The following is a 56,973-nucleotide window of genomic DNA, read 5'->3' as shown; positions in this document are numbered from 1 at the left end:
CGAATGAAAGACATGGCAGGGCCTATGCCAGGCGTCGTATATCTGTCATGCCCCCAAATACCTTCGTCATTCTCAATGCGACAGTAAAGGCGAAAGTCTTGCGCATTATTCTCCCACACCTCAGGAGGATTTGGCTTACCCGAAGCCATATGAAATATCAGTGCATAACCTTTAGGATTGTCCAGGCTTTTTTGCTGCTTTGCAGTCAGCTTCTTTTGTGCCATCGCACTAGTCAGCATGGCTGGCATTCCGTCATACCAATAAACCAGCCGCTCCTTCCCTACGGCCTCACAAAAAAGATCAACCACTTTCCATGCACGCTCACGCACAGCCATGGAATCCCCCTCATGGAACACCATTTCAATGGTCCAGCCGGCTCTTGCACAGACATCACCGAACTGATTGCACAGCACCAGCGCCTTGAGAATATCCATCGTCGCCACGGTGGCTTTTTGCAGCTCTCTGGTGCTCAAAGGTTTTTTGAAATCTTTTGCCATATCAACCCTCCATATTTCGCTATACCGAAGCCATCGCCTCAAAAGGACAACCCGAGGACTCTTGCCAGTGCGGTCCCTACCGCACCAACACCTCGCAGTGCCCTCCCCAGTGCGGATGCACCGGCCGCAGCCCCGACCGCCGCCGCCGTATCCTTGTTCACCCGCTCTGCCAAAGAGATGGCCTTTTCCCTGTTGGCCTGCCATCGCGCTGCCTGGTTCAACACACCTTGGTTCGACTTTTCTCCATCGCCGTCGCACGCACAACTTCTTGCATCCAAGGCTTTCTTGAGAAACTTGTCTCCAAAAAGGTGCGTATAGGCCTGAAGCTGTGTCTTGCCGTCTGGCCCTTCAGCATTGGAAAAGCCATCCCCCGGAAACTTCATCTCATAGACCCGCTGCACGTTGTCCAGCACAGGCGGCAGGCGCGGGTTCTTCACCACGACCACATCGGGAATGCGCGAGCCCGCAGGCCGGCTGCGCGTGGGGCGCACGGGCTCGTTGCGCGACATGACAGGTGCTCTGTTCAGGTACGGCACTTCCTGCTTGTAGTAGCCCCGGTAGCCTTCAAACCCATCGGCCTGCATGACCACGCCGGCCACGCAGCGCTGGCCCAGGCCGCCGGTCATGCAGCAGCAAAACAACTCGCACAGCGCCCTGCGGTCCAGTTCATTGTCGAAGTCCCGGGTGCCGCATACCTTGTCAAAGCCCATGAGCACGACGGCCTTGCACAGCTGCCTGGACCGCTTCAGGCGATTGAGGGCAATGAAGGCGGGAACCAGTTGCCCGCAGCTCATGCACCCGAGCGGATGGCCGGTGGCCGCTCCACTGCCCCATTCAACTCGTGGAAACGCCCTGCGCGGCCCAGTGGCGTATGGATGTCGATCCTGAATGTCATTGGCTCCTTCGCCTTTGAAAGGCGCTCCCTTCTTTCTGAAGGAAAAATAATAGGAGCAATGAATTGGGCAGGTAAATCCTATTTTCCAGACATTTCCAGGAATGACCTGCCCGCAATTGCCAGCGGTCTCCTCTGAAAACTGGCAGAAAAAAGCCTAGGACAGACAATGGCCAGAAAGCCTGTTTCAGGCGCCGCTCTCGCCTGTCACTCGGCCATCATCTCCTCCTGCAGGTCAAAGCCCCCGCACTCCCGCACGCTCGTGCAGCCAACGCCGCAACACAAACCCCAACCACAGCGCCGTGAACACAGCCGCGCCAAAGACCCAGCCCGACAGCGCACCCGCCATGCTGCCCGACAGCAGCGTGCCAATGGTGCAGCCCAGCCCTGTCATGGCGCCCCAGCCCAGCAAGGCGCCGCCAGCCAGACCGCGAGCCGCATCGCGCCAGGTGGGGCGGCGCGGCGTCCACTGGCGGCTGGCCACGGCAGCGCCCCAGGCACCGGCCACCAGGCCCAGCAGCAGCACGGCATGGGGCGTGAGCAGGCTGTTGAGTACGGCCGTGGCGCATCCGCCCAGGGTGTCGAGGCCGTGCAGGCGCTCGGGCACCCAGCCGCCCGCCTGGGCCCAGCCGCGCACGGTGCTGCCCAGCGTGGTGGTCACGCCCAGCGGCCGCATGCGCACGATGGCGGCGGCCGCGATCAGGCCCACGGCCAGGCCGCCCAGCGCGGCGTTCCAGCGGCCTTGCCACAGTGACAGCCACAGCTGGCGCAGGCCCGGTGGCTGCGCCGGTTCTGCCGCAGGCCGTGGCTGTGCACGGCCCGAGCGCCCATGAATGCGCCAGACCCAGGCCGCCAGCAGTCCCAGCACGGCCAGTTGCAGCGCCAGCGCGCCGCCATAGCCCAGATGGGCCGGCAGCCAGATGACGGGCGCATCGGCAATGGCCAGGCTGTACAGCGGGTTCCAGCTGCGAAACCCCAGCACGAAGCCCAGGCCCGTGCCGACCAGGGCAAAGGGCGCCACGGGCGAGCCCTCGCCCAGCCGGTACCAGTGGGCGCTGATGCACGAGCCCGAGACCGACATGCCTGCGCCAAAGGCCAGGCCCGCCAGCACCAGCACCCAGCTCACGGGACCTATGTGCATGTCGGGCGGCAACTGGCCCGGCTGGGGCACGGCCACCCAGCTGCCCAGCACCACGGTCATGCCCGCCGATCCCACGGCCAGCGCCAGCAGGATGGAGAGCACGCCGCGCGGATCGCCGAACTCGAACCAGTCGCGCGCATGGCAGTAAAAGCAAAAGCGCGAGCGCTGCAGCACCAGCCCCAGCAGCAGGCCCAGCGCCAGCGCAAAGACCAGGGTGCGCCCGCCGCCTTGCAGCTGCAGCTGCGCCGCCACAGGCCAGGCTGCGGCCAGCACGGCGGCCAAGGGCAGCCATCTGGTCCAGTCCCTTGCCCTGTGCCTGCCATTCACGTTCTGCGTGTGCTCACCGGTCACGCTTGTCATTCCTGCCCCCTTTGTTGCCATCCACGCATAAAAAAAGGGGCCCGCAGTCTGCGGGCCCCAAAGGAGCCGAGCTTTTGCCAAAGCCACTCGTCACCACCCCTGATCCGTCAAACCAAGAGCACCGACACCCCTCGCCCGGCCCCCCGCCTTCAAGACAGGTTGATCGACTGCAGGATCATTTCGCGGCCCAGACCGTGCCGGCCGGGTTGTTGATCGGCACACCCACGGAGTTGCCGTATTCGGTCCACGAGCCGTCGTAGTTGCGCACCTGGTAGCCCAGGATCTTGGACAGCGCAAACCAGGTGTGGCTGGAGCGCTCGCCAATGCGGCAGTAGGTGATGACGGGCTTGCTGCCGTCGATGCCCACGCCCGCATAGAGCTTCTTGAGTTCTTCGGCGGACTTGAAGCTGCCGTCCTCGCGCACGGCCTGCCCCCAGGGCACGTTGACGGCACCGGGGATGTGGCCGGCGCGGATGGCCAGCTCCGGCACGCCGGCCGGGGCGAAGACCTTGCCCTGGTATTCGTCGGCCGAGCGGATGTCGACGAGCTTGGCGTCGCTGCGCCCTTCGGCCGAGGCCAGCGCATCGGTCAGGCGCGCGCGCAGCGCGGTGTTGACCTTGCCCACGCGGTAGGTGGTGGCCGCATATTCCGGGGCGCGGTTGTTGAGAGGACGGTTCTCGGCCTCCCACTTCTTGCGGCCGCCGTCCAGCAGCTTGACGTTCTGCACGCCATAGATGTCGAAGACCCAGGCCCCCCAGGCTGCGAACCAGTTGTTGGTATCGCCGTACAGCACGACCGTGTTGCCTTCCTTCACGCCGGCCTGGGACAGCAGCTTCTCGAACTGCTCCTTGCCCACGATGTCGCGGCGCACTTTGTCATTGAGGTCGTTGTGCCAAGAGAAGTTGACGGCGCCCGGCACATGGGAGCGTTCGTACAGGCCGGGGTTGACGCTGACCTCGACGATGCGCACATCGGCGCGGTTGAGGTTGGCCGCCAGCCATTCGGTGCTGACCAGCGGGCCTTCGGGCACAGGCGCATTGGCATGGGCCGCACCACCGACCAGGGCCACGCCCCACAGCAGGGTGCACGCCCCCTGGCGCAGCGCGGCGGGAAGGGAGGAGAAAGCGGTCAGCGTTGCCATTACGGTCCTTTGTTCACAGTTGCGTTGATCGGGTTGATTCCTCTGCAATGCAATGTAGGCAGGGCCCGGCCGGTTCCCAACTGCGCAATCCGCAGATGGATATGCACCGCCGGAGCATGGACAGCGGCACCCCTTGTTCTCTGCTACCCTCGGTCGCCTATGTCAGCGCCCCTGTCTCCCGCCGCCGCGCAAGCGCAGCCGGCCATGTCCCCCGTCCTGGTCGTCGTCCTGCTCGGCCTGCTGCTGGGACTGCAGCCGCTGGCCACCGACCTGTACCTGCCGGCCCTGCCGTCGATACAGGCGGCCTTCTCCACCCAGGTGTCCCAGGTGCAGCTCACGCTGACGGCGTTCCTGCTGGCCTTCGGCTGCTCGCAGCTGGCCTGGGGGCCGCTGTCCGACCGCTTCGGGCGCCGGCCCATCCTGCTGGCGGGCATGTCCATCTACGTGCTGGCCGCGCTGGGCAGCGCCAGTGCCGAGACCATGGAGTCGCTGATCGCCTGGCGCGCGCTGCAGGGGGCATCGCTGGGCGCCGGCGTGATGTGTGCGCGCGCCATGGTGCGCGACCTGTTCGCGCCGCACCTGGGCGCCCAGGTCATGTCCAAGGCGCTGACCGGGCTGGGCGTGATCGCCTTCCTGAGCCCCGTCAGCGGCAGCCTGCTGGTGGATTCGCTAGGCTGGCGCTCGACCATGCTGGCCCAGGCCGTGATGGGTGCGCTGGCCCTGCTGCTGGTGGCCCTGCGCTTCACGGAGACACTGGCCCGCACCAATCCCACGGCGCTGCAGCCGCTGGCCCTGGCACGCAACTGGATCACCATCGTGCGCCACCCGGGATTCCAGTCCTACCAGTTGCTGACCTGCTGCACCTATGCGGCCCTGTTCACCAACCTGGCCGCATCTTCCTTCACCTATATCCATGTGCTGGGCGTGAGCCGCACGGGCTACGGCCTGCTGATGGGCAGCAATGCGCTGTGCTACATCGCGGGCACCTTCCTGTGCCGCTGGCTGCTGCAGCGCATGGATGTGCGGCGCGCCGTGCAGATTGCCGGGCTGGCCAGCCTGCTGTCGGCCACGGCCATCGGCATTGCGGCGCTGGCCGATGCGCGCAGCCTCTGGGCCTATGCCCTGCCCTTCTATATCTTCCAGATCGCCCATGGCGTGCACATGCCCTGCGGCCAGAGCAATGCCATCGCGCCCTTCCCGCAGTCGGCGGGCACGGCCTCGGCGCTGAACGGCTTCACCATGATGCTCATCGCCTTTGCCATGGGACACTGGCTGGGCCTGCACCTGGACGGCCAGTCCACCCGGCCCATGGCCTTCGGCATCTGGTTCTGGGGCGTGTGCACGGCCCTGGTCGCCTGGGGGCTGGTGCGCCGCCATGGCCGGGCCGATGGCCACCGCTGATTCCACTTTCCTGCGTTCCCGTTTCTCGAATGTCAACCGCTTCCCCGCTCCCCTGCCTGGCCATCGCCGGCCCCACCGCTTCCGGCAAGACCGCTGCCGCCCTGGCCCTGGCCAGGCTGCTGGCCGAACGCGGCCAGGCCGCAGAAATCATCAGCGTGGACTCGGCCCTGGTCTATCGCGGCATGGACATCGGCACGGCCAAGCCCACGCCCGAAGAACTGGCTGCCTGCCCCCATCACCTGATCGATATCCGCGACCCGCTGCAGGCCTACAGCGCGGCCGAGTTCGTGCAGGACACGCAGCGCCTGGTGGCCGAGATCCGCGCGCGCGGCGCCCTGCCGCTGCTGGTGGGCGGCACCATGCTGTATTTCAAGGCCCTGCAGGACGGCATTGACGACATGCCGGCCGCCGACCCCGCCGTGCGCGAGCGGCTGGACGCCCAGGCCGCGCAGATCGGCTGGCCCGCCATGCATGCGCTGCTGGCCCAGGTCGATCCCGCCACGGCCGCACGCCTGGCGCCGGCCGACAGCCAGCGCATACAGCGCGCGCTGGAGGTCTGGCAGGTGTCGGGCAAGCCGCTGTCCAGCTTTCATACGCGGGCGGGCAAGGATGCGGCACAGGGCCTGATCAGCCCCGGCGGTTTCTTCTCGCTGGAGCCGCAGGACCGCGCCTGGCTGCATGCGCGCATAGCCCAGCGGTTCGACGCCATGCTGGACGCCGGCTTCATCGACGAAGTGCAGCAGCTGCGCGCGCGCGGCGACCTGCACCTGGACCTGCCCTCCATCCGCTGCGTGGGCTACCGCCAGGCCTGGGAATCGCTGGACGGCCTGTACTCCATGAACTCGCTGCGCGAACGCGGCATTGCCGCCACGCGCCAGCTGGCCAAGCGCCAGATCACCTGGCTGCGCAGCATGCCAGCCCGCCATGCCATTGCCTGCGATGCGCCCGATGCCCAGCAGCAACTGCTGCAGGCAGCGATGGCCGTGGTGGCTGCAGCAAACCAGGCCCGCAGCGGCTGAACAGGAAACCGCCTTCATGACTGCCGCGCCCCGGGACAACACGCCGCTGACTCAGCCGCCGCTGCTTCAGGTCCAGGGCCTGGCGCGGCGCTACCGCAACGACGGCGGCACGGAAACCGCCGTCTTCGAGAACGTGGACTGCAGCGTGGCGCGCGGCGAGTTCGTGGCCATCGTGGGTGACTCGGGCGTGGGCAAGTCCACCTTTCTCAACTGCCTGGCCGGGCTCGATGAGTGGCAGCAGGGCCGCGTGCTGCACGAAGGCCAGGACCTGTCGGCCCTGGATGAAACCGGCCGTGCGCTGTGGCGGCGCAGCCATGTGGGCTTCGTGTTCCAGGCCTTCCATGTACTGCCCCATCTGGATGTCTGGCACAACGTGGCCCTGCCGCTGATGCTGCTGCAGCGGCTGGATGCGGCGGGCCGCCAGCGCGTGCAGCAACTGCTGCAGGCCGTCGGGCTGCAGGGGCTGGAGCAGCGCCTGCCCTGGCAGCTCAGCGGCGGCCAGCTGCAGCGCGTGGCCATTGCACGCGCCCTGGTCCACGGCCCGGCCCTGCTGCTGGCCGACGAGCCCACCGGCAACCTGGACCCCGGCACGGCCGCACAGGTCATGGAACTGCTGCTGCAGCAGACCCGGGAACACCAGGCCGCCCTGGTGCTGGTCACGCACTCCATCGAGGCCGCGCGCCGTGCCGACCGCGTGCTGCGCCTGACCGCACAGGGCATGCAGCCCGCCTAGCGCCAAAGATCGCCCGCCCATGCTCGCCCTGCTTCGCACCTTTTCCTGGCAGGAGCTGCGCCAGCATCCCTGGCGCACCGCCACCGCCCTGGTGGCCATCATGCTGGGCGTGGCCCTGGGCTTTGCCGTGCATGTGATCAACCAGTCCGCGCTGGATGAGTTCTCGCGCGCCGTGCGCACGGTCAGCGGCCAGCCGGACCTGGAGCTGCGAGCCATGCAGGGCGGCTTGCCCGAATCGCTGTATGGCCGTGTTGCGCAGCAGCCCCAGGTCAGCCTGGCCGCCCCCTGGATCGAAGCCACGGCCCTGGCCGGCACCGCCACGCCGGTGCAGTTGCGCGTGCTGGGCGGCGATGCGCTGCGGCTGGCGCCCGTGGCGCCTGCGCTCATGCCCCGGCTGTTCGATGGCGGCGGGCGGCTGGACCTGTTCGCGCCCGATGCGGTCTTCCTCAATGCAACGGCACTCGAAGCCCTGGGCCTGACGCCGGAGCAGGCGCGGCACACGCCCTTGCCATGGCAACTGGGCGGGCGCGCGCAGACCCTGCGCATCGCGGGCACCGTGGCCGCATCCGGCCCGCCACTGGCCGTGATGGACATCGGCGCGCTGCAGGACAGCCTGCAGCGCTGGGGCCAGGTGGACCGCATTGATGTGCTGCTGGCCGAAGGCGCCACGCGCGAGTCCCTGCTGGCCGAGCTGCGCCGCCTGCCCGACTGGCCCGCCCAGGCCCTGGCCAGCCGCCCCGGCGACGACCAGCAGCGCATTGCCGAGATGTCGCGCGCCTACCGCGTCAACCTGACGGTGCTGGCCCTGGTGGCGCTGTTCACGGGGGCGTTCCTGGTGTTCTCGGTGCTGGCGCTCAGCGTGGCCCAGCGCGCGCCGCAGTTCGCCCTGCTGGCCGTGCTGGGACTGACGCCGCGCCAGCGCCTGGGCCTGGTGCTGCTGGAAGCGCTGCTGCTGGGCATGGTGGGCAGCGCGGCCGGCATTGCGCTGGGCGCGGGCCTGGCCTGGCTGGCCCTGCACCTGCTGGGCGGTGACCTGGGCGGCGGCTACTTTGCAGGCGTGCAGCCCGCGCTGCAGTGGAGCGCCAGCGCCGCGCTGACTTTTGGACTGCTGGGCGTGGCCGCCACCGTGGCTGGCGGCTGGTGGCCGGCGCGCCAGGCCATGGAGTTGCCGCCTGCGGCCACGCTCAAGGGCCAGGGCGCGGGCTCCGAACGCGCGGCGCGCGGCCTGCCGGCCCTGCTGCTGATGGCGGCCAGCGTGGCCCTGGCCTTTGCGCCGCCCGTGGCCGGCATCCCCCTCGCAGCCTATGCCGCCGTGGCCCTGCTGCTGCTGGGCGGCATGGCCGCCCTGCCCTGGTTGCTGGGCCAGCTGTTGCGCCTGGTGCCGCAATCGCTGCTGCGCCAGCCGCTGGCCCTGCTGCCCGTGGAGCGCGCACGGCGCATGCGCCGCAGCACCACGGTGGCCGTGGGCGGCGTGGTGGCCAGCCTGAGCCTGGCCGTGGCGCTGACCGTGATGGTGGCCAGCTTCAGGGACAGCATGATCGCCTGGCTGGACGCCGTGCTGCCCGCCCCGCTGTACCTGCGCACGGCCGGCAGCGCAGGCCGTGCCGATGCCGCGTCCCTGCCCGCCGATCTGGCCGCGCGCATTGCCGCCCTGCCTGGCGTGCAGCGCGCCCAGCCCATGCGCAGCACCAGCCTGTGGCTCAGCCCGGATCGCCCCGCCGTCAGCCTGCTGCTGCGCCCGCTGCATGGCCCCCAGGGCCAGCAACTGCCGTGGATACAAGGCCCCGTGCAAGCGCCCGCTGGCAGCACGCCCGTCTATGTCAGTGAAGCCGTGGCCCAACTCTATGGCGTGCGGCCGGGCCAGGAGTGGCCGCTGCTGGCCCAGGCCCTGCCGTCCGAAGATTCCCGCGTGTTTGTGGCCGGCATCTGGCGCGACTATGTGCGCCAGTTCGGCGCCATCGCCATGGACTGGGATGACTACCAACGGCTTGCCGACGGCAGCGCCACCACGGCAGGCCCCACCGAAATCGCCATCTGGCCGGACGGCGACGACACGGCCGCGGTGCAGCGGTTGCAGGCGCACATCCAGTCGCTGATGGCCGGGCCGGGCGCCGCGCAGGCACTGGAGTTCGCCAGCAGCGGCGCGCTGCGCGAGCGCTCCATGCGCATCTTCGACCGCAGCTTTGCCGTGACCTACTGGCTGCAGGCCGTGGCCATCGGCATCGGCCTGTTCGGCATCGCGGCCAGCTTCAGCGCCCAGGTGCTGGCACGGCGCAAGGAATTCGGCCTGCTCGCCCACCTGGGGCTGACGCGGCGCGACATCCTGGCCGTGGTGGCTGGCGAGGGCATGGCCTGGACCACGGCGGGCGCCATCGCCGGCAGCCTGCTGGGCCTGGGCGTGGCCGTGATCCTGGTGCACGTGGTGAATCCGCAAAGCTTTCACTGGACCATGGAGCTGTCCCTGCCATGGCCCCGCCTTTTGGCGCTGGCTGCCAGCGTGATCGCAGCAGGCACGCTGACGGCCTGGCTGGCCGGGCGTGCGGCTGCAGGGCGCGAGGCGGTGCTGGCGGTCAAGGAGGATTGGTAAACCCCATCCCTCCGCGCAAACCGATAGCCTGCTAAAAATGAAAACGCATAATCAATTGTTAATTTTTCTTACAAGAGAATCATTTTCTATCTGATCATTCGCCCGACTTCGGCAGTGCTGCGCCCTATCCACGGGGGTGCCTGCCTCTACAAAAATCAGACAGGCGCATTGCCGTCTGTACGCGGGAGATCGGACTCATGGCAGGTTTCGGAAAACGTTGGGCGGCGTCGCTGGCCCTGGGCACGGCGCTGTGCGGCTCGGCGTGGGGACAGATGGTCGTTCCGGCGGGAGGCAGCATCGATCTGGCCGGCGGCTCGTTCCAGCTGCCGTGCACGGCGGTCCTCATGCAGGGCGAGTTGACACTGGGCACAGGGACGTTCGACACGGGGTCCTTCAGTTTCGACACCGGCGCGACGGTCACCGGCGCCGGGGGCCAGCTCAACGTCAGCGGCGATCTCACCAGCACCGTGCCGTTGAACCTGGGCACCAGCAGCGTGGTGCTGTCGGACTCGTGCGCAGCCGGCTCCACCCTGCAACTGAGCGGCAACATCGTCGTGAAGGACCTCACGCTGATCAGCACCGGCCCGACGCCCCCGACCATCGTTCTTCCCGCGGGCACCAATCTCACGGTGCTGGGCACGCTGACGCTGGGCGCCCCCGGCAAGCCGGTGGTGCTGACCTCTTCCGGCCCCGGCACGGCCGTGGTCACGCTGGGCCCCTTGGCCACGGTGTCCAACCCCAGCGGAAGTACGATCCCGGGCAACGTGCAGATCGGCGCTCCCGTAGTGACGGCTCCGGCCAGCATTCCCACGCTCAGCACCTACGGGCTGATGCTGATGAGCCTGTTGCTGGGCGGCATGGCCCTGAATCGCCAGCGCCGCAACACACGCATCTGAGGAGCGGACATGCACCAGAACCGTCGCCCTGTCCCGGCCCTGCTGCTTGCGATGTTTGCGGGCGCAGGCCTGCACACCTCCGCAGCACTCGCGGCCGATGTCTCCATCACCCTGCCAGCCAATGGCGATTTCGTGATCAAGAACTCCGTGGGCGCCGAGCGGCTGCGGGTGCAGCGTACCGGCGAGGTACTGGTTCCGGCCCTGCCGGCCGATACGGCCACCGGCAACCAGCTGCTGTGTTTTGATGGCGTCTCTGGCCAGCTCACGCATTGCGCGGCGGGCGTGGGTGGAGGTGCCACGGGAGCGACAGGCGCCACGGGGGCCACAGGTTCGACGGGCACCATCGGCCCTGCAGGCGCCACGGGCGCAGCCGGTCCGACCGGACCCACAGGTGCTACCGGTGTCACCGGAGCAACAGGACCCACGGGCGCGGGCATCACGGGAGCGGCCGGCCCCACGGGTCCGCAGGGCATTCAGGGCACGATGGGACCGACCGGCGCCACGGGGACCGGGGAGATCGGGCCCATGGGCCCACAAGGCATCCAGGGCATACAGGGCGCCACGGGCGATGCAGGGCCCACTGGACCCACCGGCCCCGCAGGCGGGGGGGGCGTCACCCTCAGGGACAACAGCGGCGCCATATTGGGAACGTTGATCGACATGAACACGGCCAACTACAGCACCGTCGGCGTGCTTACCTCGACCCGTCATTTCTTAAGAATGCGCTTCGACGGCCGTATCCAGAACGACAACAACCTGTTCTTTCTCACGCCCGACTGCACGGGCACGCCCTACATGGCGTCAGGAGGGTCGGTGGAGGGCATCCCTCGCTTTGCCAAGACGCTGGTCTATGCCAAGGTCAACAACAAGACCTATAGCTTGAGCGGTGCCAATGCCAACGGCGTGGTGCTGTCGCAAAGCCAGACCAGCCTGGGCATTGACGTGACATCCACCGAGGACATTCTTTCAGGCGACTGCACAGGAAGTGCTTCCAACCAGGCAGTGTTCCCTCTCGTCGAGACGCTTCTCAGCAACGCAGGTCTGCCGGCAAGCATCACTGCGCCGCTGCAGTTTTCGGCGCCCTGAATCGGTATGCATCCAAACATCACAGGAACCCTGGATCGTCGCACCTGCTGCATCCACTCCCGTCGCTTCCGCACCCTGTGCCTCAGTGCAGGCATGTTCAGCACAGCAGCGCAGTCCGCCGACGTGGGCACTGCCGTGTGACGTGCCAATAGGCTCGCGCAAAGCCACACCATGCCTGGTTCCACGCCGCGCAAACGCCCAGGCTCTGCTGCCCGCATCTGCCTGAACATGATCGTCAAGAACGAGGCCCCGGTGATCGCGCGTTGCCTGGCCTCGGTCAAGCCGTGGGTGGACCATTGGGTGATCGTGGACACAGGCTCCAGCGATGGCACGCAGGCCCTGGTGCGTGAATGCATGGCCGGCGTGCCCGGCAGCCTGCACGAGCGGCCCTGGGTGGACTTCGCCCACAACCGCAACGAGGCGCTGAAGTTGGCGCGGCCGCACGGCGACTACCTGCTGTTCATCGATGCCGACGAGCAGCTGCGCATGCCCGAAGGCTTTGCATGGCCGGCGCTGGAGGCGGACGGCTGCATGCTGTCCTGCCACATGGCGGGCACCGAATACCAGCGCAATGCGCTGATCGCCACGCGCGTGGACTGGCGCTGGGAGGGCGTGCTGCACGAGTACCTGACCGCGCCTGCGCACCAGCCCTGGCAGATGCTGGCGGGGCCGTTCATCGATGTCTCGCACGATGGTGCGCGGGCCCGGGACCCGCAGACCTACCTGCGCGACATCGCTGTGCTCGAGAAGGCCGTGCGCGAGCAGCCCGGCAACACGCGCAACGTGTTCTATCTGGCGCAAAGCCACCGCGACGCGGGCCAGATCGAGTCCAGCCTGCATTGGTACCGGCAGCGCGCCGCCATGGGCGGCTGGGCCGAGGAGCAGTGGTTTGCGTTGTTCCAGATCGGCGTGCTGCTGGAGCGCTCGGGCGCCGAGCCAGCCGCCGTGCGCGAGGCCTATCTCACCGCCTATGCCGCGCGACCGCAGCGGGCCGAGCCCCTGTGCGAGCTGGCGCGCTACCACCGCGAGCGGTCCGAGTTCGCCCTGGCCTGCCTCTATGCGCGCCAGGCCGCCGCGCTGCCGCGCCCGGCCGAGGACATCCTGTTCATCGACGCCCAGGTCTATGCCTGGCGCGCGCTGGACGAGCTGGCCGTCAGCGCCTTCTACACCCCGCTGCGCGACCTGGGCCGCGCCGCGCTGCAGCAGTTGCTGGCCGAACGCCGCTACCCCGCCAGCGAGCAGACACGCATCGAGGCCAACCGCCCGTTCTACGGCCTGTAGCCGCGTGGGCAGGGCAGCCTGCGACAATGGCCGCCATGCCGCACACCACCTCTTCCTGGCTGCACGAGGCCATCAACCGCATCGAGGCCGATTACCAGCGCAGTGCCGACACGCACCTGATCCCGCTGCCCCTGCCCGGCTTTGCCGACCTGGGGATCGACCTCTACCTCAAGGACGAATCCACCCACCCCACGGGCAGCCTCAAGCACCGGCTGGCGCGCTCGCTGTTTCTCTATGCGCTGTGCAATGGCTGGGTGCATGAGGGCTCGACCATCGTCGAGGCATCGAGCGGCTCCACGGCCGTGAGCGAGGCGTATTTCGCGCGCCTGCTGGGCCTGCCCTTCGTGGCCGTGATGCCGCGCAGCACCTCGGCCGAGAAGATTGCGCTGATCGAGTTCTACGGCGGTCGCTGCCATCTGGTGGACAGCGCAGGCCAGGTCTACGACGAGGCACGCGCCGTGGCCGCGCAGACCGGCGGCCACTACATGGACCAGTTCACCTATGCCGAGCGCGCCACCGACTGGCGTGGCAACAACAATATTGCGGAGAGCATGTTCACCCAGATGCGGCGCGAGCGCCATGCCGTGCCGCGCTGGATCGTGGTGGGCGCGGGCACGGGCGGCACCAGCGCCACCATTGGCCGCTACGTGCGTTTCCAGCGCCATGCCACGGGCATCTGCGTGGCCGACCCAGAGGGCTCGGTGTTCGCCGCCTACCACCGCACGGGCGATTCCACCCTCACCGCGCCGGGCTCGCGCATCGAGGGCATCGGCCGCCCGCGCGTGGAGCCCAGCTTTGTGCGCACCCTGGTGGACCGCATGGAGGAGGTGGCGGACTGCGATTCCCTGGCCGCCATGCGCAGCCTGTCCGCACTGCTGGGCCGGCGCGTGGGGCCTTCCACGGGCACCAACTACGTGGCCATGCTCAGGCTGGCCAGCGAGATGCGCCAGCGCGGCGAGCAGGGCTCCATCCTCTCGCTGCTGTGCGATGCGGGCGAGCGCTACCTGCCCACCTACCATGATGCGGACTGGGTGATGCAGCGCATCGGCGACTGCGGGCCGGCCCAGGCGCGCATCGCGCAGTTGCAAAGCTGATCCATGATGCCCCTGCCCCGCCGCCATCTGCTGGGCCTGGCTGCAGGCCTGGGCCTGGGGGCGGCAGGACTGCCCGCCCAGGCACTGCCGCCACGCACGCTGGTCTTCCCGCGCGACCATGGCAGCCATCCCGGGCTGCGCACCGAGTGGTGGTACATCACCGGCCAGGCACGCGCGGCAGGCCGGGCCTGGGGTTTCCAGATCACCTTCTTCCGGTCGCGCGTACAGGCCACGCAGGAGCTGCGCTCTGCCTTCGCGGCGCGCCAGCTGCTGTTTGCCCATGCGGCGCTGTGCGATGTGCAGGCCGCCCGCCTGCACCACGACCAGCGCATAGCGCGCACAGGCTTTGGCATTGCCCGGGCCAGCGAGGCCGATGCCGACGTGCGGCTGCAGGACTGGTCGCTGCAGCGCACCGATGAAGACACCGGTAACGGCGAGGCCGAACGCTACACCACCCGCATACGCAGCACCGCATTCGCACTGGACCTGCGCTTCGAGACCCGCGAGCACCCGCTGCTGCAGGGCCGCGCCGGCCTCTCGCGCAAGGGGCCGGAGCCCGAGCAGGCCAGCTACTACTACAGCCGCCCGCAACTGCAGGTGAGCGGCACGCTGGAGCTGGCAGGCCAGCGCATGGAGATCGAAGCCGCGCGCGAACCCGGTGACAACCGCGCCTGGCTGGACCATGAATGGAGCCAGGCCCTGATGCACCCCGAGGCCGTGGGCTGGGACTGGATAGGCATGAACCTGTTCGACGGCGGTGCGCTCACGGCCTTCAGAGTGCGCCGGGGCGATGGCAGCGCGCTGTGGGCAGGTGGCTCGCTGCGCGGCGCCGATGGCAAGGTACAGGTCTTCGCCCACGATGCCGTTCGGTTCACACCGCTGCGCCACTGGAGCAGCCCCGCCAGCGGCGCGCGCTACCCCGTGCAATGGCAGGTGGACACGCCCGCTGGCCGCTTCACCGTGAACGCCCTGGTCGATGACCAGGAGCTGGACAGCAGCGCCTCCACCGGCGCCATCTACTGGGAGGGCCTGTGCAGCCTCCAAAAGCCCACCGGCCCGGGCCAGGAGGCGCGAGCCGGTCAGGGATACCTGGAGATGACGGGCTACGCCCGGCCGCTGCAGTTGTAGCTATAGCAGTCAAGAGCATGGGCACGTAGCCCACCCCCTTGAAACCGTCCCAACCCGGCTCTCAAGGAGTACGCTTTTTCTGCAGCCAGGCGATCAGCTCGCCCATGATGCCCTTGCGGAACAGCAGCACGCAGACCACGAAGATCAGGCCGGTGACGATGGTCACCGACTCGCCCAGCGTGGAGAACCACTCCACGCCCGTGAGGCGCTGCAGGAAGCTGCCGAACTCGCCGATCTTGTTCTCCAGCATGACCACCACGGCCGAGCCCAGGATGGGGCCGGACAGCGTGCCCAGGCCGCCCATCAGCGTCATCAGGATCACGTGGCCGGAGGTGGTCCAGTGCACATCCGACAGCGTGGCAAAGCCCAGCACCACGGTCTTGAGCGAACCGGCCAGGCCCGTGAGCGCGGCCGAGATCACGAAGGCCAGCAGCTTGAAGCGCGCCACGTCATAGCCCAGCGAGGTTGCGCGCGGCTCGTTCTCCTTGATGGCCTTGAGCACCTGGCCGAAGGGCGAGTGGATGGTGCGCACGATCAGCAGGAAGGCCAGGACCACGATGACCAGCGTGACGTAGTACATGGTCAGGTCGCTGGTCAGGTCGATGAGGCCGAACAGCTTGCCGCGCGGTACGCCCTGCAGTCCGTCCTCGCCGCCCGTGAAGGGCGCCTGCAGGCACACGAAGAACAGCATCTGGGCCAGCGCCAGCGTGATCATCGAGAAATAAATGCCCTGGCGGCGGATGGCCAGCCAGCCGAAGATCAGCCCCAGCAGCGCGCCCCCGGCCGTGCCGGCCAGCATGGCCAGCTCGGGCGTGAAGCCCCAGCCCTTGATGGCATAGCCCGTCACATAGGCCGCGCCGCCCAGGAAGGCCGCGTGGCCGAAGGACAGCAGGCCCGTGTAGCCCAGCAGCAGGTTGAAGGCCGAGGCGAACAGTGCGAAGCACATGAGCTTCATCACGAACACCGGGTAGGCACCCAACATGGGCGCCGCCAGCAGGCCCAGCAGCAGCAGGCCATAGCCCCAGGGGGCGATGCGTTGAACGAGAGTCTTGGATTTCATGTGGTCGGCCCCTTGTCCTCGTTCTTGTTATTTCTCTTTGCCGAACAGGCCGGCGGGGCGGATGAGCAAAACGATGACCATGATGAAGAACACCACGGTGGACGAAGCCTCGGGCCAGAAGACCTTGGTCAGGCCCTCGATCACGCCCAGGCCCAGGCCGGTGAGGATGGAGCCCATGATGGAGCCCATGCCGCCGATCACCACCACGGCGAAGACCACGATGATGAGGTTCTGCCCCATCAGCGGCGTGACCTGGTAGACGGGCGCCGCCAGCACGCCGGCAAACGCCGCCAGCGCCGCGCCGAAGGCATAGGTCAGCGTGATCATCACGGGCACGTTGACGCCGAAGGCCTCGACCAGGCGCGGGTTCTCGGTGCCGGCCCGCAGGTAGGCGCCGATGCGCGTCTTCTCGATCATGAACCAGGTGGCCACGCAGACCACGATGGAGGCCAGCACCACCCAGGCGCGGTAGTTGGGCAGGATCATGAAGCCCAGGTTGGTCGCGCCTTCCAGCAGCTCGGGCGTGTCGTAGCCCAGGCCCGAGACGCCGTAGACCGAGCGGAACAAGCCCTCGATCAGCAGCGACAGGCCCAGGGTCAGCAACAGGCCGTAGAGGTGGTCGAGCTTGTAGATCCAGCGCAATAAAAAGCGCTCGATCAGCACGCCCAGCAGGCCCACCAGCAACGGCGACAGCACCAGCATCACCCAGTAGTTGATGTTGAAGTAGCTCATGGCCATCCAGGTGACCATGGCGCCCAGCATGAACAACGCGCCGTGGGCGAAGTTGATCACGTTGAGCAGGCCGAAGATCACCGCCAGCCCCAGGCTGAGGATGGCGTAGAACGAGCCGTTGACCAGCCCCAGAAGGAGCTGGCTCATCAGGCCTGGCAGGGAAACACCAAAGATTTCCATGGGATGCAGCTGTCGTGGTTGGCCGGGTGGCGGTTGGGGGTCAGTGGCGGCGCAGCGTTACTTCCACAGCGCGCACTTGGTCTCGGCCTTGGTGGTCCAGACCTGGTCGGCGGGCAGCGTGGCCACGACCTTCAGGTAGTCCCAGGGCTTCTTGGACTCGGCGGGCTTCTTGACCTCGACCAGGTACATGTCGTGGGCGAAGGTGCCATCGGGACGGATCGAGCCCTTGCCGTAGAAGTCGTCGATGGGCGTGCTCTTGAGGTAGGCCATGACCTTGTCGGCATCCGTGGACTTCACGGCCTGCACGGCCTTGAGGTAGCTGGTCACGGCCGAGTAGTCGGCAGCCTGGATGGAGGTGGGCATGCGCTTGGTCTTGGCGAAGAAGCGCTCGCCGAACTTGCGCGTGGCATCGTTCTGGTCCCAGTACCAGCTGGTGGTGAACTGCATGCCTTCGGTGTTCTTCAGGCCCAGGCTGTGGATGTCGGTCAGGAACACCAGCAGGCCCACGGTCTTCATGCTCTTGTTGATGCCGAATTCCTTGGCCGCCTTGATGGCGTTGATGGTGTCGCCACCGGCGTTGGCCAGGCCCAGGATCTGGGCCTTGGAGGCCTGCGCCTGCAGCAGGAAGGACGAGAAGTCCGAGGCATTGAGCGGGTGCTTGACGCCGCCCACCACCTTGCCGCCCTTGGCCTTGATCACGGCCGTGGTGTCGTTCTCCAGCGCGTGGCCGAAGGCGTAGTCGGCCGTCAGGAAGAACCAGTCCTTGCCGCCGCGCTCGACCACGGCCGTACCCGTGCCCTTGGCCAGGGCCACGGTGTCATAGGCGTAGTGCACGGTGTAGGGATTGCACTGCTCGTTGGTCAGTGCCGAGGAACCCGCACCGCTGTTGAAGTGCACGCGCTTTTTCTCATTGGCCACCTGCGACACCGCCAGGGCCGTGCCGGAGTTGGTGCCGCTGAACACCAGCGAGATACCTTGCGTGTCCACCCACTCGCGCACCTTGGAGGCGGCGATGTCGGCCTTGTTCTGGTGGTCGGCGCTCAGCAGCTCGATGGGCTGGCCCAGCACCTTGCCGCCGAAATCATCGATGGCCATCTGCATGGCGGTGACGGCGTTCTTGCCTTCCACGTCCGCATACAGGCTGGACATGTCGGTCACGAAGCCGATCTTCACCTTCTCCTGTGCCATGGCAAGCGGGCTGGCCAGGCCGGCCGCAGCCAGCATGCACGACAGTGCGGTCAGTTTTGCTTTCATTGGTGTCTCCTTCGCGTTGATGTCTTGGGTTTTTGTCACAGGGCCATGGCAGGAATGCAGCCGGCGAGCCCCAGGCGCCGGCCACGATGGATATCCGGGTCAAACGCCCAGCAGCTCGTTGAGCACGGGCATCTTGGCCTGCAGCTCGGACGCCCCGAAACGCTCGACCACATGGCCGTGCTCGACCACGTAGAAACGGTCGGCCAGCGGCGCCGCGAAGTGGAAGTTCTGCTCCACCATGACCACGGTGTAGCCCTTGGTGCGCAGCATGGTGATCATGCGGGCCAGCGCCTGCACGATGACGGGTGCCAGGCCTTCCGAGATTTCGTCGAGCAGCAGCAGCCGCGCGCCCGTGCGCAGGATGCGCGCCACCGCCAGCATCTGCTGCTCGCCTCCCGACAGGCGCGTGCCCTGGCTGTGGCGGCGCTCGGCCAGGTTGGGGAACATGGCGTAGATCTCATCCACGCTCATGCCCGGCTGGCCGGTCTTGAGCGGCGGCGGCAGCATCAGGTTCTCTTCGCACGAGAGGCTGGAGAAGATGCCGCGCTCTTCAGGGCAGTAGCCCACACCCAGGTGGGCAATGCGGTGCGTGGGCATGTGGATGGCTTCCACGCCATTGATCCTGATCGAGCCCTTGCGCGCGCCCGTCAGACCCATGATGGCGCGCAGCGTGGACGTGCGGCCCGCGCCGTTGCGCCCCAGCAGCGTGACCACCTCGCCGGGCTGGACCACCAGGTCCATGCCGTGCAGCACATGGGATTCGCCATACCAGGCCTGCAGGCCCTTGATTTCCAATGCCGGTGCAGTCATCTCAATGCGCTCCCTGCAACTGGCCGTCGGTGGTGCCCATATACGCTTCCATCACTTGCGGGTTGCGCGAAACTTCCTCGTACGGCCCCTCGGCCAGCACGGCGCCGCGCTGCAGCACCGTGATGCGGTCGGCAATGGTGGAGATCACTTTCATGTTGTGCTCCACCATGAGAATCGTGCGGCCGGCCGAGACCTTCTTGATCAACTGGGTCACGCGGTCCACGTCTTCGTGGCCCATGCCCTGCGTGGGTTCGTCCAGCAGCATCAGCTCGGGCTCCATGGCCAGCGTGGTGGCAATCTCCAGCGCGCGCTTGCGGCCATAGGGCAGGTTGACCGTGACCTCATCGGCCAGATCCTGCAGGCCCACTTCGGCCAGCAACTGCATGGCGCGGTCATTGAGCTGCGACAGGCTCTTCTCGCTGCGCCAGAAATGGAACTCCGTGCCCAGCTTGCGCTGCAGGCCGATGCGCACGTTCTCCAGCAGCGTGCAATGCGGGAACACGGCCGAGATCTGGAAGGACCGGATCACGCCACGGCGCGCAATCTGCGCCGGTGCTTCCCGCGTGATGTCCTCGCCATTGAAACGGATGGTGCCGGAGGTGGGCTCCAGGAACTTGGTCAGCAGATTGAAGCAGGTGGTCTTGCCTGCGCCATTGGGGCCGATCAAGGCATGGATGGAGCCACGGCGCACCGAAAGGTCCACCTTGCTCACCGCCGTAAATCCCTTGAACTCTTTGGTCAGGTTCCGGGTTTCGAGAATAACGTCGCTCATGTGCGCTTCGCCTGCTCCGTTGATGCTGCCAGCCCCCCAACGCGTCGCCAGAGGCTCTGGCGGGCGTTGTGCAGGGTCGGACGCATCGTAGGCTTGCCGACGTTGTGCACCGCAGCGGGAAAACGCCTACGTAGGTGCTCCTAAGCACAGGCCCTGCCCCGCACTGCAGCATGACGCATCAAGCCTGGTCTTCGCAAACAATAGAAGCAACCACTCACACTTAAAATAATCAAGCACACACGGGGCTGTAAGGTCCCGCGGTGACGGGCAGGGCCTAGGGTTCTCCAGCATCTCGGCCCGGCGCGGCCCACACGGAAGGCCAGAGCGCTTCCAAAGCGATAGCAAACTACCCTTTTTGCGACTTACAAGGCAGCTGCCAATGTCCGCTGCCTTACGGGAAACACCCAGGTCGGCAATCTCCCTGTGGCCTGCTCAGTCACTATGCGAAAAGCCGCGGATATGCTTGAGTTTGTCGCCTCTTCAATTGAAGGGCGACAAAGTCAGTTGAAGCGCTACTCAATCAATAGCAACAAGCAAAGGCCTGGCCTGGAAATTGCCGATCCATTGCAATGCGGGCAATTGTCGTCGCCAAGACAGCAAGTGCCAGTCGCCACTTACTGCAGCGTTTCCTTGCTGCCTTCGGGCAAGGCCAATGGAAGGACGGCAATGCCTTCATCCAGCAATTGCATGGCCTGCTCGGGACTGGCCTTGCCGCGGATGGCACGCTCGTCCGTCTCGCCATAGTGCATGCGGCGGGCTTCATCGACAAAGCGCTCGCCCACGTCCTCGGTCTGCTGCGCCACCTGGCGCGACCATTTCAGCCAGGCGGCCTGCATGGCCTGCAGCTGCTCGCGCGCCTGGGGCGGCATGGAAGGTGAGGGAACGGCTGCCGCACTGGCAGCCGAGGCGGCTGCAGCAGGCTCAGCCGCCGCAGTCGGGGGCGAGGCTGCTGGCTTGGCGCCAAGATTGATGCGGGGAGCGCTCAGTCGCTTGGTGATGTCGCTGTGGCCGCAGACGGGGCACAGCACCAGTTGGCGCTGCAGCTGGCCCTGGAAATCATCTTCCGAGGCGAACCAGCCCTCGAACAGATGGCCGTGCGGGCAATGCAGGTCGAGCACTTTCATCACGCACCCCCACCCATGAGACAACCGGCACCGCAGCCTCAGCCGCGGCGGTGAATCAGGAAACGATAGACGAAACCGGGGAAGGCCAGCGTCAGGAACAACGCTCCCGTGACGGCATAGAACTCCCAGCCCTGGGGCGCGATCTGCCCCACACGGCGCTCCAGCAGCAGCGCCACGCCGCCGACGATGAAGTACAGCAGCACCATCTCCAGCAGGCACATGGCCAGCGGCTTGCGCTGGGCGCGCAGCGGCCCCAGCTGCAGCCAGCGGGCGTTGAAGAAAGGCAAATTGGCTGCCACAAGGGCAGCCAATATCACGAGCCAGATCGAAGCGGTTTGCGACAAGCCGATGTCCTCACCGCGGAGCCCTGCGTGCAGGGCCCCGCATCGGGAAAGTGGATCAGGAAGCCAGGGCGCGCACGACGGCGTCGGCGCACAGGGCCATCAGGCCACCCGGCAGAAGGCCCAGCCCCAGCACCAGGGCGCCGTTGAGGGTCAGCACCACGCGCACGTCCAGCGAAGCGGAAACGCTGGTGGCGGTGATGGGTTCGTCAAAGTACATGACCTTGACGACGCGCAGGTAGTAGAAGGCGCCGATCAGCGACATGACCACGGCAAACACGGCCAGCGCGATGTACAGGCTGTGGCCCGATGCCACGAGCGCCTGCAGCACCGACAGCTTGGCGTAGAAGCCCACCAAGGGGGGGATACCGGCCATGGAGAACAAGCAGATCGCCATCACGCCGGCATACAGCGGGCTGCGCTGGTTGAGGCCGGCAAAGTCGGCGACCTCTTCGCTCTCGAAGCCTTCGCGGGCCAGCAGCTGGATCACGCCGAAGGCGGCCAGCGTGGTCAGCACGTAGGTCACCACGTAGAACATGGCCGAGCTGTAGGCGTTCTCGATGGTGGCCGGATCGACCTTGCCATCCACCACACCCGACATCAGGCCCAGCAGCACGAAGCCCATCTGCGAGATGGTCGAGTAGGCCAGCATGCGCTTGAGGTTGGTCTGCTGCAGGCCGGCCAGGTTGCCGACCAGCAGCGAGGCAATGGCAAGCACCGCCAGCATCTGCTGCCAGTCGATGGCCAGCGGCAGCAGGCCGTCCACCAGCAGGCGGATGACGATGGCGAAGGCGGCCAGCTTGGGCGCGCCACCGATCATGGTGGTGATGGCCGTGGGGGCGCCCTGGTAGACGTCGGGAACCCACATGTGGAAGGGAACCACGCCCAGCTTGAAGGCCAGGCCGGAGACCACGAAGACCAGGCCGAACACCAGCACCTGGTGCTTGATCTCGCCCGAGTTGATGGCCTTGAAGACCTGGCCGATGTCCAGCGAGCCGGTCGCACCGTAGAGCATGGACATGCCGTACAGCAGGAAACCGCTGGCCATGGCGCCGAGCACGAAGTACTTCATCGCGGCCTCGACCGACGCCGTGTGGTCGCGGCGCAGGGCCACCAGGGCGTAGCTGGACAGCGTCAGCAGCTCCAGGCCCAGGTAGATGACCAGGAAGTTGTTGCCCGAGATCATGATGAACATGCCCAGCAGCGCGAGCATGGCCAGCGTGAACAGCTCGCCGCCGCGCAGCATGTCGCGGTCGGCGGCGTAGGGGCGGCCGTAGACCAGGGTGACCATCATGGCCACGGTGGCGAAGCACTTGAGCCAGTTGCCCATGGCGTCGGAGACCACCATGTTGCCCCAGCCATAGAAGGTGTTGCCACTGGAGGCGTACATGCCTTGCAGCACGGCCACCACGCCCAGGGTCAGCAGCGTCAGAACATAGGTGCCCGTGCGGCGCGGGCTTTTGACGCCCAGGTCCACCAGGGCGATCACGCAGGCCATGACCAGGAGAAGGATCTCCGGATAGATGGCCAGCCAGCTGATGTTGTCAATCATCTCGATTCTCTCGTTTCAGTCTGGTCACTGCAGCTTGCTCATGGCCACATGCTTGAGCAGCTCGGCCACGGACACATCCATCACGTCAGTGAAGGGCTTGGGATACAGACCCATGTACAGCACGGCGATGGCCAGCAGACCCAGCATCAGGAACTCGCGGTTGCCGATGTCGGTCAGGCCGCGCACATTGTCGTTGGTGACCGGACCCAGGTAGACGCGCTTGTACATCCACAGGGTGTAGGCGGCGCCGAAGATCAGCGCCGTGGCAGCGCCCAGGCCGATCCAGAAGTTGTACTGGACGGCACCCAGGATCACCATCCACTCGCCCACGAAGCCGGCCGTTGCGGGCAGGCCGCAGTTGGCCATGGCGAACAGCAGTGCGAAGGCCGCGAACTTGGGCATGGTGTTGACCACGCCGCCGTAGGAGGCGATTTCACGCGAGTGCACGCGGTCGTAGAGCACGCCGATGCACAGGAACATGGCGCCCGACACGAAGCCGTGGGCAATCATCTGCACGATGCCGCCGGCAACGCCCAGCGGGTTGAAGATGAAGAAGCCCAGGGTCACGAAGCCCATGTGGGCCACGGACGAGTAGGCCACCAGCTTCTTCATGTCCTTTTGCACCAGGGCGACCACGCCCACGTAGATCACGGCGACCAGCGACAGCGCGATGACCAGCCAGGCCCACTTGTGCGATGCATCAGGGGCGATGGGCATGGAAAAGCGCAGGAAACCGTAGGCACCGAGCTTCAGCATGATGGCAGCCAGCACGGCGGAGCCGCCGGTGGGCGCTTCCACGTGCACGTCGGGCAGCCAGGTGTGCACCGGCCACATCGGCACCTTCACGGCGAAGGCCGCGAAGAAGGCGAAGAAGATCAGCGTCTGTGCCGTCATGGACAGCGGCAGCTTGTGCCAGTCGAGGATCTCGAAGCTGCCACCGGACTGGGTGTACAGATAGATGATCGCGATCAGGGTCAGCAGCGAACCCATCAGCGTGTACAGGAAGAACTTGAAGGCCGCATAGATGCGGTTGGGTCCGCCCCAGATACCGATGATCAGGTACATCGGTATCAGCGTGGCTTCGAAGAACACGTAGAACAGCAGGCCGTCCAGTGCGCTGAACACGCCGACCATCAGGCCGGACAGGATCAGGAACGCGCCCATGTACTGGTTCACGCGCTCGGTGATGTTTTCCCACGACGCGATCACGACGATCACGGTGATGAAGGCCGTCAGCGGCACGAACCAGAACGAGATGCCATCCACGCCCAGGTGGTAGTAGATGTTGAAGCGCTCGATCCACAGCGCCTTCTCCACGAACTGCATCGCAGCCGTGCTGTTGTCGAACTGCTGGATCAGCGGCAGCGTGACCGCCAGGCCGGCCAGGGCGCCGACCAGGGCCAGCCAGCGCACTGCCTTGACCTGGTCCTCGCGGCCCAGGGCCAGCAGGAGGGCGCCGAATGCGATCGGCACCCAGATTGAAAGACTCAACCAATGCATTTTTGTTCTTCCTCTACTACTTGTTGAGCCACACGAAATACGTCATGAGAGCGAACACGCCCAGCAGCATGACCAACGCGTAGTGATAGAGATAGCCCGACTGCAGCTTGCGCACCCACTGGCCGATGTGGCCGATGAGCTTCCACGAACCGTTGACGATGGCGCCATCGATGATGGCCTGGTCGCCGACCTTCCAGAAGAAGCTGCCGAAGGCGCGTGCACCACGGGCGAAGATGTTTTCGTAGACCCAGTCCACGCCGTACTTGCCTTCCAGTGCCTGGTAGACACCGATCTTCTGCATGGCCGACTTGATGGCCGCAGGGACTTCGGGCTTGACCATGTAGAACAGGTAGGAGACGACGACGCCTGCCAGTGCCAGCCAGAACGGCGCGGCCGTGAAGCCGTGCAGTGCCATGGGCACCCAGCCGTGGATTTTCTCGGCCAGTTCAGCCATGGCGCCGTGCTTTGCGCCATCGACGTGGATCACGCCCTTGAAGAAGTCACCGAACAGCATGGGCATCAGCGCGATGGCACCGATCACCACCGAGGGGATGGCCAGCAGCATCAGCGGACCGGTCACGACCAGGGGCGACTCGTGCGGCTTGGCGTCGTGGCCATGGCCGTGGTGGTCGTCATGGGCATGATGGTCATCGTGACCGTGGTGGTCATCGTGGTGCGCGTCCGGGTTCTGGTCGTAGCGCTCCTTGCCGTGGAAGACGATGAAGTACAGGCGGAAGGAGTAGAAGGCTGTGATGAACACGCCGGCCAGCACCGCGAAGTTCGCGAAGCCTGCGCCCGGCAGGTTCGTGGCGTGCACGGCTTCGATGATGGCGTCCTTCGAGTAGAAGCCCGAGAAGAACGGCGTACCGATCAGAGCCAGGTTGCCCAGCAGGAAGGTGATCCAGGTGATGGGCATGTACTTGCGCACGCCACCCATCCAGCGGATGTCCTGGTTGTGGTGCATGCCCATGATCACCGAGCCGGCGCCAAGGAACAGCAGGGCCTTGAAGAAGGCGTGGGTCATCAGGTGGAACACGGCCACCGAGTAGGCGGAGGCGCCCAGGGCCACGGTCATGTAGCCCAGCTGCGACAGCGTGGAGTACGCGATCACGCGCTTGATGTCGTTCTGGATGATGCCCAGCACGCCCATGAACAGCGCCGTGATGGAGCCGATCACCAGGATGAAGCTCAGTGCCGTGTCCGACAGCTCGTACAGCGGCGACATGCGCGAGACCATGAAGATGCCGGCCGTCACCATGGTGGCGGCGTGGATCAGTGCCGAGATGGGGGTCGGGCCTTCCATCGAATCGGGCAGCCAGGCGTGCAGCGGGAACTGTGCCGACTTGCCCATGGCGCCGATGAACAGGCAGATGGCCGTCACCGTCACCAGCAGCCAGCCGGTGCCCGGCAGCAGGGTGTTCTGGATCTCGGGCAGCTTGGCGAAGATCTCGCCGTAGTTCATGGTGCCGGTGTAGGCAGCGATCAGGCCGATGCCCAGGATGAAGCCGAAGTCACCCACACGGTTGACCAGGAAGGCCTTCATGTTGGCGAAGATGGCCGTGGGCTTGTTGTAGTAGAAGCCGATCAGCAGGTAGGACACCAGGCCCACGGCTTCCCAGCCGAAGAACAGCTGCAGCAGGTTGTTGCTCATGACGAGCATCAACATGGAGAAGGTGAACAGCGAGATGTAGGAGAAGAAACGGTTGTAGCCGTCATCTTCCTGCATGTAGCCGATGGTGTAGATGTGCACCATCAGCGACACGAAGGTCACCACGCACATCATCATGGCCGTGATGCTGTCGATCAGGAAACCGACCTCCATCTTCAGGCCGCCGATTTCCATCCAGGTATAGATGGACTGGTCGAAACGCGCGCCGTCGAAGATCACGCTGTTGAACGTGATGGCCGACAGGATGAAGGCGATCAGCACGCCCGCGATGGTGAGGGTATGGCTGCCGCCGCGACCGATCTTGTTGCCGCCGAAGGCCGTGCCCCAGATGCCCGCGAGCACGGAGCCCGCCAGCGGTGCCAGCGGCACCGCCAGGAGCATGGATGCAGAGAGTGTTTGACTCATTCTTAAGAACCTTGCAAGTTACGGCGGACTCAACCCTTGAGGGAGTTGAGATCTTCCGCATTGATGCTGGTCTTGTTGCGGAACAGAAGCACCAGGATCGCCAGACCGATGGCCGACTCGGCGGCTGCCACTGTCAGGATGAAGAACACGAACACCTGGCCGTGCATGTCACCCAGATAGCTGGAGAACGCCACGAAGTTGGTGTTGACGGCCAGGAGCATCAGCTCGATGGCCATCAGCAGCACGATCAGGTTCTTGCGGTTCAGAAAAATGCCAACGACGGAGAGCGCGAACAGCATGGCGCCCAGCGTCAAATAATGGCCCAAAGTCAACGTCATGCTTTTGTCTCCACGGCGGGGGTTGCCTCGGCGGCCGGTGCCTGCGGCGCCTGGGTGACCGGCACCTTGACCAGCTCGAGGCGATCCTTTGCGCGCACACGGATCTGCTGGGCCGGGTTCACTGCCTTGCTGTCCTTGCGCTTGCGCAGGGTCAGGGCGATGGCGGCAATCATGGCCACCAGCAGGATCACGGCAGCGATCTCGACGGGGTACAGGTATTCGGTGTACAGCAGCTTGCCCAGGGCCTGGGTGTTGGAGTACTGCACGGTCTGGCCGGCAGCGTTGACCGTGGCTGCAATGGCCTTGGGCTCCTCGACGCCGCTGAAGCCGCCCATCAGCACCATGCCCATTTCAAAGGCAATCAGTGCACCGATCAGGGCAGCGAAGGGGAAATGCTTCCAGAACCCCTGGCGCACGGCGTCGATGCGGATGTCCAGCATCATCACCACGAACAGGAACAGCACCATCACGGCGCCCAGGTAGACCAGCACCAGGGTCACGCCCAGGAACTCGGCCTTGAGCAGAAGCCAGATGCCGGCAGCCTGCGAGAAGGCCAGGATCAGGTTGAGCACGGCATGCACGGGGTTGCGCGCCGTGACGACCCGGAAGGCTGCAAACAGCAGCACGACCGAGAACAGATAGAAGAAACCAGTTTTGGCGTCCATGGATCGAATCTTTTCAAGTGATCAAGGAGCCGCTTCAGCGGTACTTGGCGTCCGCAGCCTTGGCGGCGGCAATCTCGGGTTCGTAGCGATCGCCAACGGCCAGCAGCATGTCCTTGGTGAAGTACAGGTCGCCGCGCTTTTCTCCGTGGTATTCGAAGATATGCGTCTCGACGATCGAGTCCACCGGGCAGCTTTCCTCGCAGAAGCCGCAGAAGATGCACTTGGTCAGGTCGATGTCGTAGCGCGTGGTGCGGCGCGAGCCGTCGTCACGCACATCGGACTCGATGGTGATGGCCATGGCCGGGCACACCGCCTCGCACAGCTTGCAGGCAATGCAGCGCTCTTCGCCGTTGTCATAACGGCGCAGGGCGTGCAGTCCGCGAAAACGCGGCGACAGGGGTGTCTTTTCCTCGGGGAACTGCACCGTGACCTTGCGGCGGAAGGTGTAGCGGCCAGTCAGGGCCATGCCCTTGGCCAGTTCCCAGAGCATGAAGCTCTTGAGGAAATCTTTGATCGAAAATGGGGTAGCAGCAACCGCAGACATTCTTGCTCCGCTCAGTTCCAGATGTTCCAAGGCGAGTGCATCCAGCCACCCACGACGACCAGCCACACCAGGGTGACGGGAATGAAGATCTTCCAGCCCAGACGCATGATCTGGTCATAGCGAAAGCGCGGGAAGGTGGCACGGATCCAGATGAACATGGACACGACCAGGAAAGTCTTCGCCGCCAGCCAGATCCATCCGGGGATGAACGACAGGAAGTCGAACGGAGGCAGCCAGCCGCCCAGGAACATGATCACGCCAAGGATGGACACCAGCCACATGCTGGCGTACTCGGCCAGGAAGAAGATGGCAAAGCCCATGCCCGAGTACTCGACCATGTGGCCGGCCACGATTTCGGCTTCGCCTTCGACCACGTCGAAGGGGTGGCGGTTGGTCTCGGCCACGGCCGAGATCAGGTAGACCACGAAGATCGGCAGCAGCGGCAGCCAGTTCCACGACAGGACGCTGACACCCATGCTGGCGAACTGGCCCTGGCCCTGGCTCAGCACGATCTGCGTCAGATTCATGCTGCCCGTGACCATGATCACGACCAGGAAACAGAAGCCCAGCGCGATTTCATAGCTGACCATCTGTGCCGAGGCGCGCAGCGCGCCCAGGAAGGCGTACTTGGAGTTGGAGGCCCAGCCCGCAATGATCACGCCATAGACTTCGATGGAAGTGATGGCCATGATCAGCAGCAGGCCGGCGTTGACGTTGGCCAGCGCCACTTCGGGGCCGAAGGGGATCGCCACCCATGCCGCCAGGGCGGGCATGATGGCCATCACCGGGCCCACGTAGAACAGGCCCTTGGCGGCAGCCGTGGGCTGGATCAGTTCCTTGGTCAGCAGCTTCAGGCCGTCGGCCAGAGGCTGCAGCAGACCGAAGGGACCCACGCGGTTGGGACCCATGCGAACCTGCATGAAGCCCAGCAGCTTGCGCTCCCACAGCGTCAGGTAGGCCACGGCGCCCATCAGCGGGGCGACGATGGCAACGATGCCCAGCAGGATCCAGAGCACGGGCCAGGCCACGTCGGTCCACCAGGGGGCGGCGATCAGGCCGGCACCGGCCGTCTTGAGTGCGTCAATCATGCGGCGCCTCCCTCACGAGCCTGACGTGCATCTGCCGTCAGTTGCAGCGATGTCGCGCGGCGCACGATGCTGTCGAGCTGATAAATGCTGGCCACCACGGGCGCGGCATGGCCGGCACCGTTGGCGATGGAATTCACGGCAGGCGCACCGTTGCCCAGCAGGTTGGCTGGCACGCTGGTGGCAGCGGCGGTGGCGGCTGCGAGCACGTCCTGCGACGTCTCGTAGTCCACGCCCTGCACGCCCAGCAGGTTGGCCAGCACGCGCAGCACCTTCCAGCCCGGACGGGCTTCGGCCAGCGGCTTGACCACGGCGTGGAAGCTCTGCAGGCGGCCTTCGGCGTTGACGAAGCTGCCCGAGGTTTCCGTGAACGGGGCGATGGGCAGCAGCACGTCGCTGAATTCCATGTTGGCCTTGAAGGGGCTCAGGGTCACGACCATCTCGGCCTTGCCCAGTGCCTCTGCGGCGCGGGCGCCGGCAGCGGAGTCGAACACGGGTTCGTTGTTCAGCAGCAGCACGGCCTTGAGGCCGCCGGCCAGCATCTGGCCTGCGTTCAGGCCCGAGGCGGCAGGCTGTGCACCCACCCACTGTGCACCCACCGTGTTGGCGGCTTCGGTCAGGTAGCCGACCGAGGCACCGGTCTGCTCGGCAATCCAGTTGGCCAGCGACAGCAGGGTCGATGCCTGTGCGTGGTGCGCAGCGGCATTGCCCAGCAAGATGGCCTTGCGCTCGCCGCGCAGCAGCGCGGCAGCGATGGCCTGGGCCTCGGCATGCACGTCGGCGGCGGCCACGGGAGCGGCAACGCCCTTTTCCTGCGCCACGGCGGCGGCCACATCGGCCAGCGCCTGGGCCCAGTCCGGGGCAGCCACGATGGACGCCGTCACCGGCATGGCCCAGTCGTAGACACGCTCATTGATGGCGAGCACGGCGCAGCCCTGCTTGGCAGCCTGGCGGATGCGCTGCGCGAACAGCGGATGGTCCTTGCGCAGGTTGGAGCCCAGCACCAGGACGCCTTGCAGCTTGGACAGCGACGCGATGGGCGTGCCCAGCCACTGCACGCCCTGGGCGGCGGTGAACTCGGCATTGCGCAGGCGGTAGTCGATGTTCTCGCTGCCCAGGCCACGCACCAGCTTGCCAGCCAGGTACAGCTCTTCCAGCGTGCTGTGCGGGCTGACCAGCGAACCGATGGCGGATGCGCCATGGTCATTCTTGATCTGGCGCAGGCCGTTGGCCACGTATTCGAGGGCGGTCTGCCAATCGACTTCCTTCCACTCGCCACCTTGCTTGAGCATGGGGCGGGTCAGGCGTTCGTCGCTGTTCAGGGCTTCGTAGGAGAAGCGATCGCGGTCGGCGATCCAGCACTCGTTGACCTCTTCGTTCTCGAAGGGCACGACGCGCAGAACCTTGTGGTTCTTGACCTGGACGATGAGGTTGGCACCCGTGGAATCATGGGGCGAGACCGACTTGCGGCGCGACAGCTCCCAGGTGCGGGCGCTGTAGCGGAAGGGCTTGCTGGTCAACGCGCCCACGGGGCAGATGTCGATCATGTTGCCCGACAGCTCGGAGTCCACCGTATCGCCCACCACCGTGGTGATCTCGGAGTGCTCGCCGCGGTTGATCATGCCCAGCTCCATCACGCCGGACACTTCCTGTCCGAAGCGCACGCAGCGGGTGCAGTGGATGCAACGGCTCATCTCCTGCATGGAGATCAGCGGGCCCACGTCCTTGTGGAAGACCACGCGCTTTTCTTCCTCGTAGCGCGAGGCGGAGCTTCCGTAGCCCACGGCCAGATCCTGCAGCTGGCATTCGCCGCCCTGGTCGCAGATCGGGCAGTCCAGCGGGTGATTGATGAGCAGGAACTCCATCACCGATTGCTGTGCCTTGATCGCCTTCTCGCTCTTGGTGCGCACGATCATGCCCTGCGTCACGGGCGTGGCGCAGGCGGGCATGGGCTTGGGGGCTTTTTCCACATCCACCAGGCACATGCGGCAGTTGGCGGCGATGGAAAGTTTCTTGTGATAGCAGAAATGCGGGATGTAGGTGCCTGCCTTCTCGGCTGCATGCATGACCATGCAGCCTTCGGCGACCTCCACCTTTTTTCCGTCCAGTTCAATTTCAACCATATGCTTTTCTCGCGATCAGGCGGCGTGGACCGTCTGCTTGGAAGCGTTCTGGATCTTCGCTTCAAACTCGTGGCGGAAGTGCTTGATCATGGCGCGCACCGGCATCGCTGCCGCATCGCCCAGCGCACAGATCGTGCGCCCCATGATGTTCACGGATACCGAGTCCAACAGCTCGATGTCTTCAGGACGGCCTTCGCCGTGCTCGATTCGGTTGACCACGCGCCACAGCCAGCCCGTGCCTTCGCGGCAGGGAGTGCACTGGCCGCAGGACTCGTGCTGGTAGAAGTAGGACAGGCGCAGCAGGCTCTCGACCATGTCGCGCGAGTCGTCCATCACGATCACGGCGCCCGAGCCCAGCATGGAGCCGGCCTTGGCGATGGAATCGTAGTCCATCGTGCATTCCATGATGATGTCAGCCGGCAGCACGGGCGAGGACGATCCACCGGGGATCACCGCCTTGAGCTTGCGGCCCGTGCGCACGCCGCCGGCCAGCTCCAGCAGCTTGCTGAAGGGCGTGCCCAGCGGCACTTCGTAGTTGCCGGGCAGGTTCACGTCACCGCTGACCGAGAAGATCTTGGTGCCGCCGTTGTTGGGCTTGCCGCACTCCAGGTATGCAGCGCCGCCGTTGCGGATGATCCAGGGAACGGCCGCAAAGGTTTCGGTGTTGTTGATCGTGGTCGGCTTGCCGTACAGGCCGAAGCTGGCCGGGAACGGCGGCTTGAAGCGCGGCTGACCCTTCTTGCCTTCCAGCGACTCCAGCAGCGCCGTCTCTTCGCCGCAGATGTAGGCGCCGAAACCATGGTGCGCGTGCAGCTGGAAGCTGAAGCTGCTGCCCATGATGTTGTCACCCAGGTAGCCGGCGGCGCGGGCTTCCTCCAGAGCGGCTTCGAAGCGCTCATAGGCTTCGAAGATTTCGCCGTGGATGTAGTTGTAGCCCAGGGAGATGCCCATCGCGTAGGCGGCGATGATCATGCCCTCGATCACGATGTGCGGGTTGTGCACCAGGATGTCGCGGTCCTTGCAGGTGCCAGGCTCGCCTTCGTCCGAGTTGCAGACCAGGTGCTTCTGGCCCGGGAACTGGCGGGGCATGAAGCTCCACTTCAGGCCCGTGGGGAAACCTGCGCCGCCGCGGCCGCGCAGGCCCGATTCCTTGACGGTGGCGATCACCTGGTCCTGGGTCAGGCCTTCGCTGCCATCCTTGCCCAGAATCTTGCGCAGCGCCTGATAGCCGCCGCGTGCCTCGTAGTCCTTGATGGACCAGTTGGCGCCGGTCAGGTCGGCGTAGATCTGCGGATTGATGTGGCGGTCGTGAAAGCAGGTCTCGCTGCCCGAAGAGGCAAACTTGGCCAGGACCGATTGTGCGGCGGCGTTCATGCCTTGCCCTCCGCGGCGCGCAGGCCGTCGATCAATTCGTCGAGCTTTTCGTTGCTCATGAAGCTGCACATGCAGCGGTCGTTCACCAGCATCACCGGCGAATCCGCACAGGCGCCCAGGCACTCGGACTGCTGCAGCGTGAACATGCCGTCAGGCGTGGTCTCGCCCATCTTGATGCCCAGGCGGGATTCCAGATGGTGCAGCGCCTTGTAGCCGTCGCGCAGCTGGCAAGGCAGGTTGGTGCAGACGTTCAGCTTGTACGTGCCCGTGGGGCGCTGGTTGTACATGTTGTAGAACGTGGTGACTTCGTGCACCGCGATCTCGGCCATGCCCAGGAACTCGGCAATCACGGCCTCGCTCTCGGCACTGACCCAGCCCTGCTCCTGCTGCACGATGGACAGGCAGGCCATCACGGCAGACTGCTTCTGGTCGGCCGGGTACTTGGCCACCTCGCGCGCAAAGCGCTCCTTGGTCGCTTCGGTAATCATCGGTCAACGTCTCCAAACACGATGTCCAGGGTACTCAGCACCATCACGGCGTCGGCCAGCATGTGGCCTCGGCACATTTCGTCCATGGCGGACAGATTGGCGAATCCCGGCGGACGGATCTTCAGGCGGTAGGGCTTATTGGCCCCGTCGCTCACGATGTAGATGCCGAACTCCCCCTTGGGGTGTTCGATGGCCGCGTAAGCCTCGCCTTCGGGCACGCGGAAACCTTCGGTGAAGAGCTTGAAGTGGTGGATCAGCTCTTCCATGTTGGACTTCATGCCTTCGCGCGGCGGCGGAGCAATCTTGTGGTTGTCCACGATCACCGGGCCCGGGTTGGCACGCAGCCAGTCCACGCACTGCTTGATGATGCGGTTGGACTGGCGCATTTCGGCCACGCGCACCAGGTAGCGGTCGTAGCAGTCGCCGGTCTTGCCCACGGGCACGTCGAAGTCCATGCGGTCATAGACCTCATAGGGCTGCGACTTGCGCATGTCCCAAGCCACGCCGGAGGCACGCAGCATGGGGCCGGTCAGGCCCAGGTTCATGGCACGCTCGGCCGTCACCACGCCGATGTCCACGTTGCGCTGCTTCCAGATGCGGTTGTCGGTCAGCAGGGTCTCGTACTCGTCGGCGCACTTGGGGAAGCGCTGCGTGAAGTCGTCGATGAAGTCCAGCAACGAGCCGTGGCGGTTGCGGTTCATGATCTCGACCGAGCGCGCATTGCGCACCTTGCTGGCCTTGTACTGCGGCATGGTGTCGGGCAGGTCGCGGTAGACGCCGCCCGGACGGAAGTAGGCCGCGTGCATGCGCGCGCCCGAAACCGCCTCGTACATGTCCATGAGGTCTTCGCGCTCACGGAAGGTGTAGATCAGCGTCGTGGAGCTGCCCGCATCGTTGCCGCTGGAGCCCAGCCACATCAGGTGATTCATGATGCGGGTGATCTCCGAATACATCACGCGGATGTACTGGGCGCGGATGGGCACCTCGATGCCCAGCAGCTTCTCGATGGCCAGGCAGTAGGCGTGCTCGTTGCACATCATGGACACGTAGTCCAGCCGGTCCATATAGGGCAGCGACTGGATGTAGGTCTTGCTCTCTGCCAGTTTTTCTGTCGCACGGTGCAGCAGACCGATGTGCGGGTCTGCGCGCTGCACCACTTCACCGTCGAGCTCCAGCACCAGGCGCAGCACGCCGTGCGCTGCCGGGTGCTGCGGACCAAAGTTCAGGGAATAGTTCTTGATTTCAGCCATGGTCGTCCATCAAAAAGGCGCCTGGAGCGCCTTCAGTGCAGGCCCCCGTAGTTGTCTTCGCGGATGATCCGCGGCGTGATCTCGCGGGGCTCGATGGTGACCGGCTGGTACACCACGCGCTGTTGCTCGGGGTCATAGCGCATTTCCACATGGCCCGACAGCGGGAAGTCCTTGCGGAAGGGATGGCCGATGAAGCCGTAGTCGGTCAGGATGCGGCGCAGGTCGTCATGGCCGTCGAAGACGATGCCGAACAGGTCGAACGCCTCGCGCTCGAACCAGTTCGCACCCGCCCAGACGGAAGTGACGGAAGCCACCACCGGGAAATCGTCGTCGGTGCAAAAGACACGAACGCGCAGGCGCTGGTTCAGGCTGATCGACAGCAGGTGGGATACCACGGCAAAGCGCGGGCCTTCACGCCCGACTTCTGCATAGGTGGAGTAGTCCACGCCGCACAGGTCCACCAGGACCTCGAACCGGCAATCCGGAGCAGTGTGCAGAACCTGCATGGCCTCAAGATACTGGGTGGCGGACACTTCGACCGTCACCTCGCCCAGGGCCACGGTCACGCTGCGCGCCTTGTCGCCCAAGGCAGCAGCCACCACATCCCGAAGCACTTCGGGGTGAATCGCAATAGCAGTCATCATCTAGCCCTTAGACGCGAGCGATGGTATGGGTGCGGCGGATCTTCTGCTGCAGCTGGATGATGCCGTAGATCAGGGCTTCCGCCGTGGGGGGGCAGCCAGGCACATAGACATCGACCGGCACGATGCGGTCGCAGCCGCGCACCACGGAATAGCTGTAGTGGTAGTAGCCGCCGCCGTTGGCGCACGAGCCCATGGAGATGACCCAGCGGGGCTCGGACATCTGGTCATAGACCTTGCGCATGGCGGGCGCCATCTTGTTGCACAGGGTGCCGGCCACAATCATCAGGTCCGACTGCCGCGGGCTGGCACGGAAGACTTCCGAGCCAAAGCGACCGATGTCGTAACGCGCCGCCGCAGCGTGCATCATCTCCACCGCGCAGCAGGCCAGACCAAATGTCATGGGCCACAGCGAGCCCGTCTTGGCCCAATTCACCACAGAGTCGTAACTCGTGGTGATGAAGCCTTCTTTCATCACGCCTTCGATCATCGTGTTTCCTTAGTGAACCCGCTTCAGTCCCAGTCCAACGCACCCTTCTTCCATTCGTAGACAAAGCCCACGACGAGAACGGTCAGGAAAATAAGGACAGCGGCGAAACCAGCCCCACCCACGTCCCGAAGCGCAACGGCCCAGGGCAGCAGAAAGGCGATTTCCAAATCAAACAGGATGAACAGGATGGCGACGAGGTAGTAGCGCACATCGAACTTCATGCGCGCGTCTTCGAAGGCCTCGAAGCCACATTCATAGGGGGAGTTCTTGGCGGCATCGGGTCGGTTCGGACCCAGCACATACCCCAGTAGCAGGGGGACTACGCCGACACCCATGCCGACGAGAATGAACAAAAGAACGGGAAGATACTGGTCGATGTTCATCGTGTGCGGCTACCTTGAAAGGCATGCCCGCACCGATCAGCCTGATCAGCAGGGCAGGCTCTTAGTTATATCTTGGTGCCGTCGGCGAGACTCGAACTCGCACAGCTTTCGCCACTACCCCCTCAAGATAGCGTGTCTACCAATTTCACCACGACGGCAAGTCTTGATTTCGGCTGGCTCTTTATCTCCGTTGCAAAGATTCCGCCTACCGAACAATCTCTAGATTCTACTCTGAAAAACCCTCGGACCCGGAGGACCGAGGACTTTGTTCGAAATTATTTCGTGGGGATCTGGGCAGCGCCTTCAGCACCGGCAGCAGGCGCCTGGCCTGCAGCAGGAGCAGGCACTTCGCCAGCAGCGCCAGAGACCGCAGGAGCCGGCGCCGTGATGGGTGCGGCACCTTCCAGCACGCTGCCCGAGCTGACGGGACGCGCATTGCTCAGATAGGCCAGCGCCAGCGTGGCCACGAAGAACACCGTGGCCAGGCCTGCCGTGGAGCGCGACAGGAAGTTGGCGCTGCCCGAGGCACCGAACAGGCTGCCGGAGCTGCCGCTGCCGAACGAGGCGCCCATGTCGGCACCCTTGCCGTGTTGAATCAGGATCAGGCCGATCATGCCGAGAGCCGACAGCATCTGAACGGCGAGGATCACGCTTGCGAATGCATTCATTGGTTGTACCTGCTAGTAACGCGAGAGCTAAAAAAGCGAATGGAAAAACCGCCCCGGCTTACTGGGCCGCAGCGATGATGGCCAGGAAATCGGCTGCCTTGAGCGACGCTCCGCCCACCAGGCCACCATCAATGTCGGCCTGGGCCAGCAGTTGGGCTGCATTGGAGGCATTCATGCTGCCGCCGTACAGCAAGGCGATGCGATCGGCCTGCTGGCTGGCAGCCGCCAGCTGGGAGCGGAGCACGGCATGCACCTGCTGGGCCTGCTCCGGCGTGGCGGTCCTGCCGGTGCCTATGGCCCAGACGGGCTCATAGGCCACGACCAGCTCATTGATGCACTGGCCCACCTGATGGATCACGGCCGCCAGTTGGCGCTTGACCACTTCTTCGGTCTGCCCCGCCTCGCGCTCCGCCAGCGTTTCACCCACACAGACGATGGGCGTGACGCCCTTGCCCAGCGCAGCCTGCGCCTTCAGCGCCACCACGGCATCGGTTTCGCCATGGTATTGGCGACGCTCCGAGTGCCCCACCAGCGTATAGCGCACGCCAAAATCCCGAAGCATTGCGGCCGACAGCTCGCCCGTATAGGCACCCGATTCATGCTGCGACACGTCCTGCGCAGCCACGCCGATGGCCGAGCCTTCAAGCTCGGCCTGAACCTGGGCCAGATAGACGGCAGGCACGGCCACAGCCACGCCCGCATTGCCCCCCTCGGGCAGACCCTCCTTGAGGGCCTTGAGCAAAACGGCATTGGCAGCCAGGCTGCCATTCATCTTCCAGTTGCCAACGATGAGTTTCTTCTTCATGGTTACCACGTCAAAACGATTTTGCCGGTGTGCTGACTCGACTCCATCAGCGCGTGCGCCTTGTCGGCATCAGCGGCAGCAAAGGTGCTATGGATCACAGGACGAATGCCGCCTGCCTCGATGAGCGGCCAGACCTCGCGGCGCAGGGCCTGGGCGATGGCTGCCTTGAAAGCCACAGGTCGCGGACGCAGTGTGGAGCCCGTCACCAGCAGACGGCGACGCAGGACCAGGCCCGCGTCGAACTCTGCCTTGATGCCACCCTGCACCGCAATGATGACCAGACGGCCATCCTCTGCCAGGCTTTGCACTTCGCGTGCCACATAGCCACCCGCCACCATGTCAAGGATCACGTCCACCCCCCTGCCTTCGGTGATGCGCTGCACCTCCGCGGCAAAGTCCTGGGTACGGTAGTTGATGGCATGGTCGGCACCCAGCTTGAGGCAGTCGGCGCACTTGGCATCGGAGCCAGCGGTCACGATGACCGTTGCGCCGCGCGCCTTGGCCAGCTGGATGGCCGTCACGCCGATGCCGCTGCTGCCACCCTGCACCAGCAGGGTTTCGCCCGCCTGCAAGGCACCGCGGTCGAACACATTGCTCCAGACGGTGAAGAAGGTCTCGGGCAATGCCGAAGCCTCCACCTCGCTGAGCCCTGCCGGGATGGGCAGGCACTGGGCCACGGGCGCAACGCAGTACTCCGCATAGCCACCGCCGGCCAGCAGCGCGCACACGCGGTCTCCCACGCGCAGGCCTGCCAGCCGCATGGCTTCGTCGTCGCCCGACACGATCACCCCGGCCACTTCCAGCCCGGGCAGGTCGGAGGCGCCAGGCGGCGGAGCATAGTGCCCCTTGCGCTGCAACACATCAGGGCGATTGACACCACTGGCCGACACCTGGATCAGCAACTCCTGCGCACCCGCAACGGGCAGCGGACGCTCGCCCAGGCGCAATACCTCGGGAGCACCAAAGTCCGTGAGTTCCACGGCACGCATGATTTGCTTTTCCATCTTTCGACCTCGCAATCCCTGTCAAAAATGCCACAAGCGCTGAACAGGTCAGCGCTTTTTGCCAGTCACCACATGCACCTGCAAGGCCACCCCCTTTTGGGGAATGGCCTTGCCGGGCATTACTGCTGCTGTTGCTGTTGCTGCTCGCCCTCGGCAGCCGGACGGCCGCCGTCACGGGGCTCGCGGGGTTCACGCGGCTCACGGAACTCGCGCTGCTGGCGGGGCTCACGCGGCTGGCGGAACTCACGCTCGGCAGGCGCGGGGCGCTCGCTGCGCTCCATGCCGGCAGGACGCTCGGTCAGCGCCTTCAGCGACAGCTTGACACGACCCTTTTCGTCGGTCTCCATGACCTTGACCTTGATGATCTGGCCTTCCTGCAGGTAGTCGGCGACGCGCTCCACGCGCTCGTGGGCAATCTGGCTGATGTGCAGCAGACCGTCCTTGCCGGGCAGCAGGTTCACGAGAGCACCGAAGTCCAGGATCTTGGTGACCGGGCCTTCGTAGATCTTGCCGATTTCGACTTCGGCCGTGATCTCTTCGATGCGGCGCTTGGCTTCGTCGGCCTTGGCGGCATCGCTGGAGGCAATGGTGATGGTGCCGTCTTCGCCGATGTCGATCTGCGTGCCGGTCTCTTCGGTCAGTGCACGGATGGTGGAGCCACCCTTGCCGATCACGTCACGGATCTTCTCGGGGTTGATCTTCATCGTGTACAGCTTGGGAGCGAAGGACGAGATCTCGGCCTTGGCTTCGCCCATGGCTTCCTGCATCTTGCCCAGGATGTGCATGCGCGCTTCCTTGGCCTGGGCCAGGGCGACCTGCATGATTTCCTTGGTGATGCCCTGGATCTTGATGTCCATCTGCAGCGCAGTGATGCCGCTGGTGGTGCCGGCCACCTTGAAGTCCATGTCGCCCAGGTGATCTTCGTCACCCAGGATGTCGGTCAGCACGGCGAAGCGGTTGTCTTCCTTGATCAGGCCCATGGCGATGCCGGCCACGTGGGCCTTCATCGGAACGCCGGCATCCATCATCGACAGGCAGCCGCCGCAGACCGAAGCCATGGACGAGGAACCGTTGGACTCGGTGATTTCCGACACCACGCGGATGGTGTAGGGGAATTCTTCCTTGCTGGGCAGGCAGGCCGCCAGGGCGCGCTTGGCCAGACGGCCGTGGCCGATTTCGCGGCGCTTGGTCGAGCCCATGCGGCCCACTTCGCCGGTGGCAAAGGGAGGCATGTTGTAGTGGAACAGGAAGCGGTCCTCGAACTCGCCAGCCAGCGCATCGATGCGCTGCGCGTCGCGCTCGGTGCCCAGCGTGGACACTACCAGGGCCTGCGTCTCGCCGCGCGTGAACAGGGCCGAGCCGTGCGTGCGGGGCAGCACGGAGTTGCGGATTTCGATGGGGCGCACGGTGCGCGTGTCACGGCCGTCGATGCGCGGCTCGCCGGCCAGGATCTGGCTGCGAACGATGCGTGCCTCGATGTCGAACAGCATGCCTTCGACCTTGACGCCGTCGAACTCCACGCCCTGGGCCGTCAGGCCGGCCTTCACGGCGGCGTAGGCTTCGCGGCAGGCTTGCGTGCGGCTTTGCTTGTTGCGGATCTGGTAGGCCGTGCGCAGGGCTTCGTCACCCAGTGCAGCCACCTTGGCGATCAGCTCTTCATCCTTGGCGGGAGCGACCCAGTCCCAGACGGGCTTGCCGGCTTCGCGCACCAACTCGTGGATGGCGTCGATGGCGATGCGGCCTTGCTCGTGGCCAAAGACCACGGCGCCCAGCATCACGTCTTCAGGCAGTTGCTGCGCCTCGGACTCCACCATCAGCACGGCGGCTTCGGTACCGGCAACGACCAGATCCATCTGCGAATCCTTGCGCTGGGTCTGACCGGGGTTGAGCACGTACTCGCCATTGATGTAACCCACGCGGGCAGCACCGATGGGGCCATTGAAGGGAATGCCCGACACGGACAGGGCAGCCGAGGTGGCGATCAGGGCGGCGATGTCGGCATCGACTTCGGGGTTCAGCGACACGGTGTGGATGACCACGTGCACGTCGTTGTAGAAACCTTCGGGGAACAGCGGGCGGATCGGGCGGTCGATCAGGCGGCTGGTCAGGGTTTCGAGTTCGCTGGGCTTGGCTTCGCGCTTGAAGAAGCTGCCGGGGATCTTGCCTGCGGCGTAGGTCTTCTCGATGTAATCGACGGTCAGCGGGAAGAAGTCCTGGCCGGACTTGGCCTGCTTGGACGCCACCACGGTGGCCAGCACCACGGTGTCATCGATGTTGACCAGCACGGCGCCGGAAGCCTGGCGAGCGATCTCGCCGGTTTCCATGGTGACCGTGTGCTGGCCCCACTGGAAGGTCTTGGTGACTTTGTTGAAGATGGACATTGTTGCTCCTTTGGAATGGGTGGACCGATGCACTCATCGGGCCATGATGGAGAGCAATTCAGAACACGATGCCATTCCAGTGCTGGATTCACTGCTATCAAATCAGCAGCATTGGAATGACACAGCTTCGCTCTGTCTTGCATTCTCCGAAGTAAAAAACGCCTGAGCTAGACAGGCTAACTCAGGCGTTTTGATCTCCCACCGTGCTTACTTGCGCAGGCCCAGCTTGGCGATCAGTGCGGTGTAGCGATCAGCGTCCTTGGACTTGAGGTAGTCCAGCAGCTTGCGACGACGGCTCACCATGCGCAGCAGGCCGCGACGACCGTGGTGGTCCTTGGCGTGTTGCTTGAAGTGAGGGGTCAGCTCGTTGATGCGTGCGGTCAGCAGGGCCACTTGCACTTCTGGGCTGCCAGTATCGTTGGCAGAGCGTGCGTTGGACTTGACGACTTCAGCCTTCACGGAAGATGCGATCATTTTTTTTCCTTTGAAATTGGCCCCTCACAGACAAAAGCAGGGAGGCAGCCTTGGTTACTTGCGCCGGGACTGGAAAGGCCCCGACGTGCGTCTTGCACCATGCAAAACCCTGGGATTATAACAAGCGAGCCCTGTCCAGCATCCACACATGCTTTGTGGCCCCACACCGCGCCGGCCGACAGCCCGCCCAGAATGCCGCGAAGCCTGCAGACATTCATAGATCACGGGAGGGCAACACCATGGCAACGCGTTTTTCATTCACTGCTGCAACCTGGCGCGCACATCGGCAGCAATGCGCCCTGCTCTGCCTGGTCGCGGCCCTATGCCTGGCCCTGCCGGCCCAGGCGAGCCCTCACCGCTCCGATACATCGGCTGCGCAAGTCGCCAAGCGCAAAAAAGGCGGACAGCGGGTCCGTGTTCCAACCCAGCGCAGCAGTTCCGAGGAATCACCCGAACAACGCGACAAGCGGCTGTACCGCGAATGCCAGGGCCGGCACAACGCCGGGGCATGCGCCGGATATACCCGGCCGCCACCCGGCAGACAGCAGCGCTGAGCGTTCCCTCAACAAAAAACAGTCCTACCCCGGAGTCCGATAGCGGCAAAGCCTGCAACACCTTGTCACCATTGGATTTTCTGACGCATCGTCATGCCGGATGACCCTGCACCAACGGCATGACTCCTAATTGTTGAGGACAGAAACAGATTTGTCTGAAAGACATGTACGGAGAACCCCAATAGATTGAGCAGCGAGCAAAAACAACCAGCGCTTCGCAAGCAGATCGACGGGGAGGGATTCAAGACATGTCATCGACCTGGCCTCAGGCCCACCCGGGCGCAAAAGGCTTCACGGCCATCGAGCTGATGGTAGTCGTCGCCATCCTCGCCGTGCTCACAACGCTGGCAGCACCCAGCTTCAACCTTGTCATCGAGCGATGGCGCGTTCGCCAGACCGTGGAGGGCCTGCAGTCGACGCTGCAATACGCGCGCTCCGAAGCAGTCCGGCGCGGGGGCGGCGTCTTCATCCAGAAGCTACCCCAAGGCACCAACGGCTGCACTCTGGCTGCACGTCACGCGGACTGGGGCTGCGGCTGGGTGGTGTTCGTTGACCGCAATGGCAATAAGCGCTGGGATCCCCGGGAAGAACTGCAGCGCTTCGACACTCCCGCTCGCACCCTTGTCATCCGCTCCAGATCCGCCGCCATCATCAGTGTGAACCGGTGGGGACAAATGGGTGGATTCACTGCCATGGGCTTCGCCGTCGCCCCGTCTTCCGCCGGCCTCGTCTCTGCTGGAGCGAAAGGCGTCTGCGTTTCGTCCGGCGGACGTATCCGGGTGGTCGGCCGGGAGGGCATTCCATGCGCCTGACAAGTACCCACGCTCGGCACGCCAAAGGCTTCACCCTGATCGAAACCCTGGTTGCCACCGTCGTCACGGCCCTGGGTGTTCTGGGAATCCTGAGCCTGCAGATGCGCACCCTGGCCGACACCCAAAGCGGCGTGCGCCGCGCTCAGGCCATCCGGCTGATCGAAGACTTCAGCGAGCGCACCCATGCCAATCCGAACTCCCTCGGGCAGATGGGCAATTACGAATCCGATTGGGATCACACCCCCGAATCCACCGCCGACTGCAGCGCCACCCCATGCGACCCGGAAACGCTGGCCAGCTACAACCTCGCGCTGTGGAAGGCTTCCGTTCACCAACTGCTGCCAGGCGGAGCCGCCAAGGTCTTCCCTGCAACAGACGACACCAGCAACGGACGCCACCTGGGCATCGTGATCAGCTGGCGTGAAAACGAGAAATCCAGCAAAGCCGGCTACAAAAAACCCATTGGACTCCATAGCGATGGCACACACGGCGACGAAGCCATGGCCTGCCCCACCGGCAGAACCTGCCACCTGCAGTACATAGCGCTCAGCGCTCGTTGCGCGCCATATCTTGCCAACAACGCAGTCCAGTTCTTCTGCGCAAGCCCATGAAGCACACCCGCATCGCCGCCGCAACCCTGGTGCAGCCTGGTCAACGCGGCCTGAGCCTGGTCGAACTGCTGGTGGGCCTTCTCCTGGGAATGTTGATCATCGCAGTGGCCCTGGGCGCACTCATGGCATCACGCGCCGTCTCCGGCACCGTCAGCGATGCCAGCCAGCTGCAGCAGCAGGCATCCCACATCTTCCGCGTCATGGGCCGGCAGATCCGGCAGGCGGGGTCTCTTCGGCTGCTTCTCTCATCTGCAAAAAAGGGAACAGACACCGTTGACGTGGCGGACCCCGTTGCATTCGAGGCGAGCGCACAAGATTTCGACCCTGCGCACGACACCATCCTGGGCCTTGATGCGCCAGGCCGCGCTCAATACAAGCTCACCGTGGGCTACAGCAACTACACGCAACCGCTGCACGGCTCGGCCATCGAAACTTCACTGCAGCGCAATTGCCTGGGCCAGACCAACAGCCAAAACCTGATCCTGAGCCGCTTTGCGCTGGACGCCCGCAAAAACACCCTGCGCTGCACCGGAGCACCCTCTGCGGGAGCCCAGCCACTGGCCCAGAACGTCGCCAACTTCCAGGTGCGCTATCTGATCCAGTCGCCGAAAGGTGATGCACGCCTGCAGTACGTCAACGCAGCCGCCGTGGGCCAGGACTGGTCACGCGTCGTTGCCGCCGAGGTCTGTCTGGTGCTTTTCGGGATCGAAGTCATCAACATGCCCGCCGACAGCCGCTACACCGATTGCGCAAGCAGTGACGGCACAGCCGAATCCATCGACATGACCACGCTGCCGGCGCCCAGGACCCGGCGCCTGCACATGGTCTTTCGCAGCGTGTATCAGTTGCGCAGCCAGGGGATGGCTGGATGACCGCCAAAGCAGCAGGCATGCGGCATGCCCACACCTGTGCCGCGCAGCGCCAGAAAGGCGTCGCACTGTTCATCGTGATCACCCTGGTCATGCTCTCCATGCTGCTGGCACTTTGGGCATCGCGCAGCGCACTGTTCAACGAAATGTTCGTGGGCAACGATGCCGACTACCAACGCGCCCTCGAAGCTGCACAGGCATTGCTGCAGGATGCCGAACTGGACATTCGAGGCGAACAGGCCAACGGCGCCGCCTGCATCGCCAACAGCAGCCAGCCATCCGTCTGCCGCAACGCTGCAACCATCACCCAGTTTCCCCAGGAAACCCAGCAGGTAGGTCTGCTGCTGGCCAACCTGAACCGAGCCACCCCCACAAGCTGCCGAGACGCCCTGTGCACCAAGCGCACAGGGCCTCAGGACTTCTGGAACAACGTGGACGAGACCAAAGGGATCACGCTGAGCCAGATGACCGCCACCGATGTAGCCGCACGCTACGGCCAGTTCACGGGCGCCATTTCTGAAGGCAAGAGCAATCCCATCCTGGCAAGCCGTGAGACAGGAAAGGGGGGTTGGTACTGGATAGAGATCCTGCCCTATGACGCCAACGCAGGGAACTCAGGTCTCATCGCCAACGACTCTCCACGTCTGGCCCTATACATGCAGCCGCAGGTGATCTATCGCATCACAGCCATCGCTCACGGCCGCAAGAACGGCACCCAGGTGGTGCTGCAACAGACCTATGTCCGCCAGAAGCGCCGCGACTGATTCAGAACGTCTGACATGCCTTATCTCTTCCACCCTGGGCTCCGCCCCCTGCTGCTGCCAGCTGTGATAGCCGCACTCCTGGCCGCGCAAAACAGCCAGGCCCAACGTTTCTCTGAGGCAGGCACGCCAGTTTCCCCGGCGCAGAGAGAAGACAAAGAATTTGCCACGCCCATTAAAGACTGCCCGACAGGCCAGCCAGCCAATGCCAAGGGCCGCCGCAGCTCCGCCACCTCCAACGGCAGCGTGATTGCACAGGCAGGCGTGGACATATTCACGGCCCGCTACAGTGCCAAAGCCGCCTGGAGCGGCTGGATCAACGCAGAAACGGTCCAAGCCGACGGGAGCATCACCGCAGCAGCCGGCTGGCAAGGCAAAAGCACGGCCGACCACCTGGATGCACTCAGTGATCAACAGGTACTCAATGAGCGCCTGATCCTGACCTGGAGTGACAGACTGCAAAGGGGCGTGTCTTTCCAATGGCATGAGCTGGACCGCCCCCAGAAGGCGTCTTTCGGCGTCGATGCCGAAGGCTGGGCAGACAAACTGGGCAAGCACAGGTTCAACTTCATACGTGGCGACCGCCGCATGGAAGCTGCGGGACAACCGCCGCGCCCTGACCTGGCCCACCCTTTTCGCCAACGCGGCTCGCGCCAGGGCGATATCGTCAACTCCCAGATCTGGCACACCGGCCACCCCGTGGACAACTCGCCTTTGCCGGGCTACGCGGCCTATGCGCTCGCCCAGCAGAAGCGCCAGCCCATGATTTACGTGGGCGGCAACGACGGCATGCTGCACGGCTTTTCTGCCACTGACGGCAGCGAGAAGATCGCCTATATCCCCCGTGGCGTGATTTCGGGGCTGGCACGCCTTTCCGATCTCGATTACGACACCCGGCATCGCTACTTCGTGGATGGCTCTGCCATGAGCGGCGACATCAACTCAGGCAGCCATGCATCCCCACAGTGGCGCACCGTGCTGGCAGGCATGCCGGGCGCCGGTGCCAAAGGCTACTTTGTGCTGGACATCACGCACCCACAGGCTTTCAACGAGCACGGCGCCGGCACGCTGGTCCTGCTGGACCGCACCCAGACCCGCAACAGCGATCCCGGTGACTGCGCCATCTCCGCCGACCTCTGGCAGCGCACCACTTGCCAGGAAGACAAGGACCTGGGCCATATCCTTGCCGCGCCCGTACGGGACGACGCCAACCCGCAACGCAGCACCCAGATCACGCAGTTGAACAACAACCGCTGGGCTCTGGTGACAGGCAACGGCTACCACAGCATCAACCAGCGGCCCGTGCTGCTGATCCAGTACCTCGATGGCAACCAGGAGCTGCTGCGCATCGTGGCCACAGGCGACATCCCCACCGGCACCACACCAGAGACCACCAGCAATGGGCTCTCCGCACCACGCCTCGTGGACATCAATGGCGATGGCCGGCCCGATGTGGTCTATGCGGGCGACCTCCAGGGCAATCTGTGGAAATTCATCATCGCCAGCGATGCATCCTCCGCTTGGGGCATGGCCTTCAACGGCCGGCCGCTGTACACCGCCATGGGTGGCAGTTCGCCAGCGGCCTCTCGAGCACTGCGCCAGCCCATTACCGCCCCTGCGTCCGTACGCGCCAATGACCGGTACAGCGTCACCACAGAACCCTCGGGAAGCGATGAACGCGTGACTGTGGGCGGCATGCTGGTGGCATTCGGCACAGGACGCAACATCACCCAGCAGGACACTGGCAACACAGCGGTGCAGAGCATCTATTCCATCCTCGACAACACCCGCTACAAGCTGCTCGCGGACGGCCGGGTACAGCCTTGCACGGGTGACTCGGACTCTGAGTGCAAGCTGCCTGCAGGGCAGCGTCCAGCCCCTGTATCCGGCATCGGTGAGCTGGCCAAACGCTCGGTGAACCCTCAGACGCAAGGGATCGTAGGCCGTGGCACCTGGCGAGTGGACTCCACCACCGACCTCGACTGGACGCGGCACAAAGGCTGGTACATGGACCTTCCCCTGTCAGGCGAGCGCCTGCTCAAGCCGATGAGCTTCTACGACGGCAGCAACCTCCTCGCGATCTACAGCCAGATACCCGCAAGATCCTCCAAGCGTCCTGGTGAAGCCATAAACCGTCCCGCTGACGCCTGCAATGTGAGCGAGGAAAGCCAATTTCTGACGCTCATGAACATCATGGATGGCAAGCGGCCCAGTGTTCCATTGATGGACAGCAACGGCGACGGCGTCTACGACACGGCCGATCAGGAAGCCTCGCGCGCAACCGTCTCCGGGGGAGCCCAGACATTGCTCAACAAAGGCCATCACGCCATTGGCTACGACGCCGATGGCCGCCGCAACGTCCTCGCCCGCATGCCCGAGCAATCCCTGCGCCCCAGCTGGCGCCAAATGAAATGAGCCGCACAATGCGCCGCCCTCCATCCCCGGGCTTCACACTCATAGAACTCATGATCGTCGTGGCCGTCATAGTCATCCTCGGCACCGTCGCCGTGCCCAGCTACAACGAATACATCCGCGGAGTCCACCGTGCCGATGCCCGCGCCGGCCTGCTGCAGGCCCAGCAATGGCTGGAGCGCGCAGCCACGGCCAACGGGGTCTACCCCACCACGCTCCCCGTCGATCTGACCTGGACCCGCGACTCCAGCAAGCGCTACACCATCGACTTTTTGGCAACCAGCGGCCACGACGACGACACTTACACCCTTATCGCCACGCGCCGTGGCTCCCAGCTCAACGACCGATGCGGCGATTTCACACTGACCCATACGGGCGAGCGTGATGCGCGCGGCCTGGGAGTGAATACCACGGCTGTGGAGTGCTGGGGACGGTAGCTGCGACCGCGTGCGATGCCTCAGGTGGTGCCGTCCACACCAAGCCGATCCGCTCCTACCTTCCGAAGAATCACCCGCAAGTCGTTGCCCACGCTTGCGACCGACTGGAATGACATGGCCTGCGCATCAGCGAGCCTGCTCAAAGAGGGCACATCGGCCCAACCAGCCCCGCCCCACAGAAGCTTGGGGGCCAGATAGGCCAACCACTCATCCACCAGCCCTGCCTCGACGAGCGCTGCGTTGAGTCGATGACCCGCCTCGACGTGCAGTTCATTCACTTCCAGCCTCGCCAGATCGTGGATCATGGCCCGAACATCCACACGCCCCTGCCCATCAGGCATACACAGCAACTGCGCCCCACGCTCCACTAGCGCAAGCGCACGGTCTGACGTCAGATCACTGACTGCTGTGTAGATGACCACCTTGCGTTGCGCCGCAAACAGGGCTGCATCCGGAGGTGTCTGAAGCTGGCTATCCGCCACGATGAGGGTAGGCTGCCGAAACGTTTCGACCTCCCTGACATCCAGGCGAGGATTATCGGCAAGCACCGTTCCTATGCCCGTGAGAATGGCACAGGAGCGAGCGCGCCAAGCATGGCCATCATGTCGGGCTTCGGCAGAGGTGATCCACTGACTCTGCCCATTGCTCAATGCAGTGATGCCATCCAGAGAAGCTGCCACTTTGGCGCGCACCCAAGGCCTACCCCGAAGCATGCGGCTAAAAAATCCCAGATTCAGTTCCCACGCCTGATCTGCGCCATCACCAATCTCAACCTCGACACCTGCGGCGCGCAGCCTCTCAAAGCCCTGTCCGCCCACGCGGGGATTGGGATCCGCCAGCGATGCCACCACCTTGCCGATGCCTGCCTCGACCAGCGCATCGCAGCACGGCCCCGTGCGGCCATGGTGCGCGCAGGGCTCCAGGGTCACATAGGCAGTGGCACCTCGCACGGAGTGCCCCCGGGACTGGGCATCACGCATGGCCATGATTTCGGCATGCGGACCTCCCGCGCGCTGGGTGGAACCTTGGCCCAGCAGCTGCCCCCGGGAGTCGACAATGACGCAGCCTACCCGGGGATTGGGTGAGGTTATGAACAGGGCTTGCGTGGCAAGTTCCAGGGCTTGCGCCATCCAAGGGGAGGACAAAGTCAATCTCTTTCCAGGCAGTACAGGATGGCCCGGATTGTCCCCCCAAAAGCCTCGCCTACTTCCAGCAGTAGTTCAGCGCATCCTGCTTGGTCGCAAAGTGCTTGGAGCTGAAGTTCTTCAGTTCCTTGCGGCCATATTGGTCCAGGTAGTAGTCGCCGCAGCGGTCTCCGGCCATGGAGCTGCCAGCCTTGCGCACCGCCTTGAGGGAGTACACATCGCGCGTCCCATCCGTGACCACGACGGTGACGTCATAGACCGCGCTGCCCTGCCCTGGCATAGGTGATACCGAAAAATACTTCGGAAACTGCGTGCTATCCGTGACGGCAACACCAGCACTGCTCTTGTCATAGCGGAAGTTTTCCGAGTAGAAGCGCTCCATCCACTGCTGCGCGGAGGACAGCATCGCCGCCACATCCGCGCGCTTGGCCTTGGCCACGAATTCCCGGTAGGAGGGGTAGGCAATGGAGGCCAGGATACCGATGACGGCCACCACGACCATCATCTCTATAAGGGTGAAGCCACCCTGCCGGGGAATAAGCCGCTTTTTCATTGGTTGGTCCTCAGCCCAGGAACGTCACGCCATTGCATGCGCGGAGACAGGCTGTAGCACATGATGGCATCCGCATTGCGCCCGATGGCCCGCTTGGCGCCCTGGCCTGGACCGCAGGTCGGAGGTTTCTTGCAGTCATCACCCGTACACGTGCAGTTGGGGTCACCAGCCTTGCAATCCCTGGTGAACGGTTTTTTCGAACGGTCATTCACCACCTTGATCTTCTGGTCGCCAATCTCGCGCCCCGCAATGTTGATCTTGTTGGAGCTGACCACCATGGTGCCTTGCACGTTGCGCTCGGCACGACCCGAGATCGGATCAATGGTGTACATGGTTGCATTCGGTGTGTCCGAGCATTGGTTGGTACCAGACTTGGGTCTCACTCCCACCATGGTCATGACGCCAGCATCGAGCGAGGGATCGGACAGCACGGCTTCCGCGGACCCCGGCAAGGTCATGACCCAGCCCTTGTGCTTGCTCCAGTCCAGCTGGGCGCCGGATGCCAGATAGACGTTGCCATTACTGTCTCGCGTATAGATTCTCGTCACCAGCGCACTGTCATCCGCAATCGCACTGCCCCGGTCCCAGAGGCCGTACACTTTCTGCGTCACGCCCGTCGCTGGGAAGTCTCCCGTCTCGAATGCATTGCCAGTGCCGAACATCACCATGATGCCCCCCCGGCCCATGTACATGGTCCGCGGCGCCGTGGTGATCGGCAGCGGTGTGATTGTGGTGGTGTTGCCGGTCACTGTGGTCTGCACGGCCCGGAAGAGCTTGTAGGCAGTGCTCCATTTGGTAGCGTCGGGATTCGAGATATCGAACTTCCACATATTGCCCTTGAGATCACCGGCATACGCAACGTCAGCAGTACCGTTGCCATCCAGATCTTCCCACTGAGGCATGGACAGGCCATTTCCAGTGCCTTCATCCACGACGAATTTCTTGTACTGACCGGTCCAACTGCCTGCCGTGGGGCCATCCATGTACAGGATGAACAGTGCGGCCTTACCACTGGTGGACTTGTTGCCGTTGCCAAGCAGCAGCGCGTACTTGCCGTTGTTGAGTTTCACCACAGGGGTCGGCTGATTGGAGGCGGTATGCATGTTGATGTCGCCCGTGATGTAGCCCAGATCCGCATCATCATCGGAAGTGAACTGCCACTTGAAGATATTCGCGGCACCGGATTCGGAGAAAGTCGACGGATCCGTGGTCGTGATATCCAGAGCGAATACGGCACGTCCACCACGCCCTAAGGCAGAGAAGGCGTAGGTCTTCCAGGTGCGTTCCGAGCCGGAGCCGACCTGCACGTCGGCCGTGAACGGATTGCCGTCGACATAGGGCCATGCGGTACCAGAAGGCAAGGTCTCCGAAGATCCCAACGTGAAATTGGCATTATTGAGCTTGGTACGGCTGCTCGTACCCCGCTGCAACGGCAACTCGGCCAAGCGATTGGCCAGTGCGCCAGGCACGTAGGCCAGTAATTCGACACCCGTATCTGCATTGAATGCATGCAGCATGCCGTCATTGGCCGCAACCCACAGCACTTTGGGCCGCCCACTATTCGCGTTGTAGTAATTCAAGTAGCTTCGCTGTGCGTCGTCCACAACAAAGGCCTTGGGCCGGTCCTGGATCCAGGGCGATCCATTGATGATGGGTCCCAGGAGGGTGGATCCGCGCTGACGCAGGGCCGTGGCACCTTCCTGCGACTGGTCGCCCCGAACATAGTTGAGTGCAACCTGCGCATTGTCCGTCGACAGCCTGTTGACGGAGGCTGTTGTCATCTGCTCCTTGTAAGCCGCGGGCAGTGAATTCCACCGGAACGGTATCCCCACGCCTGCACTGTTGGTGATGATCTTGCGACGGTCCCCGGCCGCGGCAGTTGTCAACAATTGACCCGCCTCCCATGAGTACACCGTGCTGACGTTACCATCAGCATCGACTTTATAGGCCTCCAGGGCTCCGGAAGAAGTCGCACTATCGAATTTGGCCACATATTTGAATGTGCCAGCTGAAAACTGCATGGACGAGACTGCTGGAGCAGCATTTGAATCCTTGGCCACGGCTTCAAGCACACGGCGCAATTGCGACTCCAGCAACTCAGGCCTGCGCGCAAGAAAGTAGCCATCAGGCACGCCGTCGGAGCCAGCAGTGCCATCACTGCCGACACTATCCCAACTGGCCTGGTTCGGGGGCATGCTCAGGGCACGGAAAGTACCGTCAGAGAGTTTTTCGCTGGAGTTGAAATATCCGTACTTCGCTGCGTACCACAGCGGGTCCTTCACCAGCGCGTCCGCCTCGCCCACCATATTGAAGGTCTTGGTGACCAGGAAGTCCCTGTCCTTAACCGTGCAGTAGGACGGCAGAGTGATCTTGGTCTTGTCCGTGAATGTGACCGAGCCGTCGCCCGTTACGTTGCAGACGGTGGTCGCATAGGTTTCATTGGTACCGAACTTGGTGGCACGGTAGGTGGGGTCGCCGCACAGGTACTCGGAGGTCGCCGGCATGTTGGACAGGGCGTTGCCGCTGTTGTGCTGGTGTGTCAGGTAGCGGCCATTGGCCGAGGTTCCATTGTTCTGGACGCCGATCACGCTGAAACCATGGGTGCCCGCAGCGCCCCCGCAGACGCCAGGAATATCGGTAGTGATCGAGATATCCCAGCCAGAGGGAGACTTGGAATTCTTGACAAGGTCATACCGCAGGAAACCCGTGATGTCCATGTCGTAGTCGCCGCCCATCAAGATATCGTTCCAGGTCACGATGAACGAGCCATACGTCTCTCCGGAGTTGATGGAGGCGAAGGTCAGCGGCGCACTGACGGCGCCATTGTTCTGCACGCTTTCGGGGGTGATGTAAACATACTTCCTGGGATTGCTTCCGGGGATGGGTACGTCGATACGCGGGGAGCCACCAGTCAGCGATGCTGCCATGGTGCGCACTTTCAGCGCATTTTCCACTTTCGCCAGGTCGGAGGGCGGGTTGCTCACAGTGCGGATCTTGCTGGTGTTTCCGTAGAGGGCGGCACCAGCGACCTGATAGGTCCCGCCCATGGCCGGCGCCTCGGGGCAAATGCCATTGACGTTGGACAGCTGGCCGATGGTCTTGGCAGAGCAGGAGTTCTTGTCATCGTTGGAAGTCAGGCCCTTGCCCGAGACCGAGCCCACCGAGCGAAGCGAGCCCGCAAGCCCTTCTGCCGTGCCGATGTTGTTGACATAGGAGTCCAGGCTTCCACTGCGATTCGACAACGTGGTGAAGGGGGTATCTGCTTGGCCATCGAAGCTCAGCGCATTCGACGAGAAGGCGAGAATATTGAGCGGTCGGCAGATGGCATTGCCGTACTTAGCTCTGGCATCGGTATTGGCAAGCGTATCTTCCCATTTCACGACAGGAAGGCCTGCATTGCTATCATTCGAGGTACTGCTAGGATTGGTCGGCGAGGGCGTGGAGCCGTTGTACGCATAGTATTGCAGCGCCTGAACCACCATTTCCCCTATGGGGTTGCCCCAGGCCGGCAAATCCCCGTCGGGGGATCCGCTGGGATTCTTGCCACTCCCATAGGAAGTTCCATTGCGACCATACAAAATGATGGAGTCAAAGGTCTTGATGGCACCTTTGCCTGTATCCCGGGTATCCACTTTGGCAGCACAGCCCGCATTGGCGCTATGGCAGAAAACACCAGTACTGCGATTTATCTCATCATCCAGGTCGCGGATATTCTTTCGCAGTGCACCGGCTGTATGATTATTGTCATAACTGCCCGTGATCAGGCCAAACTCCACGCGAGCAGCTGAACTGCTGCTGCTGGGATAGCCGAATTCCTGCAAAAGCCCATACGGCTTATAATTCTTGGTCGAGTCTGCGGGAAATGCCTGACAACGCTCGTCACCCAGCAGACTTGGATCGCAGACCTTGACATTGACATTCAGGTCTGGTCCTATGCCGGAATAGGTGGCACCATCATTGACTCGCGAGGGTATCTTTTCTTCATGTTTGACGCCACCGTTACCTTTGTCCGCATCGCCATAGAATCGTGCGAGTTTTGGACCGAAAGTACCGGAGTTGTAATTATCAGGAGAATCACTCCAGCGGCAAAGCTTGATTTCCACAGTGGACCAGAACCGGACATTACCCTTGACCATGCGCATGACAGGCTGAGAGGCCTTGGGGTCCTCGCTGCTGCCGGTAACACACATGCTCAGGCCTGCATACACCTTAGGATTGGCACCGGTTGACTTTGTCAGATCTGCAGTGCTGAAGGGCGTAAAGTCCCGGATATCCGCACCCTTGTAATATTTGACAAAGGAGTGTGCATCCTGGACAAGTCTGGAGCCCATGAGAATGGTTGAACCATCCTTGTCTTCACTGCGGTACCCGCCATACAGCATCTTGCGCACCGTATCCAGCCGGGTCATTGTGGCCCAGTTGAGAAAGTTCCCGCTCCAGTAGGACTGACTCGAAGGACAAGTGTATTTTATGGATGTGACGGAATTATTCGTTACATTGGTCTTATTGGCAAGCACCTTGGGGTTGAAAACACCACTTTCATAGGCATAGCATTTGGTGGCATCAAAATACCCGTAGTACTTGAAAGAAGAGTTGAATGTGGTATCGATAACACCATCACCATCCAGATCCTCAAAGTCTGTATATACCGGACCAAACAGAGTGTGATCCTTTGAGGCAGTCAACATCACCATTGGCTTGTTGGCTGTGGTGACAATATTGGGAGGCACTCCCTCGCGTGGCGCGGAAACGTCCACTGGCGTGGCACCAATACCTACATAGGCAAAGACAGCGCACATCCCTCCCAAGGAGAGCAGAAATGATTTTTTTCTATTCATTTGTTCCTCGGCCTTTATCAAGGAAAATAAATTGTCTGCAGCACCACCTGGGTCCGCTGGGAATATCCAAAGCCCCGTGCAGTGACCCTGTACATATAGGACCACTGGTTTGCGTTCTGCCCTGAGGAGGTCACACGGGTTTCGTCGATGTTCATTCGGACATGCTTGCGCTTGAAGACCTCGATCAGGTACTCGGGTTGCTGGGCAATGCCCGCGATTGGAGCCACGCCGGTGTAGGTTCCCAGCGGTACACCACCTGTAAAGCTTGTGCAGTTGTTGCTGCTCACAGGCGCACGTCCGGGCTTGGAATCCGGATCGTCATTCCACAGGCCTCCCTTGCCGGTAGGCCACCAGGGTTCAGCCACGGAGGCGTTGCCCGCAGAAGCATTCGTCCAATCGGTCAGGCCATAGCTGGCATCTTCCTTGACGCACAGCCCCGCCCTGCAATTCACTGAAAAATCATTGGGATTGATTTCATCGGTATTGCGCGAGCATGAAGCGTTGGTTCGCGTGGCCACGGTCGGCGCCATGATGTCACGCTCCGCGTCCCTCAGCGCAGATTCGGCAGCCTGGCGCGCGGCCTCCTGGTCCATCTGATTGCGGGCCATGCCTTCAGACAAAGTCGACTGCTTGACCATCCACAGCGTGATGCTGGTGATCGCAACCAGCACCAGCATAACCATGACCAGAGCCATTCCGCGCTGGCCCTTTTTCTTGATCGCTCTTGATACAGACATATTCCTGGCCTAGTAGCTTTGCTTCAAGCCATTGCGCACGCCGAACACCTGGACGAGCCGGGTATATGTTTCACCAGGAGGTTGCTGCTTCGTTACACCCTGGCAATCCACATACGTCTTCTCACTGCCTTTCTTGTCTCCAAGCCTGGTATTTCCTTGAAGGGTCTTAGTCAATATGCATGCTCTGACAGAAACCACACGCTGCCAGCCCGTCAGCTGCTGACCATTGATCGGCGTCAATCCTAAGGCATTGACTTGGGTAGCTGTATAGAAGTTATCAGGAGTCAAGGTCGATTCCGTTGAATAAACGCCATAAGTGAATTGGACATCCTCCATCCCTGACAGCAGCGACTGGTAGGCATCGCTATCAGACGAACCATGGGGACTTTTTCCGTTTCCACTGCACACCAGACTTTTGGTGTCCTTTTGCGCACGTCCTACATAAGCCTTGCTGTCCTGGAGCGTGTATCTATTGGAGCCGAACAGCGGCAGCCAGGGCGGGCTGCCATCGACAAGGGCTCCACCCGTGGCGCTCTTGTTGCGCTCCGCATTGCTGGGATCCTTGCCCACATCGGTTCCTGTGCAGTCAAAGCGGGAACCGGTCACTCCCCCCATGGCATCGCTGGTGAAATAATTGATGACCAAAGTGTCGGGCTTGCCATCTTCCGGCTTGTCACAGGTGCTGTCAGAAACCTTCAGTTTTGCGGAATCGCACCCGTAGATACCGGTCTGAAACGCCACAGGGGGCCATCCAGTGGCAGGGTTGGCCCAATCGATGGTTCTACGCTTGGTGGAAGCAATCGGTGGATAGGTGTCATACATCCCCACTTGTGTGATGTCGTACTGTTGCTCTGTGTCGTTCTTCAAGAGCACAGCCGGAATGGAGGGGGCCGGTGCCGGATAGAACCCGGCATTCATGATGGCACGCCCCAGCATCTGCATGGCAAACGCCCCCGTCTCGTTGCTTGCCGTGGTGCGATCCAGCACACGCTGGGAGTCACTCGAAGCGATATAGACATAGATCGCGGCTGCCATGATCATCAGGCTGATGGCCATTGCAACCAGCAACTCCACCAAGGTCAGACCGGCCTGGAATCTGCGTTGATATTTCATGGTGTCAGGGCACAAAGGAGAATCGGGAGCAGCGCACCCCTTCGGGCACCTTGGCCTCTTCGGGACAACACGTCTGCTGCGACATACCGGTTTGATCCGCATTGCATACCGGTGCCTTCTTGAGAGCGATGGCCACCGAGCCGTCGCTGGCGGTCGTCCTGTCCGTGAGTTCCTTGTCGAACCACATGAGGGTCAGAAGCACTCCATCGCGCTTGTTGCCCGACAGCATGGCGGAGCCCTGAGGCACCGAGTCACGGACCTTCTGGCGCCAAGTCTTCACATCGTAGTCTGCGCGCTCTGCCGTGTTACAGGTATTGGCCGCGCAGTCTTTGGTGGGAGTCAAAGATTCAGTCTGCTGTGTAGACCAGTCCGAGCCAATCACATACAGCGACTTCAAACTTTCAGTTCCGGGCTGCAGGAAGCTGGGTCCCGCAGAGTCGGCATTGACGCGGATTCTTTCCGACAAGTCGAAAACCAAGCCGGTCATGGATGCGCGGGCCATGGTGTTGATCCGGTATTTGGTGGTGGACGCCTGCAGCCCAGCCACACCCAGCAGGCCGATGGATAGCACCACCAACGCTACCATCATCTCGATCAAGGTCAGGCCCTTCGAGGACTTACGCTCAGCAATGGAAGAGGGCAACATGGTCATTTCTCAGAAGTTGCTGCATTTCTTGTCACTGGGAATCAGCCGGGACCGACCCTGCGCATCGATGCAGATATTGACCCCGTAGCTCTTGGTGTAGGTGTTCTGCTCATCTTT

The 56,973-nt window shown here is 63.7% G+C and carries 52 protein-coding genes and 1 tRNA gene (2 of these 53 cut by a window edge); 15 read left to right on the top strand and 38 right to left on the bottom strand.

Going from position 1 to position 56,973, the window contains the following annotated elements:
* The 4 genes from LGR64_RS04515 to LGR64_RS04500 all read right to left on the bottom strand — a co-directional run.
* A protein-coding gene (locus LGR64_RS04515) for a type VI immunity family protein (protein WP_141834290.1) crosses the window boundary here: on the bottom strand, nt 1–497 show its 5' portion. It extends 592 nt beyond the left edge of the window; the window shows 497 of its 1,089 coding nt (coding positions 1–497); it begins with the start codon at nt 495–497; its stop codon lies beyond the left edge, outside the window.
* A 38-nt stretch (nt 498–535) separates the two neighbouring features.
* The gene (locus LGR64_RS04510; protein WP_141834286.1) at nt 536–1,291 is read right to left on the bottom strand and encodes a hypothetical protein; all 756 of its coding nucleotides are present in this window, start codon (nt 1,289–1,291) and stop codon (nt 536–538) included.
* A gap of 333 nt (nt 1,292–1,624) precedes the next feature.
* Nucleotides 1,625–2,890 carry a YeeE/YedE family protein gene (locus LGR64_RS04505; protein ID WP_141834283.1) on the bottom strand — a complete coding sequence of 422 codons (1,266 nt, stop codon included), beginning with the start codon at nt 2,888–2,890 and terminating at the stop codon, nt 1,625–1,627.
* Nucleotides 2,891–3,065: 175 nt separating this feature from the next.
* Nucleotides 3,066–4,031, bottom strand: coding sequence for a sulfurtransferase (locus tag LGR64_RS04500; RefSeq protein ID WP_034396528.1), 966 nt, complete (start codon nt 4,029–4,031; stop codon nt 3,066–3,068).
* 204 nt (nt 4,032–4,235) lie between these two features.
* Here LGR64_RS04500 and LGR64_RS04495 point away from each other — a divergent pair, with 204 nt between their 5' ends.
* The 9 genes from LGR64_RS04495 to LGR64_RS04455 all read left to right on the top strand — a co-directional run bounded on the left by LGR64_RS04495 (nt 4,236) and on the right by LGR64_RS04455 (nt 15,256).
* Nucleotides 4,236–5,432, top strand: coding sequence for a multidrug effflux MFS transporter (locus LGR64_RS04495; RefSeq protein WP_043819297.1), 1,197 nt, complete (start codon nt 4,236–4,238; stop codon nt 5,430–5,432).
* A 29-nt stretch (nt 5,433–5,461) separates the two neighbouring features.
* Nucleotides 5,462–6,451 carry a tRNA (adenosine(37)-N6)-dimethylallyltransferase MiaA gene (gene miaA, locus LGR64_RS04490; protein ID WP_141834280.1) on the top strand — a complete coding sequence of 330 codons (990 nt, stop codon included), beginning with the start codon at nt 5,462–5,464 and terminating at the stop codon, nt 6,449–6,451.
* Nucleotides 6,452–6,467: 16 nt separating this feature from the next.
* The gene (locus LGR64_RS04485) at nt 6,468–7,184 is read left to right on the top strand and encodes an ABC transporter ATP-binding protein (RefSeq protein ID WP_013801071.1); all 717 of its coding nucleotides are present in this window, start codon (nt 6,468–6,470) and stop codon (nt 7,182–7,184) included.
* 19 nt (nt 7,185–7,203) lie between these two features.
* The gene (locus LGR64_RS04480) at nt 7,204–9,771 is read left to right on the top strand and encodes an FtsX-like permease family protein (RefSeq protein ID WP_141834277.1); all 2,568 of its coding nucleotides are present in this window, start codon (nt 7,204–7,206) and stop codon (nt 9,769–9,771) included.
* Between the two features lie 197 nt (nt 9,772–9,968).
* Nucleotides 9,969–10,667 (top strand): IPTL-CTERM sorting domain-containing protein, encoded by a 699-nt coding sequence (locus LGR64_RS04475; RefSeq protein WP_141834273.1) that lies wholly within the window; start codon nt 9,969–9,971, stop codon nt 10,665–10,667.
* A gap of 9 nt (nt 10,668–10,676) precedes the next feature.
* Complete coding sequence (locus LGR64_RS28605; protein WP_328511959.1) at nt 10,677–11,753, top strand: hypothetical protein; 1,077 nt, start codon at nt 10,677–10,679, stop codon at nt 11,751–11,753.
* Nucleotides 11,754–11,924: 171 nt separating this feature from the next.
* Complete coding sequence (locus tag LGR64_RS04465) at nt 11,925–13,034, top strand: glycosyltransferase (RefSeq protein ID WP_141834270.1); 1,110 nt, start codon at nt 11,925–11,927, stop codon at nt 13,032–13,034.
* Nucleotides 13,035–13,060: 26 nt separating this feature from the next.
* Nucleotides 13,061–14,128, top strand: coding sequence for a PLP-dependent cysteine synthase family protein (locus tag LGR64_RS04460; RefSeq protein ID WP_013801069.1), 1,068 nt, complete (start codon nt 13,061–13,063; stop codon nt 14,126–14,128).
* A gap of 3 nt (nt 14,129–14,131) precedes the next feature.
* Nucleotides 14,132–15,256, top strand: coding sequence for a lipocalin-like domain-containing protein (locus LGR64_RS04455; protein ID WP_141834267.1), 1,125 nt, complete (start codon nt 14,132–14,134; stop codon nt 15,254–15,256).
* 61 nt (nt 15,257–15,317) lie between these two features.
* Here LGR64_RS04455 and LGR64_RS04450 read toward each other — a convergent pair whose 3' ends face one another.
* From LGR64_RS04450 to rpsO, 27 genes are all read right to left on the bottom strand, one after another.
* Entirely contained in the window at nt 15,318–16,316 is a 999-nt protein-coding gene (locus LGR64_RS04450) for a branched-chain amino acid ABC transporter permease (protein WP_012206959.1), read from the bottom strand.
* Between the two features lie 27 nt (nt 16,317–16,343).
* Nucleotides 16,344–17,228 carry a branched-chain amino acid ABC transporter permease gene (locus tag LGR64_RS04445; RefSeq protein ID WP_012206960.1) on the bottom strand — a complete coding sequence of 295 codons (885 nt, stop codon included), beginning with the start codon at nt 17,226–17,228 and terminating at the stop codon, nt 16,344–16,346.
* A gap of 57 nt (nt 17,229–17,285) precedes the next feature.
* The gene (locus LGR64_RS04440; RefSeq protein WP_096913775.1) at nt 17,286–18,482 is read right to left on the bottom strand and encodes an ABC transporter substrate-binding protein; all 1,197 of its coding nucleotides are present in this window, start codon (nt 18,480–18,482) and stop codon (nt 17,286–17,288) included.
* Between the two features lie 99 nt (nt 18,483–18,581).
* On the bottom strand, nt 18,582–19,292 hold the full coding sequence (locus LGR64_RS04435; protein WP_043819222.1) for an ABC transporter ATP-binding protein: 711 nt from the start codon (nt 19,290–19,292) through the stop codon (nt 18,582–18,584).
* A 1-nt stretch (nt 19,293) separates the two neighbouring features.
* On the bottom strand, nt 19,294–20,064 hold the full coding sequence (locus LGR64_RS04430; protein ID WP_088163996.1) for an ABC transporter ATP-binding protein: 771 nt from the start codon (nt 20,062–20,064) through the stop codon (nt 19,294–19,296).
* Between the two features lie 614 nt (nt 20,065–20,678).
* Nucleotides 20,679–21,188, bottom strand: coding sequence for a DUF1178 family protein (locus LGR64_RS04425; RefSeq protein ID WP_141834265.1), 510 nt, complete (start codon nt 21,186–21,188; stop codon nt 20,679–20,681).
* Between the two features lie 38 nt (nt 21,189–21,226).
* A complete protein-coding gene (locus LGR64_RS04420; RefSeq protein ID WP_012206965.1) occupies nt 21,227–21,532 on the bottom strand; it encodes a DUF2818 family protein in 306 nt (101 codons plus the stop codon).
* Between the two features lie 55 nt (nt 21,533–21,587).
* Nucleotides 21,588–23,081, bottom strand: a complete 1,494-nt coding sequence (nuoN, locus tag LGR64_RS04415) for an NADH-quinone oxidoreductase subunit NuoN (RefSeq protein WP_012206966.1) — start codon at nt 23,079–23,081, stop codon at nt 21,588–21,590.
* Nucleotides 23,082–23,105: 24 nt separating this feature from the next.
* Entirely contained in the window at nt 23,106–24,581 is a 1,476-nt protein-coding gene (locus tag LGR64_RS04410; protein WP_141834262.1) for an NADH-quinone oxidoreductase subunit M, read from the bottom strand.
* Between the two features lie 16 nt (nt 24,582–24,597).
* Entirely contained in the window at nt 24,598–26,631 is a 2,034-nt protein-coding gene (gene nuoL / locus LGR64_RS04405; protein ID WP_141834780.1) for an NADH-quinone oxidoreductase subunit L, read from the bottom strand.
* Nucleotides 26,632–26,684: 53 nt separating this feature from the next.
* Nucleotides 26,685–26,993 (bottom strand): NADH-quinone oxidoreductase subunit NuoK, encoded by a 309-nt coding sequence (gene nuoK, locus LGR64_RS04400; protein ID WP_012206969.1) that lies wholly within the window; start codon nt 26,991–26,993, stop codon nt 26,685–26,687.
* Nucleotides 26,990–27,658, bottom strand: coding sequence for an NADH-quinone oxidoreductase subunit J (locus LGR64_RS04395; RefSeq protein ID WP_012206970.1), 669 nt, complete (start codon nt 27,656–27,658; stop codon nt 26,990–26,992). The genes nuoK and LGR64_RS04395 overlap by 4 nt, the downstream gene beginning before the upstream one ends.
* 34 nt (nt 27,659–27,692) lie before the next feature.
* Nucleotides 27,693–28,202: an NADH-quinone oxidoreductase subunit NuoI gene (gene nuoI, locus LGR64_RS04390; protein WP_012206971.1), complete on the bottom strand. Its 510-nt coding sequence runs from the start codon at nt 28,200–28,202 to the stop codon at nt 27,693–27,695.
* An 11-nt stretch (nt 28,203–28,213) separates the two neighbouring features.
* A complete protein-coding gene (nuoH, locus tag LGR64_RS04385; RefSeq protein WP_141834259.1) occupies nt 28,214–29,290 on the bottom strand; it encodes an NADH-quinone oxidoreductase subunit NuoH in 1,077 nt (358 codons plus the stop codon).
* Nucleotides 29,287–31,410: an NADH-quinone oxidoreductase subunit NuoG gene (gene nuoG, locus LGR64_RS04380; RefSeq protein ID WP_013801063.1), complete on the bottom strand. Its 2,124-nt coding sequence runs from the start codon at nt 31,408–31,410 to the stop codon at nt 29,287–29,289. The genes nuoH and nuoG overlap by 4 nt, the downstream gene beginning before the upstream one ends.
* A gap of 15 nt (nt 31,411–31,425) precedes the next feature.
* Nucleotides 31,426–32,784 carry an NADH-quinone oxidoreductase subunit NuoF gene (gene nuoF, locus LGR64_RS04375; protein WP_034396578.1) on the bottom strand — a complete coding sequence of 453 codons (1,359 nt, stop codon included), beginning with the start codon at nt 32,782–32,784 and terminating at the stop codon, nt 31,426–31,428.
* Nucleotides 32,781–33,272, bottom strand: a complete 492-nt coding sequence (nuoE, locus tag LGR64_RS04370) for an NADH-quinone oxidoreductase subunit NuoE (RefSeq protein ID WP_012206975.1) — start codon at nt 33,270–33,272, stop codon at nt 32,781–32,783. The genes nuoF and nuoE overlap by 4 nt, the downstream gene beginning before the upstream one ends.
* On the bottom strand, nt 33,269–34,522 hold the full coding sequence (locus tag LGR64_RS04365) for an NADH-quinone oxidoreductase subunit D (RefSeq protein ID WP_013801061.1): 1,254 nt from the start codon (nt 34,520–34,522) through the stop codon (nt 33,269–33,271). Before LGR64_RS04365 ends, nuoE begins: the two co-directional genes overlap by 4 nt.
* A gap of 32 nt (nt 34,523–34,554) precedes the next feature.
* The gene (locus LGR64_RS04360) at nt 34,555–35,163 is read right to left on the bottom strand and encodes an NADH-quinone oxidoreductase subunit C (RefSeq protein ID WP_034398879.1); all 609 of its coding nucleotides are present in this window, start codon (nt 35,161–35,163) and stop codon (nt 34,555–34,557) included.
* A 10-nt stretch (nt 35,164–35,173) separates the two neighbouring features.
* Nucleotides 35,174–35,653, bottom strand: a complete 480-nt coding sequence (locus tag LGR64_RS04355; protein WP_012206978.1) for a NuoB/complex I 20 kDa subunit family protein — start codon at nt 35,651–35,653, stop codon at nt 35,174–35,176.
* Between the two features lie 23 nt (nt 35,654–35,676).
* Nucleotides 35,677–36,036, bottom strand: a complete 360-nt coding sequence (locus tag LGR64_RS04350; RefSeq protein WP_141834256.1) for an NADH-quinone oxidoreductase subunit A — start codon at nt 36,034–36,036, stop codon at nt 35,677–35,679.
* 73 nt (nt 36,037–36,109) lie between these two features.
* Nucleotides 36,110–36,194: transfer RNA gene (locus tag LGR64_RS04345), tRNA-Leu, on the bottom strand.
* Between the two features lie 117 nt (nt 36,195–36,311).
* On the bottom strand, nt 36,312–36,704 hold the full coding sequence (secG, locus tag LGR64_RS04340; protein ID WP_141834253.1) for a preprotein translocase subunit SecG: 393 nt from the start codon (nt 36,702–36,704) through the stop codon (nt 36,312–36,314).
* 58 nt (nt 36,705–36,762) lie between these two features.
* Nucleotides 36,763–37,509, bottom strand: a complete 747-nt coding sequence (tpiA, locus tag LGR64_RS04335; RefSeq protein ID WP_230355018.1) for a triose-phosphate isomerase — start codon at nt 37,507–37,509, stop codon at nt 36,763–36,765.
* Nucleotides 37,510–37,511: 2 nt separating this feature from the next.
* Nucleotides 37,512–38,513: an NAD(P)H-quinone oxidoreductase gene (locus LGR64_RS04330; RefSeq protein ID WP_012206982.1), complete on the bottom strand. Its 1,002-nt coding sequence runs from the start codon at nt 38,511–38,513 to the stop codon at nt 37,512–37,514.
* A 119-nt stretch (nt 38,514–38,632) separates the two neighbouring features.
* Nucleotides 38,633–40,894, bottom strand: coding sequence for a polyribonucleotide nucleotidyltransferase (gene pnp, locus LGR64_RS04325; RefSeq protein ID WP_043819231.1), 2,262 nt, complete (start codon nt 40,892–40,894; stop codon nt 38,633–38,635).
* 207 nt (nt 40,895–41,101) lie between these two features.
* Nucleotides 41,102–41,368, bottom strand: coding sequence for a 30S ribosomal protein S15 (gene rpsO, locus LGR64_RS04320; protein ID WP_012206984.1), 267 nt, complete (start codon nt 41,366–41,368; stop codon nt 41,102–41,104).
* Between the two features lie 802 nt (nt 41,369–42,170).
* On the opposite strand from rpsO, the gene LGR64_RS04310 reads away from it, so the two are divergent.
* From LGR64_RS04310 to LGR64_RS04285, 6 genes are read left to right on the top strand one after another with little or no spacing between them, the layout of a single operon-like run.
* Nucleotides 42,171–42,734, top strand: a complete 564-nt coding sequence (locus LGR64_RS04310) for a GspH/FimT family pseudopilin (protein ID WP_141834244.1) — start codon at nt 42,171–42,173, stop codon at nt 42,732–42,734.
* Nucleotides 42,725–43,345 carry a type IV pilus modification protein PilV gene (gene pilV / locus LGR64_RS04305; RefSeq protein ID WP_141834241.1) on the top strand — a complete coding sequence of 207 codons (621 nt, stop codon included), beginning with the start codon at nt 42,725–42,727 and terminating at the stop codon, nt 43,343–43,345. Before LGR64_RS04310 ends, pilV (LGR64_RS04305) begins: the two co-directional genes overlap by 10 nt.
* Complete coding sequence (locus tag LGR64_RS04300; protein ID WP_141834238.1) at nt 43,342–44,217, top strand: PilW family protein; 876 nt, start codon at nt 43,342–43,344, stop codon at nt 44,215–44,217. The genes pilV (LGR64_RS04305) and LGR64_RS04300 overlap by 4 nt, the downstream gene beginning before the upstream one ends.
* Nucleotides 44,214–44,978 (top strand): pilus assembly PilX family protein, encoded by a 765-nt coding sequence (locus LGR64_RS04295; protein WP_141834235.1) that lies wholly within the window; start codon nt 44,214–44,216, stop codon nt 44,976–44,978. Before LGR64_RS04300 ends, LGR64_RS04295 begins: the two co-directional genes overlap by 4 nt.
* Nucleotides 44,979–44,993: 15 nt before the next feature.
* A complete protein-coding gene (locus tag LGR64_RS04290) occupies nt 44,994–47,390 on the top strand; it encodes a pilus assembly protein (RefSeq protein WP_198820756.1) in 2,397 nt (798 codons plus the stop codon).
* Nucleotides 47,391–47,398: 8 nt separating this feature from the next.
* Entirely contained in the window at nt 47,399–47,824 is a 426-nt protein-coding gene (locus tag LGR64_RS04285) for a type IV pilin protein (protein WP_141834229.1), read from the top strand.
* A 20-nt stretch (nt 47,825–47,844) separates the two neighbouring features.
* On the opposite strand, the gene ribD is transcribed toward LGR64_RS04285, so the two are convergent.
* From ribD to LGR64_RS04245, 7 genes are all read right to left on the bottom strand, one after another.
* Entirely contained in the window at nt 47,845–48,954 is a 1,110-nt protein-coding gene (gene ribD, locus LGR64_RS04280) for a bifunctional diaminohydroxyphosphoribosylaminopyrimidine deaminase/5-amino-6-(5-phosphoribosylamino)uracil reductase RibD (RefSeq protein WP_141834226.1), read from the bottom strand.
* A 73-nt stretch (nt 48,955–49,027) separates the two neighbouring features.
* A complete protein-coding gene (locus LGR64_RS04275; protein WP_141834223.1) occupies nt 49,028–49,522 on the bottom strand; it encodes a type IV pilin protein in 495 nt (164 codons plus the stop codon).
* Nucleotides 49,519–54,360 carry a pilus assembly protein gene (locus LGR64_RS04265; protein WP_141834220.1) on the bottom strand — a complete coding sequence of 1,614 codons (4,842 nt, stop codon included), beginning with the start codon at nt 54,358–54,360 and terminating at the stop codon, nt 49,519–49,521. Before LGR64_RS04265 ends, LGR64_RS04275 begins: the two co-directional genes overlap by 4 nt.
* A gap of 17 nt (nt 54,361–54,377) precedes the next feature.
* The gene (locus tag LGR64_RS04260; protein ID WP_141834217.1) at nt 54,378–55,097 is read right to left on the bottom strand and encodes a pilus assembly PilX family protein; all 720 of its coding nucleotides are present in this window, start codon (nt 55,095–55,097) and stop codon (nt 54,378–54,380) included.
* 9 nt (nt 55,098–55,106) lie between these two features.
* Nucleotides 55,107–56,210: a PilW family protein gene (locus LGR64_RS04255; protein ID WP_141834214.1), complete on the bottom strand. Its 1,104-nt coding sequence runs from the start codon at nt 56,208–56,210 to the stop codon at nt 55,107–55,109.
* Nucleotides 56,211–56,214: 4 nt separating this feature from the next.
* Entirely contained in the window at nt 56,215–56,856 is a 642-nt protein-coding gene (gene pilV / locus LGR64_RS04250; protein WP_230355017.1) for a type IV pilus modification protein PilV, read from the bottom strand.
* A gap of 9 nt (nt 56,857–56,865) precedes the next feature.
* Nucleotides 56,866–56,973: the 3' end of a GspH/FimT family pseudopilin gene (locus LGR64_RS04245; RefSeq protein WP_141834777.1), read on the bottom strand. Its footprint extends 495 nt past the window's final position; only the last 108 of its 603 coding nucleotides appear in the window; its start codon lies off the right edge, out of view; it ends in the stop codon at nt 56,866–56,868.

The organism is Delftia sp. Lp-1 (assembly GCF_020523835.1).
Taxonomy (GTDB): domain Bacteria; phylum Pseudomonadota; class Gammaproteobacteria; order Burkholderiales; family Burkholderiaceae_C; genus Comamonas; species Comamonas acidovorans.
This window is presented reverse-complemented; position numbering and strand designations above follow the sequence as displayed.

Excerpts from the sequence above, each read along its gene's own strand:
- nuoF (WP_034396578.1), bottom strand. The coding sequence starts at position 32,784 with ATGAACGCCGCCGCACAATCGGTCCTGGCCAAGTTTGCCTCTTCGGGC.
- ribD (WP_141834226.1), bottom strand. The coding sequence starts at position 48,954 with ATGGCGCAAGCCCTGGAACTTGCCACGCAAGCCCTGTTCATAACCTCA.
- LGR64_RS04425 (WP_141834265.1), bottom strand. The coding sequence starts at position 21,188 with ATGAAAGTGCTCGACCTGCATTGCCCGCACGGCCATCTGTTCGAGGGC.
- LGR64_RS04485 (WP_013801071.1), top strand. The coding sequence starts at position 6,468 with ATGACTGCCGCGCCCCGGGACAACACGCCGCTGACTCAGCCGCCGCTG.
- LGR64_RS04350 (WP_141834256.1), bottom strand. The coding sequence starts at position 36,036 with ATGAACATCGACCAGTATCTTCCCGTTCTTTTGTTCATTCTCGTCGGC.
- LGR64_RS04465 (WP_141834270.1), top strand. The coding sequence starts at position 11,925 with ATGCCTGGTTCCACGCCGCGCAAACGCCCAGGCTCTGCTGCCCGCATC.
- LGR64_RS04310 (WP_141834244.1), top strand. The coding sequence starts at position 42,171 with ATGTCATCGACCTGGCCTCAGGCCCACCCGGGCGCAAAAGGCTTCACG.
- LGR64_RS04285 (WP_141834229.1), top strand. The coding sequence starts at position 47,399 with ATGCGCCGCCCTCCATCCCCGGGCTTCACACTCATAGAACTCATGATC.
- secG (WP_141834253.1), bottom strand. The coding sequence starts at position 36,704 with ATGAATGCATTCGCAAGCGTGATCCTCGCCGTTCAGATGCTGTCGGCT.
- nuoE (WP_012206975.1), bottom strand. The coding sequence starts at position 33,272 with ATGATTACCGAAGCGACCAAGGAGCGCTTTGCGCGCGAGGTGGCCAAG.
- LGR64_RS28605 (WP_328511959.1), top strand. The coding sequence starts at position 10,677 with ATGCACCAGAACCGTCGCCCTGTCCCGGCCCTGCTGCTTGCGATGTTT.
- LGR64_RS04355 (WP_012206978.1), bottom strand. The coding sequence starts at position 35,653 with ATGATCGAAGGCGTGATGAAAGAAGGCTTCATCACCACGAGTTACGAC.
- nuoI (WP_012206971.1), bottom strand. The coding sequence starts at position 28,202 with ATGTCTGCGGTTGCTGCTACCCCATTTTCGATCAAAGATTTCCTCAAG.
- LGR64_RS04295 (WP_141834235.1), top strand. The coding sequence starts at position 44,214 with ATGACCGCCAAAGCAGCAGGCATGCGGCATGCCCACACCTGTGCCGCG.
- LGR64_RS04495 (WP_043819297.1), top strand. The coding sequence starts at position 4,236 with ATGTCCCCCGTCCTGGTCGTCGTCCTGCTCGGCCTGCTGCTGGGACTG.
- rpsO (WP_012206984.1), bottom strand. The coding sequence starts at position 41,368 with ATGATCGCATCTTCCGTGAAGGCTGAAGTCGTCAAGTCCAACGCACGC.
- LGR64_RS04330 (WP_012206982.1), bottom strand. The coding sequence starts at position 38,513 with ATGGAAAAGCAAATCATGCGTGCCGTGGAACTCACGGACTTTGGTGCT.
- LGR64_RS04365 (WP_013801061.1), bottom strand. The coding sequence starts at position 34,522 with ATGGCTGAAATCAAGAACTATTCCCTGAACTTTGGTCCGCAGCACCCG.
- LGR64_RS04300 (WP_141834238.1), top strand. The coding sequence starts at position 43,342 with ATGAAGCACACCCGCATCGCCGCCGCAACCCTGGTGCAGCCTGGTCAA.
- LGR64_RS04435 (WP_043819222.1), bottom strand. The coding sequence starts at position 19,292 with ATGACTGCACCGGCATTGGAAATCAAGGGCCTGCAGGCCTGGTATGGC.
- LGR64_RS04410 (WP_141834262.1), bottom strand. The coding sequence starts at position 24,581 with ATGCATTGGTTGAGTCTTTCAATCTGGGTGCCGATCGCATTCGGCGCC.
- LGR64_RS04440 (WP_096913775.1), bottom strand. The coding sequence starts at position 18,482 with ATGAAAGCAAAACTGACCGCACTGTCGTGCATGCTGGCTGCGGCCGGC.
- LGR64_RS04455 (WP_141834267.1), top strand. The coding sequence starts at position 14,132 with ATGATGCCCCTGCCCCGCCGCCATCTGCTGGGCCTGGCTGCAGGCCTG.
- LGR64_RS04460 (WP_013801069.1), top strand. The coding sequence starts at position 13,061 with ATGGCCGCCATGCCGCACACCACCTCTTCCTGGCTGCACGAGGCCATC.
- LGR64_RS04500 (WP_034396528.1), bottom strand. The coding sequence starts at position 4,031 with ATGGCAACGCTGACCGCTTTCTCCTCCCTTCCCGCCGCGCTGCGCCAG.
- LGR64_RS04290 (WP_198820756.1), top strand. The coding sequence starts at position 44,994 with ATGCCTTATCTCTTCCACCCTGGGCTCCGCCCCCTGCTGCTGCCAGCT.
- LGR64_RS04430 (WP_088163996.1), bottom strand. The coding sequence starts at position 20,064 with ATGAGCGACGTTATTCTCGAAACCCGGAACCTGACCAAAGAGTTCAAG.
- nuoN (WP_012206966.1), bottom strand. The coding sequence starts at position 23,081 with ATGATTGACAACATCAGCTGGCTGGCCATCTATCCGGAGATCCTTCTC.
- LGR64_RS04260 (WP_141834217.1), bottom strand. The coding sequence starts at position 55,097 with ATGTCTGTATCAAGAGCGATCAAGAAAAAGGGCCAGCGCGGAATGGCT.
- LGR64_RS04510 (WP_141834286.1), bottom strand. The coding sequence starts at position 1,291 with ATGAGCTGCGGGCAACTGGTTCCCGCCTTCATTGCCCTCAATCGCCTG.
- LGR64_RS04255 (WP_141834214.1), bottom strand. The coding sequence starts at position 56,210 with ATGAAATATCAACGCAGATTCCAGGCCGGTCTGACCTTGGTGGAGTTG.
- nuoG (WP_013801063.1), bottom strand. The coding sequence starts at position 31,410 with ATGGTTGAAATTGAACTGGACGGAAAAAAGGTGGAGGTCGCCGAAGGC.
- pnp (WP_043819231.1), bottom strand. The coding sequence starts at position 40,894 with ATGTCCATCTTCAACAAAGTCACCAAGACCTTCCAGTGGGGCCAGCAC.
- LGR64_RS04445 (WP_012206960.1), bottom strand. The coding sequence starts at position 17,228 with ATGGAAATCTTTGGTGTTTCCCTGCCAGGCCTGATGAGCCAGCTCCTT.
- pilV (WP_141834241.1), top strand. The coding sequence starts at position 42,725 with ATGCGCCTGACAAGTACCCACGCTCGGCACGCCAAAGGCTTCACCCTG.
- nuoL (WP_141834780.1), bottom strand. The coding sequence starts at position 26,631 with ATGCTCCTGGCGGTGCCGCTGGCACCGCTGGCGGGCTCCGTGCTCGCG.
- LGR64_RS04265 (WP_141834220.1), bottom strand. The coding sequence starts at position 54,360 with ATGAATAGAAAAAAATCATTTCTGCTCTCCTTGGGAGGGATGTGCGCT.
- miaA (WP_141834280.1), top strand. The coding sequence starts at position 5,462 with ATGTCAACCGCTTCCCCGCTCCCCTGCCTGGCCATCGCCGGCCCCACC.
- LGR64_RS04505 (WP_141834283.1), bottom strand. The coding sequence starts at position 2,890 with ATGACAAGCGTGACCGGTGAGCACACGCAGAACGTGAATGGCAGGCAC.
- LGR64_RS04275 (WP_141834223.1), bottom strand. The coding sequence starts at position 49,522 with ATGAAAAAGCGGCTTATTCCCCGGCAGGGTGGCTTCACCCTTATAGAG.
- LGR64_RS04480 (WP_141834277.1), top strand. The coding sequence starts at position 7,204 with ATGCTCGCCCTGCTTCGCACCTTTTCCTGGCAGGAGCTGCGCCAGCAT.
- tpiA (WP_230355018.1), bottom strand. The coding sequence starts at position 37,509 with ATGAAGAAGAAACTCATCGTTGGCAACTGGAAGATGAATGGCAGCCTG.
- LGR64_RS04475 (WP_141834273.1), top strand. The coding sequence starts at position 9,969 with ATGGCAGGTTTCGGAAAACGTTGGGCGGCGTCGCTGGCCCTGGGCACG.
- pilV (WP_230355017.1), bottom strand. The coding sequence starts at position 56,856 with ATGTTGCCCTCTTCCATTGCTGAGCGTAAGTCCTCGAAGGGCCTGACC.
- LGR64_RS04395 (WP_012206970.1), bottom strand. The coding sequence starts at position 27,658 with ATGGACGCCAAAACTGGTTTCTTCTATCTGTTCTCGGTCGTGCTGCTG.
- LGR64_RS04360 (WP_034398879.1), bottom strand. The coding sequence starts at position 35,163 with ATGACTGCTATTGCGATTCACCCCGAAGTGCTTCGGGATGTGGTGGCT.
- nuoK (WP_012206969.1), bottom strand. The coding sequence starts at position 26,993 with ATGACGTTGACTTTGGGCCATTATTTGACGCTGGGCGCCATGCTGTTC.
- nuoH (WP_141834259.1), bottom strand. The coding sequence starts at position 29,290 with ATGATTGACGCACTCAAGACGGCCGGTGCCGGCCTGATCGCCGCCCCC.
- LGR64_RS04450 (WP_012206959.1), bottom strand. The coding sequence starts at position 16,316 with ATGAAATCCAAGACTCTCGTTCAACGCATCGCCCCCTGGGGCTATGGC.